This window comes from Burkholderia sp. Bp9143 (assembly GCF_003853645.1).
GTDB lineage: Bacteria > Pseudomonadota > Gammaproteobacteria > Burkholderiales > Burkholderiaceae > Burkholderia.
Genome location: NZ_QTPO01000017.1, coordinates 1 through 57,026, shown reverse-complemented (window position 1 = coordinate 57,026; position 57,026 = coordinate 1). Strand labels below are relative to the sequence as shown.

The window sequence follows — 57,026 nt, the reverse complement described above, 5'->3', positions numbered from 1 at the left end:
TGATCCTGCTCGGCACGTGGCACATGTCGCTGCAGCATGAGTTGCTGCACGGCCATCCGACGCGTTCCGCATTCGTGAACCGGCTGCTCGGCTATCCGCCGCTGACGATCTGGTATCCGTACACGCTCTATCGCGACACGCACCTCGACCATCACCGCGACGAGGACCTGACCGTGCCGGGCGTCGACCCGGAAACGAACTACGTGTCGCGCGAGCGGTGGGCGCGGCAGCCGCGCTGGCGTCGCGCGCTGACGGTTGCGCGCACCACCTTCGCCGGACGTCTCGTGTTCGGGCCGCCGACGAGCGTCGCCGCAATGTTCGCCGGCGCGTTCGCCGCGTTCCGGCACGGCGACTTCCGCCATCTGCGGATGTGGATCACGCACGCCGCCTGCGTGATCGCGCTGCTCGCATGGCTGCAGTGGGCAATCGGCGTGCCGTGGTGGTACTACTTGCTGGCGGTCACGTGGCCCGCGCTGTCGCTCGCGATGATCCGTTCGCTGTACGAGCATCGCGCCGCGCGGCACCCGAAGGCACGCATCGTGATCAACGAGGCCGGCTTCGCGATGCGGCTGCTGTACCTGAACAACAACTATCACCTCGTGCATCACGACCTGCCGACGCTCCCGTGGTACGACCTGCCGCGCGCGTACCGGATGCGGCGCGACGCCTATGCGGAGAAATGCGGCGGCTTCGTGATCCGCGGCGGGTATCGCGAACTGCTGGCGCGCCATGCGTGGACGCCGACCGACACGCCCGTGCATCCGTTCGACCAGGGCACGGCGTCGCTGTCGACGGGCAGCGGTGCGAAGGTCGCCGCGGTCGACGGGTATCTCCAGATCAGTACCTAGCACACGATCGCGCCGCGTTTCGCCGTGAAGCCGCCCGCTTCGGCGACGCACGCGCACGGCCGCACGGCCGCCCCTGCGCGAATTTCTTACGAAATGCCGACGACGCCGATCTTCATCGGCGAATTGCCAATTTCACCGGCAATGCCCAGAATGACGGCTCGTCCGGGGCTTCCAACAATCATTCGCCCCGACTCGGCGTCCCGGCCGCGCGCCACACTCCCCTACGACGATGCAACCGAACACCTCGCCCGGCGCGATCCGCTCGATCGGCAACGACTGGTCCGTCTCCGCGGTCACCGCGGGCTTTCTCGCGGTGCTGATTTCCTACGCGGGTCCGCTCGCGATCTTCTTCCAGGCGTCGCAGGCCGCGCATGCGTCCAACGAGATGGTGGCTTCGTGGGTCTGGGCGATCTCGATCGGCGCGGGCGTGTCGGGCCTGTTCGCGAGCTGGAAACTGAAGGTGCCGGTCGTGACCGCGTGGTCGGCACCCGGCACCGCGCTGCTCGTCGGCCTCTTTCCGCAACTGACGCTGAACCAGGCCGTCGGTGCGTACATCACGGCCGCGCTGATCATCCTCGTGATCGGCATCACCGGCTATTTCGACCGGCTCGTGCGCCACATTCCGCGCGGCATCGCGTGCGGGATGATGGCCGGCATCCTGCTGCCGTTCGGCATGCACGCATTCTCCGCCGCGACCGCGCAGCCGGTGCTCGGGTTCGGGATGATCGCGGCATACGTGATCTTCAAGCGCCTGCTGCCGCGCTACAGCATCGTGCTCGTGCTGCTGACGGGCGCCGCGCTCGCGACGCTGCTCGGCATGACCCATCTCGGCAACGTGTCGCCGAGCATCGCGCGGCCGATCTTCATCGCGCCCGAATGGACGCTCGGCACCACGCTCAGCCTCGCGCTGCCGCTCGTCGTCGTCAGTCTCACCGGCCAGTTCCTGCCGGGGATGACGATCCTGCGCGTGTCGGGCTATCACACGCCCGCGCGACCGATCATCACCGCGACCAGCGTGATGTCGCTCGTCGTCGCGTGCTTCGGCGGGATCACGATCGTCGTCGCGGCGATCACCGCGGCGCTGTGCACCGGCAAGGACTCGCACGAGGATCCGGACCGGCGCTACATCGCGGGCATCGCGAACGGCGTGATCTACCTGATCGGCGGGCTCTTCGCGGGGACGATCGTCACGCTGTTCTTCGCGCTGCCGAAGGCCTTCGTCGCGATCCTCGCGGGGCTCGCGCTGATCGGTGCCATCGGCACGAACGTGCACGGGATCTTCGAGGACGACGCGCATCGCGAGGCATCGGTGATCACGTTCCTCGCGACCGCATCGGGGATGACGTGGCTCGGGCTCGGCTCCGCGTTCTGGGGGATCGTGATCGGATCGGTCGCGTATGTGGTGACGAGCAGGGCGCGGCGACAGGCGTAACGCGCGGCGCGCCCTTTCAACCGCCGCATCGCTCACCGAGCATGCTCGCGCACCAGCGTCGCGAATGCCTCCGCCGGTGTCGTCGTGCCATACGCCCGCTCCGACACGCCGGCCTCGACATCGATCTGCCCCGCGTTGTGCACGTCATGGAGATCGACGATCAGTCGCGCATGACGCTCGCTGAGCCCCGCGCGCAACAACGTCGCGGTCCATGCGTCGCGCGGCAGTTCGCGCGCGACGATCTCCTGGTCCGCGACCGCGCCGAGCGTATCCGCGATGTCCCGCACGCTCACGCGCCGCGGCCCTTCGATGCTGACGATACGCGGCCCGTTGCCGGTTTCGGCGGAATCGAGCAGCAGCCGCGCCGCCGCGACACCGACATCGGGCGCCCAGACCGTCGGGAACACCTTGTCGACCGGATGGTGAAAGCTCGGCAGCACGCCGGTTGCGAGTGCGACGGGCAGCACGCGTGTCCAGTTCTGCAGGTGTTCGGCCGAGCGCAGCAGCGTGAGCCGCGTCGGAACCGTCCTCAGCCTTGCCTCCAGACGATGAAAGAGCCGCGTGATGCCCGTGTTGCCGTCGCGCTCCGCGCCATAGTCCGACAGCGCGAGCAGCGCCGGCGGCGGATTCGCGACGAGCGCGTCGGTCACGAGGTCGATCGTCCGCTCCATCGTTGCCGCCGGGTCGCTGTCGGCGACCGGCACCGGGCACAGCATCTGCACGGCTTGCGCGCCATCGATCGCCGCGGCGACCGCGCGGGCGTCCGTCAGGTCGGCGATCGCGACGTCGCAGCCGAGCTGCGCGAAGCGTTCGCGCCGGCGTGCGTCGTGCAGCACCGCGCGCACGGGATGGCCTGCCTGGCGCAGGGTCGTTACAGTCGACAGTCCGACGTTGCCTGATGCTCCGAAGATCACGAACACGATCCGCTCCCGGGGGATGAAAGTGCGGTGATTGTCGGCGCTCACGGCCAACGTGACGCGCACAGACGGATGATCGGAACAGGAACGGATGACGGATTGGTCGGTTGCCGAGTTTGTCCGCTGCGTCGCCGGCCCCGGCAATTGTCCAGCAGGCTGTCGGACAATTGCCCTGGAGCCCGACCGGGTATTGCTGGCCGAATTGAAGCAGTCCGAGCAACGCATTGCCCACGCCCGGCAGACAATGGGCTCACCGAACGTCGGCCGCCGCGGGGTCCAATCCGGCACAGCGGTCGATCAACGGTCCTCGCCGTCATAAGCGAGCCGCAGCCCGCCCCGCGCCCCCGACCGCGCGATCTCCGTCGGCGTCACGCCCAGCACGCGATTCATCCAGTTCGCCATGTGGCTCTGATGCGCAAATCCGGCTTCGAGCGCGATCTGGCTGATGCTGAGCCGGCCTTCGAGCAGCAACGCCTTCGCACGCTCGACCCGGCGCCGCACCACGTACTGATGCACCGGCATTCCGAGCGTCTCGCGAAACAGCACCTTGAAATGCGGCACGCTGATCGACACGAGCGCCGCAAGCTCGGCAATCGTCATCCGGCGTTCGAGGTTGGCCTCGACATAGTCGATCACGCGCGCCGCCGTTTTCGGCGCAAGCGTACGCCGGCGCTCGCGAAACACCGGCTGGCTGTCGACCAGCCGCGCGACCAGCGCCGTGCACAGGCTCTCCGCATAGAGCGGATCCGACGCGTCTTCCGCTTCGAGTTCCGCGGCCATCGCCCACGCGATGTGCTGCAGGCGCGGATCGCGCACCTGCAGCCGCCGGCGGATCTGCGCCTGCGACGGCTTCAGCTCGAGTTGCTCGAACGTGCGCCGCACGAACGTGTCGCTGAGCGCGACGTGCAGGATCCGGCAATCGGCGCTGTCGGTCCACTGGCCCGGCAGGCCGGCGGGAATCACGTCGATGTCGCCGTGCGCCTGGATGCGCGACACGCGTTCGCCATCGCACACGCAATCCGCGCGCACGGGCGAGCCGATATGCACGCCGATGCGGTGATGCTCGGCGGCCGGGATCCGGTACGTGCCCGCGCGAATCTCCAGCAGCGACGCGCCGAAGCCGCGCCAGCCAAGCCCGCGGCTGGAGCGCAGGCTGACCGGCACGCCGTTGTCGGTCGGCGCCGCGAGAATCGGATCGCTCATGGTTCCCCTCCACCAGATCGGGTGTCGAACGCGCATTGTGACGCTTTTCCGGGCCGCTTGCCGGGCTTGCACGACCATGTCCGCGCCGAGCGGAAAAAGATCATCCGTTTCTGCTCCCGCCCATCCTTGCATGCGCGCCGGCGGGCGCCGCGCCGCTTACGATGACCTCATCCGACACCTACGGAGACCGTCATGCCCCATTACTGCCCGCAACGCGCGGCGCTCACCCCCGCTTCACCGTCCCGCGCCGCCCGCCGTCCTTCCCGCCTCGCCTCCCGCATCGACCGGACCGCCCTCGCAGCATGGTGCTTGCGCATGATCGGCTGGTACCGGCTCGAACGGCTGCTCGCGTCGATTCCCGACAGCAACGACGACTTCGGGATCGTTTAACCGCCGCAACACACGGCACGCACACACTGCACTCATCCGCCCTCATCCGCCTACTTGCGCCGCCGCTCGTGCGGCGCCACCGTCGCGCCGTCGATCACCGGCGCGCCCTGCTTGATCAGGAAGTCGCGAAACAGCCCCGTCACCTGCGAGATCCGCCGGTCGGCGAGCGTGACCACATACCATTCGCGCTCGATCGGGTTGCCCGGAAACGGCAGCTGCCCGAGCAGCCCCGTGCGCAGCTCGAGTGCACACGCGTGCAACGACAGGAACGCGACGCCGAGCCCCGCTTCGGCCATCTGCTTGATCGCCTCGTTGCTCGACAGTTCGGAGCCCACATGGAACCGGTAGCCGGCCGTCTTGAACAGGCTCTCGACGGTCGAGCGCGTGCCCGCGCCGCGTTCGCGCACGAGCAGGTGCGCGGATTCGAGATCCTTCAGCGCGACACGCTTGCGCTGCATCAGCGGATGGCCGGGCGCCGCGACGAACACCATCGGATGCTTCGCGAACTCGACCGCGTGCGTGCGCAGCTCCTTCGGCGCGCTGCCCATCACCGCGAGATCGATTTCATGCGTCGCGAGCATGCGGATGATGTCGTCGCGATTGCCGACCTTGAAATAGGTCTTCACATGCGGACGCGTCGCGGTGAATTTCACCAGCAGCGGCGGGATCAGATACTCGGCCGTCGTGATCGCGCCGATCCGCAGCGTGCCGCCGAGATCGCCCGTCAGCGCGGCCACTTCGTCGCCGGCCTCGCTCCATAGATGCAGGATCTCGCGTGCATAGCGCGACACGATTTCACCGGCCGCGGTCAGCTGCACGCCGCGCCCCACCCGCTGCAGCAGCGCGGCGCCCACGGCCTCCTCGAGCAGGCGAACCTGCAGCGACACGGCCGGCTGCGTCAGGTTCAGCTCCTCGGCCGCGCGCGACACGCTGCCGAGCCGCGCGATCATGTCCAGCGCCTTCAGCTGCCGGAACGTCGCGGTCTTTCCTATAAGTGAATACATATGAGTCGCTTATAAACATTAAATTGTTCGCGTAGGTTCAAAACTATATCGTCGGTTCTTGAGCAATGTCATCCGAATCGTCATCAGCGGGAGCCACAACATGGACACCATCACGCCTACCCTTGCAACGGATCGCGCACCGCGCGTGCCGCGCATCGTGATCGTCGGCGGCGGCGCCGGCGGCCTGCAGCTCGCCACGCGCCTCGGCGACACGGTCGGCCGCCGCGGCCAGGCCGAGGTCGTGCTCGTCGACCGCTACCCGACGCACTTCTGGAAGCCGCTGCTGCACGAAGCCGCGTCCGGCCATCGCGATCCGGCCTCGCACACGATCGAATACGCGGCGCAGGCAAAGCGCCACGGCTTCCGCTTCGTGCAGGGCGAGCTGCAGCGGGTCGACCGCGCGGCACGCACGGCGACGATCGCGGCGGTGCAGGACGCGGACGGCACGGAGATCCTGCCGCAGCGCGAGCTCGGCTACGACGATCTCGTGCTGGCCGTCGGCAGCGTGACGAACTTCTTCAACGTGCCGGGCGCCGCGCGCCACGCGTTGCCGCTCGAAAACCTCGACCAGGCCGAGGATTTCCGCCGCAAGTTCCTCGCCGCCTGCACGAAGGCGAACCACCTGGCCGAGCAGCAGCCGGCGCGGCGCGCGGCACCGATCTGCATCAACGTGATCGGCGCGGGCGCGACGGGCGTCGAACTGGCCGCGGCGCTGCGCCATGCGATCCAGCAGCTGACGACGTATCGCTTCAAGGCGCTGGTGTCCGCACGCGACGTGCACATCCGGCTGATCGAGGGCGGCCCGCGCATCCTGCCGGCGCTCGATGCCAGGCTGTCGGCCAAGATGCACGCGCAACTGCGCACGCTGAACGTCGACGTGCTGACGGATACGCGCGTCGCGGAAGTCGGCGCGGATGCGGTCACGACCGCGACCGGCGAGCGGCTCGCGAGCGACATCACGATCTGGGCGGCCGGCGTCGCGGGCCCCGCGATCCTGCGGGAACTCGGCGACATCGCGCTCAACCGGTCGAACCAGGTGATCGTGACCGACACGCTGCAGACGCCCGACGATCCGCACGTGTACGCGTTCGGCGACTGCGCCGCGTGTCCGTCGGCCGACGCGAGCGGTTTCCTGCCGCCGCGCGCGCAGGTCGCGCACCAGCAGGCCGTGTACCTGGGCGAAGCGCTCGCGCGGCGCCTCGCCGGCAAGCCGGTGGCGTGCTTCACGTTCCGCGACGCGGGCACCGTCGTGTCGCTCGGCCAGGCCGGCGCCGTGTATCAGGCCGACCTCGGCGTGCGTTCGCGCTCGCTGATCGTCGACGGGCTCGCCGCGATCGGGCTGTACAAGTTCCTGTACCGCAAGCATCTGTTCAGCGTGTACGGACTGAAGCGTGCGCTGTTCCAGTCGCTGAGCCACTGGCTGCAAAGCCGCAACCAGCCGTCGATCAAGCTGCACTGATCGCCGACTTCCACACGGCATCGCAAGACGGCGTATCGGGCGCACCTCGCCCGATACGCCGTTTTCTTATCTGCACACATCCGGTGCATTCGTTGCGTGCGCACGTTTGGTGCATCACATTGAAGCCCGTCGATACGATGCAAATCATCCGGAAAACATGGGATCGCGCCCATCCCGCGCCGGCGTTGGCTCGCCGCCCCATTCATTAGTCGAATCGTATGAGTCGACTATAAATATTAATTGGTCGCAATTTCCGGATCGACGCTAAGGTGTGGGGCATTCCCGTCCGCGAACGGATCGTCACGTCTCAGGAGAGGAATCACCGTGGTCATCGAAGCCATCGTCACCCGTCTCGACGCCGCATTCGCGCAGATCGAAGCGACACCGGATTCGCACGAATCGCGCAACCAGCGCGATGCGATCATCCAGTGGCTCGACAGCGCGTCGGAGCAAGGATATCGACTCGGTCTCGTCACGACGCTGCCGGCCGCCCGGCTCAGCGACATGTTCGAAGGCCAGTTCGGCCGTGCGAACCTCGACCGCTTCTCGGTCGTCGTGACCGACGCCAACCAGCAGGACTCCGTATCAAACCAGCATCCGTTCGACGTCGCGCTGCAGGCGCTGGGCGTGCCGCCCGAGCGCGCGGTGGCCGTCGCGAGCAGCGAACCGGAACGCCGCGAAGCCGAGACGTTCGGCCTGTCGCGTTGCGTGCGTATCACCGACACGGTGCGATCGATCGCATCGGCAGGCGTGCACTGACCTGAGTCGCTGCATACGGGCCGGCTCGCGCCGGCCTGTCGCGATCCGGCGTGACGCCGACGATTACCCGACCAAATCCTGGCATTCTGCCGTCAAAGTTGCTTGCAACGCTTCGGGCTCGACCGAGCCTACCCGGAGACGGGACGACGCGCTTCCTGCCTCGTTCCGTCCGCTTCAAACCTGAAGAACGTGTTCGTGCCGACGCCGCAGGCGCGGACCTGCACGTATGAGAACAATCCGTGGCGCGGCGACCCGATGTCGCCGATGGCCGCGAACATGCAATGGGACGTGTATCGCAACGGCTCGCGGCTCATCGTGAAGATGCTGTACTACGAGCGCGAGACGGATTCCCAGGCGGTGTGCGACGGCGCGAAGATCGCGCCGGGGAGTCACTTCCATGACTATGCGGTGTTGAAGCGCTGCTACGGATATCCGTGACGCGCCGTCAGTCCACCGGGTAATCGAGATCGTGCCAACGCCTGGCCGATTTCCCGCCGGAGCCGAGATGCCCGCCGGGGAAGCGCATCACGGCAATCGCGTGCAGCGCTTTCTCGTCGAGCACGGCGTCGCCGCTGCTTCGCCTGACCTTGAGATCGCGGACACGCCCGTGCTCGTCGAGCCAGACACGCACGATCACGCGCCTTCTCGACGCGTTGTTCTGTACGCCGCGCGACAACAGGCGGTCCATCAACGACATGCGGTTCTCCACGATCGTCGAGTGCTTCGGTTATCTCCGCGTGCATCGACGGATCGACGCGCGCTGGCCTGCGTACCGCATCAATGCCGAATGGCTGCGCTCGTGTGTGCCGCCCGCGCGACCTTCGGCTTCGCGGCGACGTGCGCCTTCGGATCGGCGCTGACCGCATGTTCGACCTTACGGGTCTTCGCGGGCGCCGCGTGCGCCTTCGACGCTGGTTTCGCGTCGACATGCGCGGCGGCAGGCGCACTCGGCTTCGAACGAACGGCTTGCTGCCCCGGCTTCACGGCCGTCACACCGCTCGCCGCTACCGACGGATGCTTGACCTGGTGCGCGTACGCCTTGACGTCGTGGTCGCTCATCCACGATTCCGTGTAGGCCGCCGACGCGGGCTGCGACAGGTTGAGATACGCGACCGATGCGACGAGAAAGGCACGAATATGCGTGCGACGATTGAATGCGGTAATGACGAATGCTCCTTGCGATCTGGCTTGACGTGCCGTGTCGGCGCCGTCTTGGCGGCACGATAAATGAGCGCCTTCGGCATCGCAAGCCTCTGCCGGCGATTCAAACGATTCTTAACGTTTGAACGATCGATCCGGCGCGTGCGATCGGTTACACACCGCGTTCGGCCGCGGCGCCTTCGTCCTCGCCCTTCCGCTCGACACGCCACGTATGAATCGGCCGCTGCCCCGGCCGCATCTCCCGGACGGCATCCACAGATGCCTGAGCCGCTGCCCGATCGGCCCCGGCGCGAGCACGTCGCGCCGCACGCCGACGAATTCATGGAGAGTCAGCGCCAGAAAGTTGTACGAACGGATCTGCTGCGTGATGCCGTAGTCGACCGGCTCCGTTTCCTCGACATACGTGCCGAACATCCGGTCGAAGACGATCAGCACGCCGCCGTCGTTCCTGTCGAGATAGCGCGGGTCGCGACCGTGATGCGCGCGATGATTCGCGACGTGTCGAACACGGCCTCGAACCAGCGCGCCAGCCCGACGACGCGCTGCTGCAGATGATGGAGCGGCAGGCGAGCGCGCTGCTCGCCGAGTTGCGCCAGACCGACGATCTCGAACAGGCGTCACGCGCCGCGAGCGCCGCGCGAGCGAATGAAACGCCGGCATCGACGGTTTGGCCTCGCGGCCTGCGGGGCCAGAACGCTGATCGCTGACTGCCATTGACGGCGCCGAACTCCGATTCGCCAACGGTGTCGAACCTGCACCGCCGGAGATTCACATGAAACGCGCCGCCCCGTTCGTCATCCTGATCCTGCTTGCCGCCGCCAGCTTGCCGGCGCTCGCCGGCGGTGCCGCGTCGCCGGTTCCGCAGCAAGCGAGAAACTGCGTACCGTCCTCCACGTCCGCCGCCACGACGCCCGGCGCCCACGCCGCGTCGAAGGCCCCGCCGATCCGTGTGTGCGTCGGCGATTCCGACGCGCAACTGAACCTGCCCTGGTTCCTGACCGACATCCTCACCGCCGTGGACACGCATCAATCGCCCCGCGACCTGCTCCACAAGATGCGCGACGACTTCTGACGCGCGGCCGTCCATGCCTGCACGCGCGCTGAAAGAAACCCGCCGCACGCTGGATGGACCTCGTTTTCACGGCGATCCAGGGACTGGATCGCCGGACGTGACGCACCATGCAAATATTTCTTGACGAGCATCAATTGAGAAATTAAGCGATTTTTTGACTAACGTTATTTCGCAATCGCGCGTCACGTCATATACTTCCGGCGCACCATCCTCGTGCCAAGAGACGGTGTCTTCTGTCCCGGCCGCACACCGATGCGGCTGGGGCTCTTTTCGGGCGTGCGATGCCAACATACATGCATATTCAATGCATGCATCGAAAAACGTGTCGCCCCCGATCCCGCCGCGATCCCACCCCTGATGCGATTCGCGAGCGTAGAATCGACCAGCGTGCCGCTATCGGCGCGAATTACCGTGCCCCGGCCAGGCACGGCGCATGCTCCGCGTCTATCCATCAAACGGTTCGACCTGCATACCCATGCGTACAACAACAAATGCGACCCGAGGAACCTCCACGCCCGCGCCGGGCCCGAAGCCCGCATTCCAGCGCAGCGGGGTGTGGCCACACGTCGTCTTGTCCGTTGCCCTGCTCATCTGCATGCTCGTGCTCGTGCTGGCGTTCGTCGTTGCCGATCGCCTTGCGCGCGAATCGGTTGCCCGACACGAACGCGTCGTCGCGGACGACATCGTGGCCTCGGTCAACCACATCCTCGACGGGATTCGCTCACGGCACCCGGACGAACTGAACGCCCTGGTCGGACGGCCCTGCTCGGCAATCTTCCGGACACTTGCCGAAGTAGGCACTCACCTGCGTTATCTTCGGGCCGTCGGGCTGGCCAACAACGGCCGCGTCACATGCTCGTCGGCGCTCGGTCCGATCGACGTCTCGCTCGATGCATACCTGAAGGCGCCGGAACCGGGGATGACCGCCATCGCGCTGCTTCCGCAGACGCCGTTTCAGCATCGCGTTCCGGTGCTGGCGGCGTTTCGCGCGACCGCGCACCAATCGGGCGTCCTGTATCTGGTCGAAGGCGACTATGTGGCGGACGTGCTCGCGCACGGTACCCGCTTCGGCGCGGAAACGGCCACGCTGTCGATCGAGGGCACGGGCGGCCTCGATCAGCATGGCGCGTTCGTGCCGCCGTTCGGCGCGGCCCCGGCGGCGGGCAGCGCGATCACTTCGAGCACCTGGCCGTTCACGGTTTCCGTGATCTCGTCGCAAGCCTACGTCTCGCAGGTGCATCGGCAGTACCGGCTGATCTGCGTGACGATCGCGCTGTTGGTGAACGGCCTCGTCGCGGCAGCCTACCTGCTCGCGATGGCGCCGCGACGGCTGCTGCTGAAGGCCGTGCGCAATGCGCTGAACCGCAACGAGTTCCACGTCGTGTACCAGCCGATCGTCGACGTCGACACGCGCAGGACCGTGGGCGTCGAGGCGTTGCTGCGCTGGCATCATCCGAAATGGGGGGCGATCAGCCCGGCCGTGTTCGTGCCGCAGGTCGAATCGAGCGCAATTCTGCCGAAGGTGACCGAATTCGTGCTGCGGACGGCGGTGTCGGAACTGACCGCGCTCACGCCGTCGATGCCGCTGCGCATCGCGATCAACGTCGCGCCGAAGGATCTCGAACGCGCGCGCTTCGTGTCCGTCGTCGAAGACACGATCCGCCGGCTTCCGCCGGGCTTCACCCTGGTGCTCGAGGTGACCGAGCGCATCCTGCTCGAAAAAAATGCGCGCACCACCGCGATGTTCGCCGCGCTGCGCGCGACGGGCGCGAAGTTCGCGATCGACGACTTCGGCACCCATCACAGCAATCTCGACATGCTGTCGCGCTTTCCGTTCGACTACGTGAAGATCGATCGCCAGTTCATCTCGCAGCTGACCACCGGCAATGCCAGGCTGATCGAAGGGATCGCGGCGCTGGCACACCACTACGACCTGAAGATCATTGCCGAGGGCGTCGAGACGGAGGAGCAGCATCGCGCGCTGCATGCGGTCGGGATCCAGTATGCGCAGGGCTACCTGTATCAGCGGCCGCAGCGGCCGGAACACCTGAAGCGGGATTTCGCATCGATGCCGGCTTAGGTGTTGGCCTACGTATCGGCCCACATGTTGGCTCAGGCGCCGACCGGCGCGGCGCGTGCGATGCCGCACGCAGCGCGATCCTGACGTTGCGCACGGCTGCATCGCACTACAGCGCCATCCCGCCGTCGATCGTCAGGCTGGAGCCCGTCATGTAGGCCGATTCGGCACTCGCGAGCCACGCCACGAGCGCCGCAATCTCGTCCGGACTGCCGGCACGCCCGAGCGGAATGAGCGGCCGGACGTGATCCAGCAGATCGGCCGTCATGTCTGTCGCGACCGGCCCCGGCTGCACGTTGTTGATCGTGATGCCGCGCGGCGCGAGATCGACCGCGATGCCTTTCACCATCACGGCCACCGCGGCCTTCGTCATCGAATAGACGCTCGAGCCCGGATAGCCGCTGCGCACGGCCGCATTGCTGCCGATCGTGACGATGCGGCCGCCTTGCGTCAGATGCGCCGCGCCGGCCTGAACGGCGAGGAACACGCCGCGCACATTGACGGCCAGCATCCGGTCGAGGTCGTCGACGCTGACTTCCGATATCTCGCCCATCTTCAGGATGCCCGCGTTGACCACGGCGATGTCGAGCCGCCCGAAGCGCTCGACCGTCTGCGCGACGGCCTGCCGGATCTCGTCCGCGCTCGCGCTGTCGGCACGAATCGCCAGTGCATTCCGCCCGGCGGCCTCGATTGCGGCAGCCGTCTCCTGCGCACGCTCCGGTGCCGACACGTAGGTGAGCGCCACGTCCGCACCGTCGGCCGCAAGCCTGCGCGCGATGCCCGCGCCGATCCCGCGCGCGCCGCCGAATACGATCGCTACCTTGCGTGCACCATCCGAATTCTTCGTCATGGTTCGCTCCTTTATGGACTAATCAGTCAAAAACAAACCAAAAAAATGCGCCGACCGCTGCGCCGGCGCGTTCGCCTTTCCGTCTATGCGGGTGCGCGGAGCCGATCGACCACGAATTCGGCCGTCGTCCGCAACGCCTGCTGCCGTGCGCCGGCGCGCGCGCCGAGCTGGATACCCTGCATCGTCGTCAGCACGAAGCCGGCGGCTTCGCGTGCATCGATCGACCGGTCGATCTCGCCCGTATCCTGCCCTTCGCGCACGCGCGCAACGAGCCGCTTCATCAGCAACGCGCCGGCCTTCTCGCGCAATTCGGCTAGCTCGGGATCTGCGGCGCCGAACTCGCAAATCGAATTGACGCCCATGCAACCGAGCGCGCGTTGTTCCGCATTGCCGGCGATCACGCCCAGCAGCAATGCCTCGACGCCCGCCAGCGCCGATGCCGGCCCCGCCAGCCGCGCGACATGGCCCGACACGCTGTCCGACTGATAGCGTTCGAGCGCCTCGACGTACAGCTTGCGCTTGTCGCCGAACGCGTTGTACAGACTCTGCCGGCCGATGTTCATCGCCCTCAACAGGTCGTCCGTGGACGTGCCGGCATAGCCCTTCTCCCAGAAAACGCGCAACGCGCGCTCCAGTGCTTCGTCCCGATCGAATTCACGTGGTCTCACCATGACGGCAGGATAATCATTATGGACACATCAGTCAACAATATCGCCGACAACGAATCGCCGGCCGGTCCGGATACCGGAACGGGGCACCGTGCGAGCCGTCGAGCGCCATCGCCGCTCGCTCGGCCCCCATTTCGCATCCGATCGACGCGTGGCAACCGCGCGAGAGGCGCTAAAATCCGCCGCCTGGGCATCCACGACGAGCAAGCGTTTTGACGGCGTTCGAGCAGGGTTTCATCCTCACCCGCCACTGGCGGGACACCGCATCCGGCATCGAGATCGAGTTCTGGCTGGCAACCGAACACGGTCCGCGCCGCGTGCGGCTGCGCCCGCAGGAAGCCGTCGCGTTCGTGCCGGCCGAGCAGCAGGCGCTCGCGGAACGCACGCTGGCCGGCGAGCGCGATGCCGAACTGCGCCCGCTCGCGCTGCGCGACTTCCGTCAGCGCGCGGTCGCCGGCCTCTACTGCCGCCGCTACCGCCATCTGTCCGGACTCCAGAAACGCCTCGCCGCGGCCGGCGTCGACGTGTACGAAGCCGACGTGCAGCCGCCCGACCGCTACACGATGGAGCGCTTCATCACGGCGCCCGTGCAGTTTCGCGGCACGGCCGGCCGCGACGGCACGCTGACCGACGGCGAACTGAAACCCGCGACCGGCTATCGTCCGACACTGCATTGCGTGTCGCTCGACATCGAGACGAGCGTCCACGGTGAGCTGTATTCGATCGCGCTCGAAGGCTGCGGACAGCGGCAGGTCTACATGCTCGGCCCGCCGAACGGCGACGCGCCGGCCGTCGACTTCCGCCTCGACTACTGCGACGGCCGGCCCGAGATGCTCGCCCGGCTCAACGACTGGTTCGCCGAGCACGATCCCGATGCGGTGATCGGCTGGAACCTCGTGCAGTTCGACCTGCGCATCCTGCATGCGCACGCGGAACAGTACGGCGTGCCGCTGAAGCTCGGGCGCGGCGGCAGCGTGCTCGAGTGGCGCGCGCACGGCCAGCAGCCCGACCACTTCTTCGCCGGTGCGGCCGGCCGCCTGATCCTCGACGGCATCGACATGCTGAAATCGGCGACGTGGACGTTCCCGTCGTTCAGCCTCGAATACGTGTCGCAGTCGCTGCTCGGCGAAGGCAAGTCGATCGACAATCCGTATCAGCGGATGGACGAGATCCAGCGCCGCTTCGATCACGACAAGCCCGCACTCGCGCACTACAACCTGAAGGACTGCGAACTCGTCACGCGCATCTTCGACAAGGCCGACCTGCTGTCCTTCGCGCTCGAACGCGCGACCGTCACGGGCCTCGCGGCCGATCGCACCGGCGGCTCGGTCGCCGCGTTCACGCACCTGTACCTGCCGCGCATGCACCGGCTCGGCTACGTCGCGCCGAACCTCGGCGACGTGACCGGACAGAACAGCCCGGGCGGCTTCGTGATGGATTCGCGCCCCGGCCTGTACGACTCGGTGCTCGTGTTCGACTACAAGAGCCTGTATCCGTCGATCATCCGCACGTTCCTGATCGATCCGGCCGGATTGATCGAAGGGCTCGCGCATCCGGGCGACGACACGTCGGTGCCCGGCTTTCTCGGCGCGCGCTTCTCGCGCACCGCGCATTGCCTGCCCGACATCGTGCGGCGCGTGTCGGAAGGCCGCGACGAAGCGAAACGCCAGCGCAACGCGCCGCTGTCGCAGGCGCTGAAGATCATCATGAATTCGTTCTACGGCGTGCTCGGCTCGACCGGCTGCCGGTTCTTCGATCCGCGCCTTGCGTCGTCGATCACGATGCGCGGCCACGAGATCATGCATCGCACGCGCGAGCTGATCGAGGCGCAGGGCTACGAAGTCATCTATGGCGATACCGATTCGACCTTCGTGTGGCTCGGGCGCGAGCACGACGACGACGCAGCAGCCGCCAAGGGCCGCGCGCTCGTCGAGCACGTGAACCGTTGGTGGCAGACGCACCTGCGCGATCGCTTCGGGCTCGAAAGCGCGCTTGAGCTGCAGTACGAGCGGCATTACCGTCGCTTCCTGATGCCGACCGTGCGCGGCGCGGAGGAAGGCAGCAAGAAGCGCTATGCAGGCCTCGCGCGCGCGGCGAACGGCGGCGAGGACCTCGTGTTCAAGGGGCTCGAAACGGTGCGCACCGACTGGACGCCGCTCGCGCAGGCATTCCAGCGCGAACTCTATCGGCGCGTGTTCAAGCGCGAGCCGTACCAGGACTTCATTCGCGACTACGTGCGGCGCACGCTCGCCGGCGAATACGACGCGCAACTGATCTATCGCAAGCGCGTGCGCCGGCCGCTGAGCGAATATCAGCGCAACGTGCCGCCGCACGTGCGTGCCGCGCGGATCGCCGACGAATTCAACCAGGCGCGCGGCCGGCCACTGCAGTACCAGCGCGGCGGCTGGATCAGCTACGTGATGACGACGGCCGGCCCGGAACCGCTCGAGACGATGCGCTCGCCGATCGACTACGCGTTCTACGTGAGCCGCCAGCTGCAGCCGGTCGCCGACGCGATCCTGCCGTTCCTGCGCGACGATTTCGAACGCGTGATCTCGGGGCAAGGACAATTGTTCTGAGACCGACGGCGCGGCGACACCATGCTCGCCCGTTCCGTCATACGGTTGCGCTTGCAACCACTTAGCAGCCCATTCTCTCCCCGCAGCACACCCGCACGCATCGGCATTCGCGCGCCCCCGTTGAAGCGATCGCTGCAATCCCCTGATCTTTCCTGTCCCCGACTTCGCGCGGCCGCCCCGGCCCCGTGTCGTACAGCCCTTCTCCGTTCGCTTTCCCGCGCCGCGCCCCGCGCGCGCCTCGGGAAAACCCGACCACCCCACAGCGCAATTTCTCGTTGACACACCGATTTTTGCCCTCCTAATATGCACACAACGCTGCACACAACAAAACACACACTGATGTGTGTAGAAAGCAGCAGGCATACGGGTTTACCCATCTCAAGTGAGGTCACCATGAATCGACTGTCTCGTTTCACCCGTCAAATCGCCGCGTGCACCGTGGCAGCGGCATCGCTGGTCGCGGCCGCCCCGTCCCACGCCGCCGGGCCCGACGCCTGGGGCGCCGTGAAGAAGGCCGGCGTCCTGCGCTGCGGCGCCGCGGTCGCGCCGCCGTACGTGATGCGTGACCCGAAGACGGGTGCCTACAGCGGCTTCTTCTCGGATCTGTGCCGCGACTTCGGGCAGAACGTGCTGAAGGTGAAGGTGGAATTCGTCGACACGAGCTGGGACAACATCGTGGCCGGCCTGCAATCGGACAAATGGGACCTGTCGCTCGCGCTGAACGACACGCCCGAGCGTGAAAAGGCCGTCGCGTTCTCCGCGCCGGCGACCGACTACAACGTCTCGTTCGTCTACAACAAGAACAACCCGAAGATCGCGAAGAACCTGCGCTCGCTCGCCGACATCGACAAGCCGAACGTGACGATCGCCGTGATGTCCGGCACGTCGCAGGACAAGGCGATCTCGGCCGAACTGAAACAGGCGCGGATCATGCGGCTGCCGGGCAACGACGAGACACGCCTGTCGCTGATCTCGAAGCGCGCCGACCTGCTCGCCGACGCGAACATCACCAACATGCTGCTGACGGAAGCGCACCCGGACTGGGCGGCCAGCTTCAACCCCGCGCCGGCGCTCGCGCAGCAGGAAGTGGCGTTCGGCCTGCGCAAGGACACGCCCGAGGCCGACCTCGACGTCCTCAACGACTACCTCTCGCAGCAGGTCAAGTCGGGCGCGGTGAACCGTCTCATCAAGACCTCCGTACAGGCCATGCTGGCCCCGGGCAAGTAAGCACCGGTCGCACGAACGAGCCCGGCGAACCGACGCCGGGCGCCGATTTTCCGATTCGCACTTTGCGCGCCGACGTCGGGCGCCGCTGGAGAGACTGTCATGTTGTCGCCACAAACGACGGCCGTCAGGTCGGCCATGCATCCCCTTTCGACCACGCACTTCGCCGCGTCCGCGCCCGACGGCGATTTCGTGCGGCTGCGCGACGTGCACAAGGCGTACGGTCCGAACCTCGTCGTGATGGACGGCATGAGCCTCGACATGCGCGCCGACGACCGGCTCGTGATCATCGGCCCGAGCGGCAGCGGCAAGAGCTCGCTGCTGCGCGTGATGATGGGCCTCGAAGGCATTCAGCGCGGCGAGATCGCGTTCCAGGGCGCGTCGTACATCCGCGGCGGCGATGCGCGCGGCGGGTGGCGCATCGACGCGAAGCTGCAGAAGCAGGTCGGCATGGTGTTCCAGCACTACACGCTGTTTCCGCACCTGTCGGTGCTCGGCAACCTGATTCTCGCGCCGGTGCGCGTCGGCGGGCTGTCGAAGGCGGACGCGACCGAGCGTGCACGCATGTATCTCGCGCGCCTCGGCCTCGAAAGCAAGCTGCATGCATATCCGAGCCAGCTTTCCGGCGGCCAGAAGCAGCGCGTGGCGATCGCCCGCGCGCTGATGCTCGAACCGAAGCTGATGCTGTTCGACGAAGTGACGTCCGCGCTCGATCCGGAGATGGTCGTCGAAGTCCAGAACGTGATGCTGCAGCTCGCCGAGCAGAAGATGGCGATGATCATCGTCACGCACGACATGCACTTCGCGCGGGACATCGCGACGCGCGTCGTGTTCTGCGCGAACGGCAAGATCGTCGAGGAAGGCGCGCCGGACCAGATCTTCAAGTGTCCGAAGGAAGCGCGCACGCGGGAATTCCTCGAGAAAGTCCTGCATCTCGACTGAGGCCGACGCCATGAACTACCACTTCGATTTCGGCTTCCTCGCCGGCAGCCTCGGCGCGCTGCTCGACGGACTGAAGGTCACCGTCGTGCTGGCCGTGGCCGCGAACGCGATGGGCCTCGTGCTCGGCTTCATGCTGTGCCTGCTCGCGATGAGCCGTTGGGCGATCGTGCGCTGGCCGGCCCAACTCTTCATCGAATTCTTCCGTTGCACGCCGGCGCTGCTGCAGATCATCTGGTTCTTCTACTGCATCCCGATGATGGTCGACGTGTTCATCGACCCGATCGTGATGGGCGTGCTCGCGCTCGGCCTGAACCTGACCGCGTTCAACGCGGAGGCCTACCGCGCGGGCGTGCAGGCGGTGCCGAAGGAGCATCTCGACGCGGCGGTGGCGCTCGGCCTGCGGCCGTGGCAGCGCACGATCTTCGTCGTGCTGCCGCAGGCGTTGCGCGGCGCGATGCCCGTGCTGCTGACGAACGGCATCGGCAGCCTGCAGCAAAGCGCGCTGGTGGCGATCGTCGCGGTGGCCGACCTGATGTACGTCGCGAAAAGCATCGCGACCGAAGCGTACCGGCCGCTCGAAACCTATTCGGTCGTCGCGCTCGTGTATTTCGCGCTGTCGCTGCCGATCGCGAAACTCGTCCATGTCATCGAGCGCCGCCAGGACGTCGCCGTCCAGCGCTGAGGAGCCCGTCGTGAATCTCGATTTTGCCGTCGTCTGGCCGTACTGGCTCGTGCTCGCGAAAGGCCTCGGGCTGACGCTTGCGTTCACCGTCACGTGCGCGCTCGTCGGCAGCCTGCTCGGCTTCGTGCTGAGCCTCTTGCGGATGTCGCCGTCGCGCTGGCTGCGCGGGCCGGTCGCCGCGTTCGTCGAATTCTTCCGCGGCACGCCGCTGCTGATCCAGCTGTTCTGGGTGTTCTTCTGCTTCCCGGTCGTGCTGCGGCTGCCGATCCCGCCGTACCTGTCGGTGCTGATCTCGCTCACGCTGTACATGGCCGCGATCACGAGCGAGACGTTTCGCGGCTCGCTGAAGTCGATCGCCGGCGAGCAGCACGACGCGTGCATCGCGCTCAGCCTGTCGCCGCACGTGAAGATCGTCTACGTGATCTTTCCGCAGGCGCTGCTGCGCGCGATTCCGCCGCTGCTGTCGAACATCGTGAGCCTGTTCAAGGAAAGCGCGCTCATTTCGTCGGTGGGGATCGCCGACCTGATGTTCGTCGGCCAGAACGTGTCGAACAGCACCGCGCGGCCCGTCGAGTTCCTGACGACCGTCGCCGTCATCTATTTCCTCGTCGCCTTTCCGCTGACCCGCCTAGTCGGCGTAGTGGAGTCCAGGATGCTCAGGCGCTATGCCTATTAACTCGCAACGCTCTCACCCAAGCCGGAGAAATCTCATGCAACTGAAAGGCATTCTGCCCGCCCTCGTCACGCCGTTCGATGCATCGGGCGCGGTCGATCACGACACGCTCGCGTCGATCCTCGAATTCCAGCTCGCCGCGGGCGTCAGCGGCTTCGTGCCGCTGGGGTCGACCGGCGAGTACTACGCGCTCACGAACGACGAGCGCCGCGCGGTGATGAAGACGGTGCGCGAAGTGGTTGGCAACCGCGGCACGCTGATCGCCGGCGCGAACGGCTCGTCGACGCGCGAGGTGATCGAGCAGGTCCGCCAGGCGCGAGACGCCGGCTACACGAACATCCTGATCGCGCCGCCGTACTACGCGCTGCCGTCGCAGGACGAACTGATCGGGCACTACGACGCGATTCTCGCCGCGGTGACCGACGTGAACGTGATCCTGTACAACTATCCGGTGCGCACGAACGTCGAGGTCGGCTTCGGCGTGCTCGACGCGTTCAAGGATCATCCGCGCGTGATCGGCATCAAGGAAAGCAGCGGCAACCTGCTGCGCGCGATCGAGATCGGCGGCAAGTACCGCGATCACTACCAGCTGTCGTGCGGCTCCGACGACCAGGCGCTCGACTTCTTCCTGTGGGGCGCGACGAGCTGGATCTGCGGGCCGGCAAACTGCTTCGCGAAACAGGTCGTGAGCTTCTACGATAAATTCTCGGCAGGCGACATTGCGGGCGCGCAGAATGTGATGCGTTCGCTGTTCCCGGTGATGGCGAGCATGGAGTCGGGCAAGTTCATCCAGAAGGTGAAGTACGGCTGCGAACTCGCCGGCTTCGAGGTCGGCAACGCGCGCATGCCGCTGCAGCCGCTGACGGACGACGAAAAGGCCGAGTTCCGCGCGATCTTCGAGGCGTCGCAGGCGTAAGGGCGTCATGCGCATCCGTACCGGCGCCAATCGGTGCCGGTACGCCGACCGAGGAACCTCTACATGACGATTCACAGCTTTACCTGCATCGAAGGCCACACCGAAGGCATGCCGGTGCGCATGGTGATCGACGGCGCGCCGGCGTTGCAGGGCGCGACGATGAACGCGCGCCGCGAGGACTTCGTCGCCCATCACGACTGGGTGCGCCGCGCGCTGATGCTGGAGCCGCGCGGCCATGCGCACATGTCGGGCACGATCTTCTATCCGCCGGTCAGCGACAACGCCGATTTCAGCCTGCTGTTCATCGAGACGTCGGGCTGCCTGCCGATGTGCGGCCACGCGACGATCGGCTCGATCGCGTTCGCGATCGAGGAGCGCCTCGTCGTGCCGAAGCAGCCGGGCACGGTCACGGTCGACGTGCCGGCCGGGCAGATCGTCGCGCGCTACGAGATGGACGGCGCTCGCGTGACGTCGGTGCGCTTCACCAATGTGCCGAGCTTCCTGCTCGCGCGCGACGTCGAGATCGGGATTCCCGCGCTCGGCAGGCTGGCCGTCGATATCGCGTACGGCGGCAACTTCTATCCGATCGTCGAGGTTCAGCCGAACTTCCCCGGCTGCGAGCACTTCACGCCGGACGAGCTGCTGGCCTGGGGCCGCGACGTGCAGCGCGCGGTCAACGCTGCGCTCGACGTCGTGCACCCCGACCATCCGGCGATTCGCGGCGTACGCCATTGCATGTGGACGGGCAAGCCGATCGCGGACGATGCGCACGGGCGCGCGGTGGTGATCGCCGGCGACAGCCTCGTCGACCGTTCGCCGTGCGGCACCGGCAGCTCGGCACGCGTCGCGCAGCGCTTCGCGCGCGGCTGGCTGCAGGCCGGCGACGCGTATTGCCACGAGAGCCTGATCGGCAGCCGCTTCATCGGCCGCGTGGAATCGGTCGCGCGCCTCGACAGCGGGCTCGACGCGGTGCGGCCGAGTATCGAAGGACGCGCATGGGTGACCGGGCGCGCGCAGTATCGTGTCGATTCGTCCCAGCCGTACGCGCACGGCTTCAGCCTTCAGGAGTTCGTCAATTGAACGCGATTCCGCGACAACACGCGCCCGCTTCGCCGGGCACCGCACGCGAGGAAACGGCCGTCGTGATCGGCGGCGGGATCGTCGGCGTGTGCTGCGCGCTCTATCTGCAGCGCGACGGCCGCGCCGTCACGCTGATCGATCCGGCCGCCCCGGGCGACAGCACCGCAAAATGGAGCTGCGGTCAGATGGCGGTCAGCGAGGTCATTCCGCTGTCGAAGCCCGGCATCCTGATGAAGGTGCCGCGCTGGCTGCTGGACCAGAAGGGGCCGCTCGCGCTGCGGCCCGGCGCGCTGCCCGGCATCCTGCCGTGGTTCTTCCGGTTCGTCGCGTCGGCCCGCCACGCGAAAATCGTGGCGATCGCGCAGGCGATGGCCACGCTGACGCACGAGGTCTATCCCGACTATGCGCCGCTGCTCGATGCGTGCGGCGACCGCGCGCTGCTCGGCCAGCGCCCGGTGCTCGAGGTGTTCGACGATCCGGCCGGCATCGCGCACGAGCAGCCGCATCTCGAGCTGCGGCAGTCGCTCGGCTTCGCCTCGCAGCGGCTGACGGCCGCAGAGATCGGTGATCTCGAACCGGCACTCGCCGGCCGGTTCCGGCACGGGCTGCTGTTTCCGGACTGGCGCGCGGTCAACGATACCGAAGGCTTCATCGCGGCGCTGACGGCCAGCTTCGAGGCGCAGGGCGGACGCCGCATCCGCGCGAACGCCGCGCGCATCGACGAGGCCGACGGGCGCGCGACCGGCGTGACGCTCGCGAACGGCGAGCGCGTCGCGGCCGATCATGTGGTCGTCGCGGCCGGCACCGGTTCGCGGCAGTTCTTCGGCCAGCTCGGCGTGCGCGTGCCGCTCGAAGGCATCGCCGGCTACCAGGCGCTCGTGACCGACCCGGGCGTCGAGTTCCGCCACTCCGTGATCTACGCGGACGGCGGCTTCTGCTTCAGCCCGATGACGCGCGGGCTGCAGATCGGCGGCACCATCGAGTTCGCGGGCCGCGATGCGGCGCCGAACTTCCGGCGCGCGGACATCATCCTGGAGAAGGCCCGACGGATCCTGCCCGAATTGCAGACCGCCCACGTCGAGTACGGCGTCGGCTATCGGCCGTTCCTGCCCGACACGAAACCGGTGATCGACCGCTCGAAGCGGCTGCCGAACGTGATCATGGCGTTCGGCCACGGCCAGCTCGGCCTCACGCTCGGCGCGACGACCGGCCGCCTGGTCGGCGACCTCGTCGCCGGCCGCCCGACGCGACAGGACCTATCGCCATTCAGCGCTTATCGCTTCTGAGGCGACGGGCGACGTTCCATACACGACTAGTAACGGGAAATACCATGCGCTGGAACAGAACGCTCACGATGGTAGGCTGCCACGCCGAAGGCGAGGTCGGCAACGTGGTCACAGGTGGTCTGGTCGACGTGCCAGGAAATACCATGTTCGACAAGATGATGTATCTGGAGGAACACGGGGACGCATTGCGCAAGATCTGCCTGTTCGAGCCTCGTGGCACGGTCAATCACAACATCAATTTTATTCTGCCAGCATGCGACCCGCGTGCGCAGATGGGCTATGTGATTGGTGAGTCGACCGAATATGTCGCGATGTCCGGCTCGAACACGATGTGCGTCGCAACGGTGCTGCTCGAAACTGGCGTGCTGAAAATGGAAGAGCCCGTCACTGAACTCGTGCTGGAAGCGCCAGCCGGTCTGATCCATGTCAGGTGCGAGTGTTCCAATGGAAAGGTGACGCGGGTGGAGTTCACGAACCAGCCCGCCTTCGCAGCCCATCTCGATGCATATGTGGACGTGTCGGGCGTCGGCAGCGTGAAGCTGGATATCGCATATGGAGGCATGACCTTTGCGATCGTCGACGCGAAGCTTCTCGGATTCGGAATCACGCCAGACGAAGCACGGGAGCTATGTGAGCTAGGCCAGAAAATCAAGGCTGCTGCTGTCGAACAGCTCGCATTTTCTCATCCCCTCAATCCACTCATCAAAGGCGTCACGAACACACAGTTCACCGGTCCTTTGACACGAGAAGATGGCAAGCTCTTCTCGCGCAACGCAACAATCGTTTCTCCCGGGCGCTGTGATCGCTCCCCGTGTGGTACGGGAACCTCCGCGCGTCTCGCCGTGCTGCACGCGCGCGGCTTGATCGACGTCGGTGAGACCTTCGTTCACGAGTCGATCATCGGGTCGAGATTCGAGAGCCGCATCGCATCGACGACACGGGTTGGCGACTATGTCGCTGTCGTACCTGTCGTGTCTGGACAAGCCTGGATCACTGCCATCTCGCAGGTCGGCGTGGACCCGACCGACCGGTTTCAAACTGGCTTCACGGTAGCGGACACCTGGCTCGAAGCCGTGGACGACAAACTCATCAAATCGCGCAAACCGACACCGAACTGACTATGAAATCCTACGAACGACTTTTCATCGACGGCCGCTGGGTGGCGCCCGTTCAGGGCCACACCTTCGACACGCTCGACCCGAGCGACGAAACCGTGATCGCGAAAGTGGCCGCCGCCACCGCGGAAGACATCGACGCCGCGGTCAAGGCCGCACGCCATGCCTTCGACGCAGGCCCATGGCCGCGCATGACCGGCGCGCAACGCGCCGCCGTGCTGCGCGCGATCGCGCAAGGCATCCGCGACCGGCTGCCCGAGCTGGCCGCGCTCGAAGTGCGCGACAACGGCAAGCCGCTGCCCGAAGCAATGTGGGACCTCGGCGACGCCGCCGGCTGCTTCGACTTCTATGCGGGACTCGCCGAACAGCTCGACGGCGGTGCCGAAACGCCGGTGCCGCTCGCGGACGAACGCTTCAGCACGGTGGTCCGGAAGGAGCCGATCGGCGTGGCCGGCGCGATCATCCCGTGGAATTTTCCGCTGCTGATGGCCGCGTGGAAGGTCGCGCCCGCGCTCGCGGCGGGCTGCACGATGGTGCTCAAGCCATCCGAACTGACGCCGCTCACCGCGCTGGAGCTGGCCGGCATCGCCGACGCGGCCGGGCTGCCGGCCGGCGTGCTGAACGTCGTGACGGGCCTCGGCGCGGACGCCGGCGCACCGCTCGCCGAGCATCCGGGCATCGACAAGCTCGCGTTCACCGGCAGCGTGCCGACCGGCAGCCGGATCATGCAGGCCGCCGCGCGCGACATCAAGAACGTGAGCCTCGAACTCGGCGGCAAGTCGCCGTTCATCGTGTTCGGCGACAGCGATCTCGAAGCGGCCGTCGAATGGATCCTGTTCGGCATCTTCTGGAACCAGGGCGAAGTGTGTTCGGCGACGTCGCGCGTGCTCGTCGAGCGCTCGCTGTATGCACCGCTCGTCGAGCGCCTTGCGCAGGAAGCGCGCAAAATCAGGATCGGCAACGGCCGCGACGACGGCGTGCTGCTCGGCCCGCTGGTCAGCCGCGGCCAGTACGACAAGGTTCGGGCGGCCATCGCGCGCGGCCGCGAGGAAGGCGCGCGGCTCGTGACGGGCGGCGACCGGCCTGCGCACCTCGAGCGCGGCTACTTCATCGAGCCGGCCGTGTTCGCCGACGTGCCGGAAGACAGCTGGATCTGGCGCGAGGAGATTTTCGGGCCGGTCGTCTGCGTGCGGCCGTTCGATACGGAAGACGAAGCGGTGCGCTCGGCCAACGATTCGCGCTTCGGTCTCGCCGCGGCGGTCATGTCGGCCGACCTGCCGCGCTGCGAGCGCGTGGCACGCGCGATGCGCGCGGGCATCGTATGGATCAACTGCTCGCAGCCGACGTTCACGGAGGCGCCGTGGGGCGGCTACAAGCAGAGCGGGATCGGACGCGAACTCGGCGAGTGGGGCCTGAACAACTACCTCGAGATCAAGCAGATCACGCGCTACGACAGCGACAAGCCGTGGGGCTGGTACATCAAGTAGGAAGGTGAATCGATCATGCGCTGGAACAAAACGCTGCAGCTCGTCGACGTGCATTGCGAGGGCGAGATCGGCAAGGTCATCACCGGCGGCGTCCTCGACGTGCCGGGCAAGACCATGCTCGACAAGATGAACCACATCAACGAGACCGACGACAGCTTGCGGCGCCTGGTCGTGCTCGAACCGCGCGGCTGCCTGCAGATGTCGGTCAACCTGCTGCTGCCGCCGACGCGGCCGGAAGCGCAGGCCGGCTTCATCGTGCTGCAGGCCGACAAGGCGCACCCGATGTCCGGCAGCAACTGCATCTGCGTCGTGACCGCGCTGCTCGAGCTCGGGATGGTGCCGATGCAGGAGCCCGAGACCACCGTCGTGCTCGACACGCCGGCCGGGCTCGTCACCGCGCGGGCCGCCTGCCGCGACGGCCGCTGCGTCGGCGTATCGCTCGACATGGTGCCGTCGTTCGTCGAACACCTCGACGTCGACGTGCACACGAAGGAATTCGGCACGATCAAGGCCGACATCGCGTTCGGCGGCGTGTACTACGCGCTGGTCGACGTCGACCAGATCGGGCTCGACATCGCGCCGGGCAACGCGCGGCAGCTCGCGACGCACGGCGTGCGGCTCAAGGAGATCATCAACCGGCAGGTCGCGGTCCAGCATCCGCTGGCCCCGGCGATCAACGAGGTCGCGTACGTGATGTTCCGCCACCGTGTCGACGACACGGTGTACCAGACCTGCACGACGCTGCCGCCCGGCCGCGTCGACCGCTCGCCGTGCGGGACCGGCAGCTCGGCCAATCTCGCGACGCTCGCCGCGCGCGGGCGCGTGCAGGTCGGCGACCGCCTGACGTCGCGCTCGACGATCGGCGGCGAATTCCGCGTCGAGCTGCTCGGCACGACCGAAGTGGGCGGCCGGCCGGCCGTGCTGCCGCGCGTCACCGGCCGCGCGTGGGTGTTCGGGTTCCAGCAGCTCGGCGTCGACCCCGACGATCCGCTGGCCGCCGGGTTCATGCTCAGCGACACGTGGGGCGACGGATTCGGGCCATCGGCGACGTCGGGTGCGTGAGGACGCGATGCTAAACTCCAGAGCGCGCCCGGCGACCCGGGCCGATTACAGGAAGGGTAGCGAGATGAGCAAAGAGGCCGTTGAAACCGAAGGTGGCGGCCGCCGGCACGGCGGGCGGTATGTGTATGAGGAATTGCGCAAGCAGATCCTGACGCTGAAGCTGAAACCGGGCGTGCAGCTCGACGAAATCTCGCTGGCCGCGCAGTTCGGGCTGTCGCGCTCGCCGGTGCGCGACGCCATCGCCCGGCTGAGCAGCGAGGGGCTCGTCACGATCCTGCCGAACCGCACGACGCTCGTCACGCCGTTCGAGATCGAGGAGTTCCCGAAGTACATCTCGGCGCTCGACCTGATCCAGCGCGCGGTCACGCGGCTCGCGGCCACGCAGCGCTCCGAAGCCGACCTCGCGAAGATCCGCAAGGCCGACGACGTCTACATGGCGGCCGTCGAGAGCGGCGACTTCCAGGCGATGTCGGAGACCAACAAGGCGCTCCACATGGCGATCGCGCACGCCGCGAACAACCCCTACTTTGTCGGCTACTACGAACGGCTGCTCGGCGAGGGGCAGCGCCTGCTGCACCTGCACTTCGACTTCACCGTGAGTTCGCCGACGGCCGCCAAGCTCGGCCGCGACCACGAGGAGCTGATCGACGCGATCGTGCGGCGCGATGCGGACGCCGCCGAACGCGCCGCGCACGAGCACACGATGCTGTTCCAGAAGCGCTTCCTCGACTACATGAAGCAGAACATGACGGAATCGATGGCGGTGCTGTAACGCCGCGGGCCGGTGGGCGCGCGCCCATCCGGCTAAAATACCGGCCTGCCGCGCCCCCTGCCGCGGCCGGAGGACCTCAATCATGACCGCACGTCGCGGTGCCGCGGTCGCCATCGCGCCCGGTCACGAGACAGCCAGCCTGTCGAAAGCCCAGAAAACCTTCAATACGCTCGTCAAGCACATCGAAACGCGGCGCGAGCGGCTCGTTGCGTGGGAAGCCGTCATGCCGGCCTTCCAGAAGAAATTCGTCGACGGGCTGCTGCCGCTCGAACAGGAAGCGACGGCGCTGCGGATCAGGCTGATCCACCTGCTCGACGATGCGTTCCTGCAGAAGGGCTTGAGCAAGGCCGAGCAGCGCACGCTGTCCGACCTGATCGCCGACATGGCGCGCGACCTGCTCAACGTCAGCGACGACGCGGCGCTGACGGTCATTTACAACCGGCATGCCGCATCCGACGACGCCGGCAACGCCGCGGCCGATCCTGAACCGATGAAGCGGGAACCGAAGCCGATACCCGCCACGGAACCGGCCGACGATCTCGACTCGCTGTCACCGGACGAACTTGCCGAGCGGATGCAGGCCGAACTCGACGCACAGTTCGAGCGCGACATGGCCGCTCACGCAGCCCGCGAGGCCCAGCGCGCGAAGCGCAAGAAAGCGCCGAAGCAATCGGCCGCGCAGGCCAGGATCGCAGCCGAGCAGGCCGAATCGAGCAAGTCGATCCGCGAGATCTATCGCAAGCTGGCCAGCGCGCTGCATCCCGATCGGGAAACCGATCCGCGGGAGCAGGAACGCAAGACCGTGCTGATGCAGCGGGTCAACCATGCCTATGCGAAGGGCAATCTGCTGCAGCTGCTGGAACTGCAACTCGAGATCGAGCAGATCGACCGGCGTGCGATCGACGGCCTCGGCGAAGCGCGGCTGACGCGCTACAACGGCATCCTGGAGGAACAGCTGCACGAGCTCGATCAGGAGATCCAGCACGTCGAGAACGATTTCCGGCGGACTTACGGCATCGCGTCGTCCGTCAAGGTGGCACCCGATACCGTCATCCGCATGCTCACGCGCGACATTGCCGGCATGCAGCGCGGCAACCAGGACCTCGGCGTGGCGCTGCGCGAGTTCGAGGATCCGGACAAGGTCAGGGAATGGCTGAAGGACATGAAGCGCCGGCCGGCGTCCTTGCGCTTCGACGACGACTCGTTTTAAGCGGGCAGGCGAACGCGTGATGCGCACGCACCGCACATCACATCACTGCGGCTCGCCCATCCCGCCCATCAGCATCATCAACTGCTCTCGCAGCCACTGACTGCCCTGATCCTGATCGGCGCTGCGATGCCAGTAGCAGAAGTATTCGAGCCCCGGCATCTCGAACGGCAGTTCGAGAATCCGTGCCGGATAGCGCCGCAGCAGCCTGAGCGGCGCCGTCAGCGCGAGATCGCCGCGCATCGCGATCAGCGGCGCGACCATGTAGTGCTGCACGCGCATCTGGATGTTGCGGCGCAGCCCGAGCCGCGTCAGTTCCGCATCGACGTGCCCGCTGCCCTTGCGGCGGCTCGACACGTGGATGTGCCCCATCGACAGGTAGTCGTCCATGGTCAGCGTGTCGCCCTTGAACGGGTGATCGTCGCGGATCATGCACGCGTAGCGGTCGCGCACGAGCAGCGCCTGGTGCAGGTGCGGGTCGCCGATCAGCGGCGCGTCGATCGCGATGTCGACGGAGCCGTTCGCGAGCGCGGTCGCCACTTCGCGGCGATCCATCGTGTAGCTGCGCACGTGCATGCCGGGCGCTTGCGTCTGCAGCAGTTCGCCGAGCGCGGGCAACAGCAGCGCCTCGGTCAGGTCGCTCATGCTGAGCCGGAACACGCGCTCGGACGAGGCGGGATCGAACACGTCGCCCTCGTGCGCGCTCGAATCGAGCAGCTGCAGCGCCTCGCGCACGCGGCCGACGATGTTCTCGGCCATCGGCGTCGGCATCATCCCGGCCGGCGTGCTGACGAACAGCGGATCGTTCAGTGTCTTGCGCAGCCGCGCCAGCGCGTTGCTGACGGCCGGCTGCGTGAGGTTCAGCACCTCGGCCGCGCGCGTCAGGTTGCGCTTGTTGTAGATCGCCTCGAATACGACGAACAGGTTCAGATCAATCTTCGAAAGGCGCATCGCCGGATCTCCTTGCCGGCATCTTAATACGGCGTGCATCCCTCGTTCGCCCACTCCACCTTCTCTCGAGGCGCGCCGCTCAACCGCGCGGCGGCCGCGTCAGGTACGGTTCGGTCGAGCCGCGCACGGCGTCCTTGATCTCCATGCGCGCGATCGCCTGCAGGTGCACCTCGTCCGGACCGTCGGCGAAGCGCAGCGCGCGGCCCCAGGTCCACAGGTCGGCGAGCGGCGTGTCGGGGCTCAGGCCCATCGCGCCGAACACCTGCATCGCGCGGTCGCACACGTCCGTATACACGGTCGGCACGAGCGCCTTGATCATCGAGATTTCCTTGCGCGCCGCCTTCGCGCCGACCTTGTCGATCATCCACGCCGCCTTCAGCACCAGCAGGCGTGCCTGGTCGATCTCGATGCGCGAGCGCGCGATCCATTCGCCGATCGTGCCGTGCCGGTTCAGCGGCTTGCCGAACGCCTCGCGCGACTGCGCGCGGTCGATCATCAGTTCCAGCGCAAGCTCCGCCGCGCCGATCGAGCGCATGCAGTGGTGGATGCGGCCCGGCCCGAGGCGCGCCTGCGCGAGCGCGAAGCCGCTGCCTTCCTCGCCGAGCAGGTTGCGCGCCGGCACGCGCACGTTGTCGAACGTGATCTCGCAGTGCCCTTCCGGCGCGTAGTGATTGACCACCGTGATGTTGCGCACGATCGTCACGCCCGGCGTGTCGCGCGGCACGAGGATCATGCTCTGCTGCTGGTGCGATTCGGCTTCGGGATCGGTCTTGCCCATCACGATGAAGATCTGGCAGTTCGGATGCGCGGCGTTCGTGATGAACCACTTGCGGCCGTTGATCACGTACTCGTCGCCCACGCGCTCGATGCGCGTCGTGATGTTGGTCGCGTCCGACGACGCGACGTCGGGCTCCGTCATCGCGAACGCCGAACGGATCTCGCCGCGCAGCAGGGGCAGCAGCCACTGTTCGCGCTGCTCGGGCGTCGCGAACATGTGCAGCAGTTCCATGTTGCCGGTGTCCGGCGCGTTGCAGTTGAACACCTCCGACGCCCAGCTCACGCGCCCCATGATCTCGGCGAGCGGCGCGTATTCGAGGTTCGTCAGGGCCGTGCCGGGCTCGTCGCTCTTCAGGTGCGGCAGGAACAGGTTCCACAGCCCTTCGGCCTTCGCGCGTTCCTTCAGTTCCTCCATGAACGACACGGGATACTGCCCCGCATGCACTTCCTCGTTCCACTGACGGATGCGCGGCACGATGTGCGCGTCCATGAACGCGCGCACGCGTTCGCGCAGTTCTTCCACTTTCGGGGTGTAGCCAAAGTCCATGATCGACTCCTCGAGATTCCGGTTTCCGTTCGTTCGGTTCAGAAGGCCGAGACACCGCCGTCGACGGCGACGGCCTGCCCGGTCAGATAGGTGTTTTCCTTCGCGCACAGCGTGAGCATCGTCGCGACGATTTCCTCGGGGCGGCCGAGCCGCTTCATCGGCGAGCCCTGTGCGAGAAAGTCCTGGCGCTCGCCGATGTCGCTGTCGGTGACCATCGGCGTCGTGCTGTAGAACGGGCACACCGCGTTCACCCGAATGCCGTGGCGCGCGTATTCGAGCGCGGCCGTCTTCGTGAGCCCGACCACCGCGTGTTTCGACGCCGCATAGGCGGCGAGCTTCGGCGCGCCGCCGAGCCCGGCCATCGACGCGACGTTCAGGATCACGCCTTCGCGCTGCGCGAGCATCTGGCGAATCTGGTGCTTCATCCCGAAGAACACGCCCTTCGCGTTCACCGCGAAGCTCAGGTCGAGATCGGCTTCCTCGGTATCGATCAGCGCCTTGAGCGGCGGGGCGATGCCCGCGTTGTTGATGCCGACGTCGAGCCGCCCGAAGCGCTCGACCGCCGCGTGCACCAGCGCTGCGACCTCCGCTTCGATGCGCACGTCGCAGCGCCGCGCGATCACGTCGGCACCGGCCGCGCGCAGCGGCGCGGCCACGCGTTCGAGCGCTTCTTCGTTCAGGTCGCCGAGCGCGAGCCGCGCGCCCATCGCGGCCAGCTCGCTCGCGAGCAGCGCGCCGAAGCCGCTCGCGGCGCCGGTGATCATCACGGCCTGCCCGGCGTAGCTGTCGAGTTTCATCGCGCGCTCAGATCGTCAGGCCGCCGTCGACGACGATGCATTCGCCGTTCGTGTAGCTCGCCGCATCCGACACGAGATACAGCACCGTGCCGGCCATCTCGCGCGGCTCCGCGTGGCGGCGCAGCGGGATCTTCCCCATCCAGGTTTCGTAGATGTCCTTGTCGGCGAACAGCGCGCCCGCGAACTTCGTCTTCGTGAGGCCCGGCAGCAGCGCGTTCACGCGGATGCCGAACGGCCCGCATTCCTTCGCGAACGCCTTCGTCATGTTGACGACCGCGGCCTTCGTGATCGAATAGATGCCCTGGCGGTCGCCCGGCTGCAGCGCATTGACCGACGCGGTGTTGACGATCGCGCCGCCGCCCTGCGCCTTCATCAGCTTGCCGGCCTCGACCGACATGAAGAAGTAGCCGCGGATGTTCACGTCGACCGTCTTCTCGTACGCGGCGAGATCGGTATCGAGGATGTGCCCGAAATACGGGTTCGCGGCCGCGTTGTTCACGAGGATGTCGAGCCGGCCGTGCTTGCCGCGGATCGTCTCGAACGTCGCGGCGATGTCCTCCAGCCGCCCGACGTGGCAGGCCAGCGCTTCCGCGCGGCCGCCCGCCGCGACGATCGCGTCCGCCACCGCCTGGCAGTCGTCGAGCTTGCGGCTCGACACGATCACGTGCGCGCCCTGCTCCGCGAGCAGCTTCGCGATTTCCTCGCCGATGCCGCGGCTCGCGCCCGTCACCAGCGCGATCTTGCCCGTCAGGTCGAACAGATTCGTTGCCATGTTGCCGTGCTCCTCCATTGATGTGTTGTCGTGCCGCCGCGCGGCGAGATCGGCGCTCGCGGCGCTTCCGTCGATTTCAGCGATGCGCGTCGATCACGTCGACGGCCATTTCGGCCAGCCGGCCGGCCATCGCGCCCACGCGCAGCGCCTGCTCGCTCGACGCGTTGCCCTGTAGCGCGCGCGCCTTCACGCCCTGTGCGATCGCCGCGAGCCGGAAGAAACTGAACGCGAGATAGAAATGCCAGTCGCGGATCGGCTCGATCCCGCGCAGTTCGCAATAACGCGCGACGATCGCCGCTTCGTCAGGAATGCCGAGTTCGGCACGATCCTGGCCGGCGAGCCCGCGCACCTGGCCGCCCGACGGCAGGCGCAGGCACATGCAGAAATACGCGAGATCGGCGAGCGGATTGCCGAGCGTCGACAGCTCCCAGTCGAGCACGGCCTGCACCCGATAGTCGTCGCGCGCGAACATCAGGTTGTCGATCCGGAAATCGCCGTGCACCAGCGCGGGCCGGCCCGTGTCCGCCGGGCAGGCCTTCGGCAGCCAGTCGATCAGCGTCTCCATCGCGTCGAGGCGCTCCGTTTCCGCCGCGCGATACTGCTTCGTCCACACGCCGATCTGGCGCTCGAAGTAGTTGCCGGGGCGGCCGTAGTCGGCGAGGCCCACCGCATCGACGTCCACGTCGTGCAGCGCGGCCATCGTGCGCAGCAGCGCGTCGTAGCAGGTCGCCCGGTCGGCCTTCGGCAGTTCCGGCAGCGCCGGATCCCAGAAGATCCGGCCGTCCTCGAAGCTCATCACGTAGAACAGGCTGCCGATCACGTCGCGGTCTTCGCAGAGGTGATACGGATGCGCGACCGGCACCGCGGTGCCCGACAGCGCGCTCAGCACGCGGAATTCGCGATCGACCGCATGCGCGGATTTCAGCAGTTCGCCGGGCGGCTGGCGGCGCAGCACGTAGCGGCCGCTCTTCGCGTGCAGCAGGAAGGTCGGGTTCGACTGGCCGCCGGCAAACTTCTCCATGTCGAGCGGGCCTTCGAAGCCCGGCACGTGCGCTTCCAGATAGCGCGTGAGGCGGGCTACGTCGAGGGGCTGGGAAGGGTTCGTCATCGTCGCGATCGTTCGTGGGGTCAGCCGTAGGTGCGCCACGCATGACGTTCGGGATCCTCGAGATGCGGGATGCCGTTGAACGACGCGAGGTGGAACGCTTCGGCGTTGAAGAAAAACTGCGAAAGACTGCTGTTGCGGATCTGCAGGTTCAACGCGATCGCGCTCGACGGCGGTGCGGCGAGCACCTGCTGCACGGTCACCGCGATCGGGCCGCCGGAACTCACCGCGAGCACGCGCTGGCTGCCGCCCTGGCGGATCGCGGCGCGCGCGTCGGCGACGCGCCGCTGGAAATGCGCCCAGGTTTCGGGCGCGGTGTCGCCGAGCTTGTCGTCGGCCCACAGGTGCAGCACCTGCCGCAGCGCGCGGAAGTGCGCCTTCATCGAGCCGGCCGCGAGCCGCGCGATCTCCGGATAGTCGCCGGCCGCCGCCGCGAACAGCCCGTGGAAGTCGTATTCGTTCAGGCCGGGGTGGCGGTCGACCGGCGCGCCTTCGCGGCCCATCTCGCGCAGGATCGCGTCGACCGTCTGCGCATGCCGGTTCATCGTGCCGCAGATCACGCGGTCGAACGTCAGGCCCTGCCGCGCGAAGTACTCGCCGAGCCAGGCGCCCTGCTGCTCGCCCGCCGCGGACAGCCGATCGTAGTCGTCCGTGCCGAATGACGCCTGCCCGTGCCGTACCAGAAAGAGTTCAGCCATTGCCTGTCCGCCAGAGGGAAACCGAAGGCCCAGCATAGCGACCGGGTCTGCATTTTTGAAATTTATTTTCTGAATCGGACAGCATTCACCAAATGAATTTCCCGGTCCGAACTGGCCGGTTGGCCAGCCGACGACTGGCAACGCGACGATCCGCGTCCGTTCGACGGATCGGGCGGTACGGTAGTATCAGAGCCTCGATGGAACCCCGACGGACCTGAACAAGCGGCCATGCCCGATATTTCCTCATCTTCCGGCGCCGGCCAGGCACTCGTCCTGATCGCCGAGGACGAACCCGAGATCGCCGAGATCCTCACAGCGTATTTCGCGCGCAGCGGCCTGCGCACCGTGCATGCGGCCGACGGCCGCCGCGCGCTCGAACTGCACCTGTCGCTGAAGCCCGACCTCGTGCTGCTCGACGTGCAGATTCCGCACGTCGACGGCTGGAAAGTCCTCGCCGAGATTCGCCATCGCGGCGACACGCCGGTCATCATGCTGACCGCGCTCGACCAGGACATCGACAAGCTGACCGGCCTGCGCATCGGCGCCGACGACTACGTGGTCAAGCCGTTCAATCCCGCCGAAGTCGTCGCGCGCGCACAGGCCGTGCTGCGCCGCTCGATGGCCGGCGCGCGCCAGGAAGAACAGCGCGTGCTGCGCGCGGCACCGTTCGAGATCGATCTCGAGCATCACGAAGCAACGGTCCAGGTCGCCGGCACGCGGCACACGCTCGTCCTGACGCTCACCGAATTCAAGCTGCTCGCGCAGCTCGCGCGCACGCCGCGGCGCGTGTTCAGCCGCGCCGAGCTGATGGCCACCTGCCTGCCGGAAGGCGACACGCTCGAACGCACGGTGGACAGCCACGTCAGCAAGCTGCGCAAGAAGCTCGACGATCTCGGCGTCAGCGGCGTGCCCGTCAGCGTGCGCGGCGTCGGCTACAAGCTGTGGAGCGGCGAGTGAAGCTCGAAGGATTGAGCCGGCAGATCGCGCTGACGATGGGCGCGATGGCGTTCGCGGTGACGCTGCTGGTCGTCGTGACGGCTTACGGCTTCTACTATCTGCTGTACCTGTACCAGCCCGCGTCGTTCAACCAGACGAACTGGTATCCGACCGGGCCGGAATGGGTGTGGCTGATCTCCACCACGGCGGTCGGGCTGGTGCTGTCGATCGTCGTCGGGATCAACCTGTCGCGCCGCATCCTCGTGCCGCTGAACTCGGTGACCGACAGCATCCGCCGCGTCGCGCGCGGCGATCTCGGCGCGCGTGCCGTCGCCGGCGATCGTTCGCTGCACGAAGCGGCGCGGCTCGCCGACAATTTCAACGCGCTCGCGAGCGAGCTGCAGCGTGTGACCGACGAACAGACGTTCTGGAACGCCGCGATCGCGCACGAACTGCGCACGCCGGTCACGGTGCTGCGCGGCCGCCTGCAGGGGCTCGCCGAAGGCGTGTTCACGCCGAGCGAAGCGCAGTTCCGCAGCCTGCTCACGCAAGTGGAAGGATTGACGCGGCTGATCGAGGATCTGCGCGTGGTCAGTCTCGCCGATAGCGGCCACCTAAGCATCGAGATCCGCGAAACCGATCTCGCGGCTGACATCCGCGCGGTCGTCGACGTGTTCGCGCACGCGCTGCAGGCCGCCGGCCAGCATCCGGTGCTCGATCTCGACACGCGGCCGATGCGCTGCGATCCGGTGCGGATCCGTCAGGCGCTGCTCGCGCTGCTGGAGAATGCGCGCCGCCATGCGGTGCCCGGTGCGATCCGGATCGAGACGCGCATCGAGGGCGGCATGTGCCGGCTGCGCATCGAAGACGACGGCCCCGGCATGCCGGCCGACTTCGCGCCGCACGTGTTCAAGGCGTTCCGGCGCGTCGACGCGTCGCAGCCCGGCGGCAGCGGCCTCGGCCTCGCGGTCGTCGCGGCGATCGCGCATGCGCACCGCGGTGAAGCCGTCTGCACGCCGGCTGCCGGCGGCGGCACGCGGTTCGAGGTGACCTGGCCCGACAATCTCGAGCCGACGCCCGATGAACGGCGCTTTCCCGCGCAGTCGGCCGCGCCGTCGGACCCGCAGCCGGGCGCAAGCAACTGATCCGGCCTGATCGGTAGAACACCCGCGCGCGGCCATCCGGCCTCACACCGCCCGCTCGTGCCCCCCGCCGCCCCCGCCCCAAGGCCTGAACGCGACGAAACCGAATGCCTCCGGTTATCAATTGATCCAAAAGATTCATTAGACGAGGCCTCCTCGGGCGCGCGATGCTGGCCCGGCCAGTGAACGCGGCGTCATTGCAACGCCGCGCACGAACATGGAGTGAGACAGATGCCCACCGACCATCGTCAACGGCGCCACACGCTGTGGCTGCTGTGCGCGCTTTCGTTCATCCTCTACGTCGACCGCGTGAACCTCGCGACCGCGGCCGGCGCGATCAAGGCCGAACTCGGGCTGTCGAACACCGAACTCGGCATCGCCTTCTCCGCGTTCGCGTATTCGTACGCGATCTGCCAGATCTTCGGCGGCTGGATCGCCGACCGCTTCGGCGCCCGCATCACGCTGATCGGCTGCGGGCTGATCTGGGTCGCGTCGACGTTCATGACGGGCCTCGTGCACAGCCTCGCGCTGCTGTTCGCCGCCCGCCTGCTGCTCGGGATCGGCGAAGGCGCGACGCTGCCCGCACAGGCCCGCGCGATCACGCACTGGTTCTCGCGCGAACGGCGCGGCGTCGTGCAGGGCTTCACGCATTCGTTCTCGCGGCTCGGCAACGCGGTCACACCGCCGATCGTCGCCGCGCTGATGACGTGGCTGTCATGGCGCGCGGCGTTCTTCGTGATCGGCGCGGTGACGCTGGTGTGGCTCGTGTGGTGGGTTGCGGGCTTCCGCGAGTATCCGCTCGGCGAAGACGGCGACGGTGACGGCCGGACGCGCACCGCTGCCGCCGCCGGTGCCGCCCGGCCGGCACCGGCGTCCGGCCCGACGCCGTGGGGGCCGCTGTTCCGCCGGATGGCGCCGACGATCTTCGTGTACTTCTGCTACGGCTGGACCGCCTGGCTGTTCTTCACGTGGCTGCCGACGTTCTTCCTGAACGGCAAGGGCCTCGATCTGAAGTCGACCGCGCTGTTCGCGTCCGGCGTGTTCTTCGCGGGCGTCGTCGGCGACACGCTCGGCGGCTGGCTGTGCGACCGGATCTATCGCAAGACCGGCAACCTCGCGCTGTCGCGCCAGAGCGTGATCGTCGCGAGCTTCACCGGCGCGCTCGTCTGCATGCTGCCGCTCGCGTTCGTGCATTCGACGGCCGGCATCGCGCTGTGCCTGTCCGGGTCGTTCCTGTGTCTCGAACTGACGATCGGGCCGATCTGGGCCGTGCCGAGCGATATCGCGCCGAAGCACGCCGGTATCGCGAGCGGGATGATGAATGCAGGTTCCGCGATCTCGGGAATCCTGTCGCCGATCCTGTTCGGTTATCTCGTCGACCACACCGGCAGCTGGACGGTGCCGTTCGTCGGGTCGGTCGCGATGCTGCTGATCGGCATCGTCGCCGCGCTGTGGATCCGGCCCGATCGCGCGTTGTCCGAATCGACGCCGTCGCTCGCCGAAGCACCGGCCGCGCCGTCGGCGCGTTGAAGCGGTTCGGGCCAGTTCGCCTGCCTCCCCCGTCTCGCCGGCGTCGCAGGCACGCTTCACTGCGTTCCGCGATGGTGGTGGCTCGGCTGGTTCGGCTGGTTCGGCTGGGGCGGCTGGTTCGGCCAGCTCGGCTGATTCGGCTGGTTCGGTCGCCTTGGCTGGCGCGGCTGGCTCGGCTGGTTCGGCCAGCTCGGCTGATTCGGCTGATTCGGTCGCCTTGGCTGGCGCGGCTGGCTCGGCCGCCTCGGCTGGCAAACCGCGCCGTTACGCGCCGCCGTCATCGCCCACCCCGTCCCGGTGGAACAGCGCGAGAAACTGCTGCGCCGGAATGCTCAGCGGCCGGTCGCGCCGCACAAGGCTCCCGTACGACGGCAGCTTCTGGTCAAGCTCGTAGTCGAGGATCGCCACCAGCCCGTGCTCCGCGTTGCGCCGCGCGACCGTCAGCGGAATCACGCCGAGCATGTGCGAACGGTCGACGAGGTTCATCGTCGTCAGGATCGAGCCCGTTTCGACGAGCCCGCGCGGCATCGGCTGGTGACGCGCGCGGAACTCGCGCTCCACCACCTCGCGCGCCGGGCTGCCGGCCGGCTGCAGGATCCACGTGTAGTCGAGCAGCGCGTCGAATTCGACCGGCCCGGCGCCGGCGAGCGGATGGTCCCGACCCGCGATGATCGCGAGCGCCTCGTCGTCCACCACGCGGAAGTCGCAATCGGTGCCGACGTTGCGGCCAATCACCACCTCGAGCACGCCTTCGCGCAACTGCGGCATCAGCCGGTCGCTGGTATCGACCGCGATGTCGATCGCCAGCAGCGGATAGCGCGCCTTCAACTGCACCAGCGCCTCGGTGAGCCGCCCCGGCGACGCCGCCATGATGCTGCCGATCGCGAGCCGCCCCGCGCTGCCGAGCTGCAGCTCGCCGAGCTCGCGATTGAGCGCCTCCACGCTGCCGCGGATCCCGCGGAAGTACCCGAGCACGCGCTCGCCGGCCGGATTCAGCACCAGCCCGCGCCCGACGCGGTCGAACAGCCGCTGGCCGAGCGCGCTTTCCAGTTCGGCCAGCATCTTCGTCGCGGCCGGCTGCGTGAGGCCGAGCTGCCCGGCCGCCGCGCGCAGCGTCGAACACTCATCCACCGCGAGCAGCAGCGCGATCTGCCGCATCCGCAGCCGGTTCAGCAATTGGGGAGTCGAGTCTCGTCGATCGATCGAGCCCATTCCGATTACTCCAGGTTATCGATTCATCAAGAGTTTTCAATTTACCGACTCATTCCGTCTACCTAGCATGAACCCCATAGACCAACGGCCACGCGCCGCCACCGGAGACACCCCATGAATACCCGACCGACCGCCGACCGCCACGGAGACGCCGCATGACGACCGCCGCCTCCCTGCCCGTCGTCGCGCTGACGCTCGGCGACCCCGCCGGCATCGGCGCCGAACTGATCGCCAAACTGCTCGCGCGGCCCGACGCGACGTCCCGCGCGAACCTCGTGCTGATCGGCGACCGCTGGCTGTGGGAAGCCGGCCAGCGCGTGGCCGGCGTGACGGTCGACGTCGAGCCCGTCGCCTCGCTCGCCGCCGTGCGCGGCCGATCGTCCACCGCGCGTGCCGCGTTCGTCGAGCTCGACACGATCGATCCCGCGCAGGTCACCGTCGGCCAGCCCGGCGCGGCCGGCGGCCGCTCGACGCTGACCGTGCTCGACCGATGCCTCGACGCCGCGCTCGCCGGCGAGATCGACGCGATCTGCTTCGCGCCGCTGAACAAGTACGCGATGAAGCTCGGCGGGCTCAAGCACGACGACGAGCTGCATCACTTCGCCGCCGCGCTCGGCGTGACCGGCTACTTCTGCGAATTCAACACGCTCGGCGAGCTGTGGACCGCGCGGATCTCGTCGCATATCCCGCTGAAGGATGCGGCGGCCCAACTGAGCGTCGAGCGGATCGAACAGGCTTCCGAACTGATCTACCGGTCGCTGCTCGCGAACGGCGTCGCGACACCGAAGGTCGCGATCGCCGCGTTCAACCCGCACGGCGGCGACGGCGGCAGCTGCGGCCGCGAGGAAGTCGACATCATCGAGCCGGCCGTGCGCAAGCTGCAGTCGCGCGACTGGCCGACCGACGCGCCGTTCCACGGGCCGTTTCCCGCCGACACGATCTTCCTGAAGGCGCAGGCCGGCGACTACCAGGCGATCGTCACGATGTACCACGACCAGGGGCAGATCGCGATCAAGCTGCTCGGCTTCTCGCGCGGCGTGACCGTGCAGGGCGGGCTGCCCGTGCCGATCACGACGCCCGCGCACGGCACCGCGTACGACATCGCGGGCCGCGGCGCGGCCGATGTCGGCGCGACCTGGCAGGCGCTGCAGATCGCGTGCCGGATGGGCGCCGCGCGCCGCACTTCCACCGTTTCGGCGTGACGCTCGCACGCCATCCACACACGACAACATCGATTACTGGAGACACCATCATGAAGATCCGTTCCGTGCGCGCCCGCGTATTCCAGTGGAAAGGCAAGACCGTCCCGCCGCAAGGCAACTTCTGCTCGAACGCGATGGACCTGCTGTACGCGCCGCAGGAAACCATGAGCACGTTCCGCTTCCATGCGTGGACGGTCGTCGAAGTCGAGACCGACGACGGCATCGTCGGCCTCGGCAACGTCGCGCTCGCGCCGCACGTCGCGAAGGTCATCATCGACCAGTACCTCGCGCCGCTCGTGATCGGCCAGGACCCGTGGGACTACGAATACCTGAACCAGCGGATGTACCGCGCAACCCACGCATGGGGCCGCAAGGGCATCGGCATGGCGGCGATCTCCGCGGTCGACATCGCGATCTGGGACATCCTCGGCAAGAGCGTCGGCAAGCCCGTGTTCAAGCTGCTCGGCGGCCGCACCAAGGAAAAGATCCCCTGCTACTACTCGAAGCTCTACCGCACCGACCTGAAGGAGATGCAGGACGAGGCGCAGCGCTATCTGAAGGAAGGCTTCCGCGCGTTCAAGATGCGCTTCGGCTACGGGCCCGCGCACGGGCAGCAGGGCGTGGTGGAGAACCTGAAGTCGGTCGCGGCGATCCGTGAGGTGATCGGCTACGACAACGACCTGATGCTCGAGTGCTACATGGGCTGGAACCTCGAGTACGCGAAGCGCATCCTGCCGAAGCTCGAGAAATACCAGCCGCGCTGGCTCGAGGAACCGGTGATCGCCGACGACATCGACGGCTACGCGGAGCTGAACCAGCTCACGCGCATCCCGATCTCCGGCGGCGAGCACGAGTTCTCGCTGTACGGCTTCAAGCAGTTGCTGGACCGCAAGGCCGTGTCGGTCGTGCAGTACGACACGAACCGCGTCGGCGGGATCACGATGGCGCACAAGATCAATGCGCTGTGCGAGGCGTACAGCGTGCCGGTGATTCCGCATGCGGGCCAGATGCACAACTATCACCTGACGATGAGCACGCTCGCGTCGCCGATGAGCGAGTACTTCCCGATGTTCGACGTGGAAGTCGGCAACGAGCTGTTCTATTACATCTTCGACGGCGAGCCGGTGGCCGAGAATGGCTTCCTGCAACTGCGCGACGACGTGCCGGGCCTCGGTCTCACGCTGAAGACCGAGTTCCTCGACCAGTTCGACATCGTCGAGTGAGGTCCGCCATGAACGCACGCTACCAGGGCGTCTTTCCGGTCGCGCCGACGATCTTCGACGCGCACGGCGCGCTCGATCTCGACGGCCAGCGCCGCTGCCTCGACTTCATGATCGACGCGGGTTCGCAGGGCATCTGCATCCACGCGAACTACTCGGAGCAGTTCGCGCTCGGCGACGACGAACGCGACCTCATCACGCGCACCACGCTCGAGCACGTCGCCGGCCGCGTGCCGGTGATCGTCACGACGTCGCACTTCAGCGCGCGCATTTGCGCGGAGCGCAACCGCCAGGCGCAGGCGCTCGGCGCCGCGATGGTGATGGTGATGCCGCCGTATCACGGCGCGACGTTCCGCGTGCCCGAAGCGCAGGTGCGCGCGTTCTTCCGCGACGTCACCGACGGCCTCGGCATTCCGCTGATGATCCAGGACGCGCCCGCGAGCGGCGTCGCGCTGTCCGCATCGCTCCTCGCGACGCTCGCGCGCGAGATCGACGCCGTGTCGTACTTCAAGATCGAGACGCCCGGCGCCGCGTCGAAGCTGCGCGAGCTGATCGCGCTCGGCGGCGACGCGATCGAAGGGCCGTGGGACGGCGAGGAAGGCATCACGTTGCTCGCCGACCTCGATGCCGGCGCGACCGGCGCGATGACGGGCGCCGGTTATCCGGACGGCATCCGCGGGATCACCGACGCGTATTTCGCCGGACGCCGCAACGAAGCGTGCGAGCAGTACGCGCGCTGGCTGCCGCTGATCAACTATGAGAACCGTCAGTCGGGCTTCCTGACCGCGAAGGCGCTGATGAAGGAAGGCGGCGTGATCGCGTGCGACAAGCCGCGCGCGCCGTGGCCCGAACTGCACCCGCAGGTACGCGCGGGCCTGCTCGACGCGGCGCGGCGGCTCGACCCGCTCGTGCTGCGCTGGGGACGCTAGACATCGTTTTGCACCCGCAACGCATGTGCGTTGCACATCGGCGTGACGGCGGTCCGACAGAAGGCCGCCGCTGCTCATCACATGGATCGGAGACACCATGACTCTGCTGAACCCGGCCACCCCGGCCTATGAAGCCGGCGGCGCCATTCCGCGCCGCCGCTGGCTGCGCGTGATTCCCCCGCTGCTGCTCGCCTGCATCATTTCGTACATGGACCGCGTGAACATCGCGTTCGCGATGCCCGGCGGGATGAACGCCGATCTCGGCATGGACGCGACGATGGCCGGCCTCGCCGGCGGCATCTTCTTCTTCGGCTACCTGTTCCTGCAGATTCCCGGCGGCCAGCGCGCGGCGCGCGGCAGCGGCAAGACCTTCATCGCCTGGTCGCTCGTGAGCTGGGCCGTGCTGTCGGTGCTGACCGGGCTCGTCACCCATACGTGGCAACTGCTGGCGCTGCGCTTCCTGCTTGGCGTGGCCGAAGGCGGGATGCTGCCCGTCGTGCTGACGATGGTCAGCCACTGGTTTCCCGACCGCGAGCGCGGCCGCGCGAACGCGATGGTCATCATGTTCGTGCCGCTCGCCGGCATGATCACCGCACCGCTGTCCGGCTTCATCCTCGCCGCATACGACTGGCGTCACCTGTTCTTCAGCGCCGGCGCGCTGTCGCTGCTGTGCCTGTTCGCGTGGCTGATGTTCGCCGACGACAGCCCGGAAACCGCGCGCTGGGTGTCGCCGCGCGAGAAGGCGTACATCCTCGACGCACTGCGTGAGGAGCAGGCGCGCAAGCAAGCCGCCGGCACGCCGGCCGCCGCGTCGTTCGGCGCGATACTGCGCAACCCGACGATCTGGCTGCTGATCGCGATCAACTTCTGCTATCAGGTCGGCATCTACGGCTATACGATGTGGTTGCCAACGCTGCTGAAAAACCTCACGCACGGCGGGATGGGCAAGGTCGGCCTGCTCGCGATGCTGCCGTACGTCGCGATGGTGATCGGGATGTTCGCCACGTCGTATTTGTCGGACCGAACCGGCAAGCGCCGCCTGTTCGTGCTGCTGCCGCTCATCGGCTTTGCCGCGTGCCTCGCGCTGTCGGTGCTCACGCATGAGTCGATGATGGTGTCGTTCGCGTTCCTGATCGGCTGCGGCTTCTTCCTGCAGGCGGCGGCCGGCGTGTTCTGGGCGATTCCGCCGAAGCTGTGCAGCGTCGAGACCGCCGGCAGCGCGCGCGGCCTGATCAATGCGCTCGGCAACCTCGGCGGCTTCTGCGGCCCGTATGCGGTCGGCGTGCTGACCCAGCACGTGAGCGCGGCGGCCGGCGTGTACAGCCTCGCCGTCACGCTCGCGGTGGCCGGCCTGCTCGCGCTGACGCTGCCCCGGCGCTGCGAAGACTGACGCGCACTAACACCGACGCGGGAACGCGTGGACACGCGAACGAAACAACGGAGACACACCATGAACGACATCCTGTTGCTGGTGCAGAAATGCGCCCACACCTTCAGCTTCTACGACCTCGAGACGAAAACCGCGCTCAAGCACATCGTGCTGCCGAACTTCCCGCACGAGTTCACCGTCGACGTGAACAACCGCTTCGCGTACGTCGGCATCTTCGGGATCGAGACCGCATGGTCGCGCGGCCATGAAGGCGATCACCGGATCGCCGAGATCGACCTCGTCGAGCGTACCCATACGCGGATGCTCGACCTGTGGCCGTACTACCGGCCGCACGGGATGGCGGCCGATCGCGACGGCCGGTTGTACGCGATGAGCGAGGCGCACGACATGTTGCTCGTGTTCGATGAACCGATCCGGCAGGCCGTGCCGAACATGGCCGTGCCGTCCGGCGGCGTGAAGACGCACCTCGTGACGCTCACGCGCGATGCGAGCCGCGCATACGGCGTGCATCTGCTGTCGAACACGGTCACGCAGTTCCATCCGCGCGACGCCACCGTCGCGCCGCGCGCGGTGATGCCGGGCCCGCGTCCCGAAGGCAATGCGCTGTCGAGCGACGAGCGCACGCTGTTCGTCGCGAATCGCGGCGACGACACACTCGTCGAGATCGATACCGACACGATGACCTGCGGCCGCCGCGTGAAGACGCGCAGCGATCCGAACCGCATCTACCGCACCACCGCGCCGGACGGCCGCGACCTGCTGCTGCTGACCAATTCAGGCGAGCGGTCGATCTCGGTGTTCGATGCGCGGCAGCTGGAGGAAATCGAACGCGTCGCGCTGCCCGCGAACCCGACCGCGCTGTCGTTCCATCCGTCGCGGCGCGTCGCGTACGTGTCGTTCCAGGACGACTACGTGCGCGAGCTCGATCTCGATGCATGGCGGTTCGTCGGCGCATTGCCGACGCTGCGCGAACCGGATGCATCGTATGTGCTCGCAGGCACGCGCTGAGCGGCGCGACGACGCGCCGTCGCCGGACGCGATGCCGACGGCGCTCGTCGACGCGCATCACCACCTGTGGCAACTCGGCGCGGGCGCGCACTACCCGTGGCTGCAGGACCAGTACGATCCGGCGCACTTCATGTTCGGCGACTATGCGGCGCTGTGCCGCGATTTCGGCGTGGACGACTACCGGCACGCGGCGCAAGGTGCGCCGATCGTCGCGAGCGTGCACGTCGAGGCGGAACGGGCGCGCGACGAAGCGCTCGCGGAAACGCGCTGGCTGCATGCGGTCGCTGCCGCGCACGGGCTGCCGTCGGCGGTCGTCGCGTGGGTCGACCTGCTGGCTGACGATGCGGACGAGCGGCTCGGCGAACAGGCCGCGTGGCCGCGCGTGCGCGGCGTGCGGTTCAAGCCGCGCACCGCTGCATCGCCGGACGCGGCCGTCAACGGGCCCGGCACGCTGCGCGATCCGCGCTGGCCGGCCGCGCTGGAACGCCTGGCCGCGCATGGCCTGAGCTGGGATCTGCGCGTGCCGTTCTGGCATCTCGGCGACGCGGCCGCGCTGCTGGCCGATGCGCCCGGTGTCGACGTGGTGCTCGAACATGCGGGGCTGCCGTGGGATCGCTCGGCAGCGGGGCTCGCGCGCTGGCGCAGCGGCATGCAGGCGCTGGCCGCTTCCCCGCGCGTGACCGTGAAGATCTCCGAACTCGGCTTGCGCGATGCGATGTGGAACGAGGCTGAAAACGCGCGGATCATCCGCGACACGATCGCGATATTCGGCTGGCAGCGCTGCCTGTTCGCGAGCAATTTTCCGGTGGCGGGGTTGCGGGTGTCCTATCCCGCATTGCTGCGTACGTTCGCCGGTGCGATGGCGGACCTCGACGCTGCGGCGCGTCAGGCGATCTGGCACGACAACGCGATGCGCGTGTACCGGATTGCGTAAACGAACATCGCCCGGCCGGGCGGCAGATTCCGTTGCCGGGCCTTTGACCTGCGTCGCGAATGCTGGAATCATCGGCGTCGAAGCTCGCCCCCGAGCGCATCCACATCGATCATGAAACCGGCGATCCGCCTGCGTCCCGCGTCCGCGTCCGACCTGCCCTTTCTGCTGACGCTCCGCCAACTCACGATGACCGAGCATCTGCGACGCGTCGGCGCCCCCACCGACGACGAAGCGCACCACCGGCGCATCGTGGCAAATTTCGAAGATGCGATGATCGTCTGCGAAGGCACGAACGCCGACGCCGGCCCGATCGGCTTGCTGAAAGTGACGCGCGCCGCCGCTGAATGGCACGTCCACCAGATCCAGATCCACCCGTCGCGACAGGGACAAGGCATCGGCGAAGCCGTGTTGCGCGAACTGCTGGCCGAAGCCGCACGCGAGCCCGTATCCGTATCGCTCAGCGTGCTGCACGGCAACCCGGCGCGGCGCCTCTACGAGCGGCTCGGGTTCCGGCTGCTGTCCGAAACGGACAGCAGCGCGAACCTGATATGGCACGCGTGACGTTGCGCAGCCCGGCCAGCCGCTCACGCGGCGCGCCGGATGCCGCCCACGCGGACCCTCGCCGCACACCTCGCGAAAAAACACAGGCCCTCCCGCCGGGAGGGCCTGCTTCCACATCGACCAAACGAACGATCAGTCGTCGTCGCGGCTCGCCACCTTCTGCGTCACGCCCCTGAGCTTCGGGTACGGCTGCGTGCCCATCATCCCTTTCCACAACACGCGGTTGAACTGATCCGCCGGCACCTCGTCGGCATCGTCGAAGTCGAACTTCGCCGTCACCTTTGCCCAGTACGCCGCGTCATGCTTCGGCGTGACATCCGGCCCGGCCGCGTATTGCAGCAGATTCTCGCCCGCCCCTTCGGCCAGCCGCAGCCCGGTGCCCTTCAGCGCCGTCGACGCGACGGCCGTGTAGGTCCACGACGCCGGGCCGTGCACGTCGAACACGTCGGTCATCGGCCGCTGGTAGGCCGTATTCAGGTTCATGTGCTGCGTGCCGAGCACGTCCTCGATGGTGCGCAGCGCATTGACCTGGCTGTAGCGGGTCCGGATCACCGCGCCCTGCTTCACGTACGGCCCGACGATGTACGCCGGCCCGCGATGCGAATCCACGTGATCGGGGCCGTCCTGCACGTCGTCCTCGGTCACGACGATCAGCGTGTCGTTCGCATACGGGCTCTTCGCGACGGCCTCGACCAGCCGGCCGACCGCCAGGTCGTTGTCCGCCTGCTGCGTTTCCGGCGTGTTCACGCCGGCGAACGCCGTGCCGAACGCCCCCATGTGATCGTGCGACAGGCGCACCAGCGACAGCGTCGGCAGGTTGCCGCTCGCGACGTACTGGTCGAACTCGCGTTTCCACTCGTTGAGACGCCACTGGTCCGGATACGTCTGGTCGAAACCGCGGAAGTACACGTCGGTCATCGACGCGAGCCGCGGGTCGAGCGCGGCGGCCTGGACGACGCCGGCCGCGTGCGCATCGACGATCGGGTTCGCGGCCGTGCCGATGCTGCCGATGTTGTTCACGAGGAACCCGTAGTTGCGGACCGTGCCGCCGCCGGCCAGCACCGCGTCGAAGATGTAGCCGCGCTGGTGGCCGAACGGCGCATCGGACGACGCATGGTTGCCGGTGCCCGGCAGCAGGTTCGCCGCACCGCCCGGCAGGCCGGCGGCCGCGTTGCTGTAGTTCGTGGTGCCGGCCGGGCCGGCCGCCGCATCGCGTTGCTGCACCGTTTCCCAGTTGACCGGCACGCTGCGGTTCGTGCCCTCGCTCTCATACGACAAACCACGATTGACCGCCGCGTAGTTGATCTGCTGGGTGATCGTCTCGGTGTTGGTGACGCGCCCCTGAAGCGCCCACGACCAGCCGTCCATGCTGCCGTCGCCCGGGTTCATGAAGTTGTCGAGCGTCACGAACTGGCTCGCCAGGCGATGGAAGTTCGGCGTGATGTTCCGGCCGAACTGGGCCAGCCGCGGATCGCCATTGGCGCCATTGCCGATGTCGCCGAGCACCTGATCGAACGTGCGGTTTTCCTTGACGACGTAGATCACGTGCTTGATGTGACGGCGCAGGAAGCCCATCACTTCGTTATCCCGGTCGTTGTCTTCCGGACGATAGAAGTTGTTGCGCGCGGCCTGCTGCGTCAGCGTCGGCAGCTCGTTGGCCGCGGGCACCGGGGCGCTCACGAGCGACGCGCGCTCGAGCTGGAACTGGTATTCGTTCGACGCGTGCGACGCGGCCGCCTGCGCCGGGGTCGCGCCGAACAGGTGGTCCGGGTTCGGGCCGGTCGTGCTCTTGCCGTTCACCACGTACATCCACGTGCCGTCGGCGCTGAAGGTCACGTCGTGCGGCTCGAAGGCGGTCGGAATCAGGCCGGTGACGCGATACGCCCGCTCGCCGACGAGCGGAATGACGGCGATTTCGTTCGCGCCGGCGTTGGTCGCATACAGCGTGCGGCCATCGCGCGACAGCGTGACCGCGTAAGTCGCCGCACCCGTGTGCGCCTGGCCGTGCGCCAGCACGCCGGCCGGCGCGCGTGCGTCGATCCGGGTCACGACCGCGTTGGTGTTCGTGTCGATCACCGCGACCTGGTCAGCGTTGTCCTGCGCGACGAACAGCCGCGATTGCGACGCGTCGAGCGTCATGCCGAGCGCGTTGCCGTCCAGCTTGATGCGCTTGACGAGGCGGCCGCGAGACGGCGACGACACGTCGACCGCGACGATCTCGCGATCGCGATCCGACGACACGTACGCGATGCCGTTGCCCTTCATCACGACCGCGAACGGGAATGTGCCGCCGGCGTCGCCGCTGCGGCCTTCGTTGCCGGAGAAGAACGGACGCAGGTCATGCTCGTAGCGCACGTTGTTGGTCGCGGTATCGATCACGCTGATCGAATCGTTGTAGTTGTTCGCGACGACGAGCGTCTTGCCGTCGGCCGACAGCGCGAGCCCGGCCGCATTCGGCTGCACGCGGATGCCGACGCCCTTGCCGGCGTGGCCGAGCGCGATCGTGTTCGACAGCGCCCACGCGCCGCCCTGCTGCGCATAGACGTAGACCGCATCGTCGCTGCCGCCCGTCGCATAGAGCTTGCCGCCGTCATGCGAGAACGCCAGCCCGACGAACGCGTTGGTCTGCTGGAGCACCTGCTTGAGCACCGGGCGGGTCTTGTTCGCGCCCGCGACGTCGTACAGGAAGATGAATTGCGTCGAGGCCGCGGTGTCGACCGAACCGTCCGGCTTGTACAGCGAGTTCTGGCCGGCGGTGATGATCGCCAGCGTCTTGCCGTCCGGGCTCAATTGCGAGCGCACGGCTTCCCCCGCGACGAAATGCGGATAGGCCGGCAGCCCGGGATTCAGGAACTGCTGGACCGCGCCGCGCACCGCGAGCGGCGTGACGAACTGACCGCTCGGCACGCGGGCGGCGTCGGCTGCGTTGAAACCGTCCGCGTGCGCGTGCGACGCAAGCAGCACGGCCGACATGACGGCTCCGAGTCGGAGCGCGCGCTTGACCTGACCATTTTTCATAGGAATCCTCTGTACTGATGGGGCGATGACCGTCTGACGTGTCCGGCATGATCGTGGCCTTGTCTGCCCGTATCGCGCGGCGGCGAGGGCCTGTGCCATCGATCGATGGGTTTGCGCCGGCGATCGCCGACGTGCCGGCATTACATCGCCGCCCAGTGTCAAGCGGATGACCGGCTCCGTTGCGGGCCGGCCTATTACACATCGTTACAGCAAAGGCATTTCGATGACAGCCATCGTGGTGTCATCGTTGCATTCGACACCCCGCCCTCAAGGCGTCCACCGATAAACGGTGATGCTGTTCCCCTTCACGTTGTTCTTCGTCACCACGTATTCGCCATTCGCGCGGCGGTACGCGCGCACGCTGACCATCGCGTCGATCGCGCTGCTGGTATCCACGGTCGCGGGGCTCGCATTGACGAGCGTCGTGTCGAGATTGCCGGTGTCGAGGTTGAATGCGTCGATGTTCGGCCACAGCGGCCCGCTGCTGCTGAACCAGTAGCCGACGAACAGGTGATTGCCGGCCGCGTCGATCGACTTCGCGCCGCTGTGCGGCAGCGTGATCACCGGGTTCGGCTTCGTCGTGTTGCCCGCGCTCCAGCCGTGATACACCTCGATGCGCGTGCCGATCGACGTCCAGTCGGTGCTCCCGACCACGCCCTGCGCGAGCACCATCGTGTCGCTGTCGGCGAGATAGACGATGCGCGTCAGCGGCTGGATGCTGGCCGGCACCGGCGTCGCCACACCCGGTCCCCACGACGGCTTGCCGCTCGCATCGAAGCCGGTCAGCGGATAGTGATAAATGGCGCCGGTCTTGTCGAGGCCGGCCCATACGCCGCCCTTGCTGTCGAGACTGAAACCGGCCGACACGCGCCGGGTCGTGTTGAACGCGGGCCCGGGGATCGATCCGTCCGGAATCGCGACATAGCCGTTGGCCGCGTTGAAGTGGAAGAAGTAGTAAACCGGCGGATTCTGTCCCGCCGCGACCAGGATCCGGTTCGCACCGACCGACGTCAGCAGCCCGAAGTGCTCGTCGCGCTGGGTGTCGTTCATGTTGATGCGCGGGTCCGACGGATACGTGAACGGGTCGACGGTGTTCGCGACGAAGGTGCCGCCCGCGGTGCCGCTGTATACATGCGTGCCGCTGTAGAACAGCGAGCCGTCGGTGACCGGATCGGGTGCGGCGATGCCTTCGAAGTTGAGCGACTGCAGCGCCCAGCGCAGGCTGCCGGCGCTGCTGTACGCGTGAATGTCGGTCGCGCCGTTGCGGCCGAGATCCCAGCTGCCGCCCCACGGGTTGTTGAGCACGTACAGGTTGCCGCCCGTGTCCTTGCCGATCCCGGCGATGCGGGTGAAGCGCTGCGCGCCGACCTGCCCCTTGATGCCCGTCGTTGTGTCGAGATAGCCGCCGCGCACGCCGAACGTGCCGGCCAGCGCGGGCCGGCCCGACACGGTATAGCGCTTGATGTTCATGTCGGGGCCTTCGTCGCCGACCAGCAGTTGCCCCGCCGCCGCATCGAAATAGAGCGCCGACGGCTGCGACCCGGCGGCCAGCCGGATCGTGTTCAGCAGCGCGCCGGCCGGGCTGAATTCGACGATCGAGCCTGCGCTCTTCTGCGCGACCCAGACGTTGCCCGAACCGTCGACCGCGAGCGCGCCGGGTGCTGACACAGTGATGTCCCGCTGCCAGACGCCGTCGGTCGTGAACACCCGCACGCGATTGCCGTAGAAATCGCTCGCATAGAGCAGCGAGCCGGCCGTCGCGAGCCCGGTGACGACGTCGATGCGCGGCTGGTTGGTCGCCGTGGTGACCTGAATGAGCTTGTCGCGGTACCGCGTCGCGCGGTTGTAGCGCCCGACCGCGCCGCTGCCGTAGCCGTTGCCGGGCTGCAGCGCGACGAACAGTGACGTCGCGTTGCCCGCGATCGCACTGCCCTGGAATTCGGAATGCGTGCCGATCGACCCGACGCTCTTGCCGTTCTGGTAGATCGCGACGCCGCCTTCATACTCGTCCCACATCGACGCCGTGTAAATCACGCCTTCGGGTGCGACCCACATCGAACGCGCGACGTTGCCGACATGTGCGGCGAGCGTGCCGTACGTGTTCGCGATCCAGTCGGTGGTATTGCCCGCGTATCCGGCCGGCGCAATCGCGGCGATCGCGGCGGCGAGCAGCACGGCCCGAATCGGTTTTCTGGCGACCATGGCTGATACTCTCCTGAATGGTGTAATTGTTCGCGCGACGGGACGGCCGGATGATTGGAAATCGGCAATGCGTAAATACTTCCGCTGAATCATCCGGCGCGGTCGGTATTACATCGGGCGCGCACTCGATAATCGGCAGCGTCGAGAATAGCTTTATATAAATCGAAAAAAAATTGCGAACCCCTGTCGCAGACGACGCGCGCGACTGCGCGAGAGTGAATGATCACTTACGCGTTTGCGCTTGATATCGGGAAAGTCAGGCTGGCGCCTTCGGGAATATCGCCGCTTGTTCGAATGCGGCGTATTGCAATAACGGAGGGTTTTTCGGCGAATCGGGAAAATCGCCGGATGCGGATAAAGGAATGACTGCTGGCGGGTATCGCGCCGGCCTGAATCCATGTCGAATCCAGGCCGGCGAACGTCACGGCAACAGGGAAATCACGCGGACGTCGCCGTCTCCCGCACTTCCACCTGCCTGACCTCGCCGCCGCCGTCCGAATCCGCGTCGTCGCGCGAATCGCCGAGCTGCCCTTCCCACTTCGCGACCACGGCGGCCGCGATCGAGTTGCCGACGGCGTTGGTGGCCGAGCGCCCCATGTCGAGGAACATGTCGACGCCCATGATCAGCAGCAGCCCGGCTTCCGGCAGATGGAACTGGCTGAGCGTCGCCGCGATCACGACGAGCGATGCGCGCGGCACGCCCGCCATCCCCTTCGACGTGACCATCAGCATCAGCAGCATCGTGATCTGCGTGCCGAGCGGCAGGTCGATCCCGTACACCTGCGAGATGAACAGCACCGCGAACGTGCAGTACATCATCGAGCCGTCGAGGTTGAACGAATACCCGATCGGCAGCACGAAGCTCGAGATCTTGCGGTTCACGCCGAACCGGTCGAGCGCGTCGAGCAACTTCGGATACGCGGCTTCGGAGCTCGCCGTCGCGAACGACAGCAGGAACGGCTCGCGGATCAGGCGGATCAGCGTGAACGCGCGCTTGCCGAGGAACGCCACGCCGGCGAGCGTCAGCACGCCCCACAGCAGCGCCAGCGCCAGATAGAAGCTCGCCATGAACTTCGCGAAAGTAAGCAGGATGCCGAGCCCTTCCGTCGTGATCGTCGACGCCAGCGCGGCAAATACCGCGACCGGTGCGAACCACATCACCGCGCCCGTCACCTTCAGCATGACCTGCGCGAGATCGTCGATCACGCCGGTCAGGCGCTTGCCGGCGTCGCCGAGCGCGGACAGCGCGGTGCCGAAGAAGATCGAGAACACGACGATCTGCAGGATCTCATTGTTCGCCATCGCCTCGGCGATCGATTTCGGTACCAGGTGGACGACGAAATCCTTCAGCGTGAATGCGCCCGTCTTCAGGTTCAGCGCCGCATCGGCGGCCGGCAACGGCAGGCTCAGGTGGCTGCCCGGCTTCAGGATCGTCGCGGTCACGAGGCCGAGCAGCAGCGACGTGAACGATGCGATGAAGAACCAGCCGAACGCCTTCACGCCCACGCGGCCGATCGACCCGCTGTCGCCCATCTGCGCGATGCCGACCGTCAGCGTCGCGAACACCAGCGGCGCGATGATCATCTTGATCAGGCGCAGGAACACGTCGGACAGCAGCGACACGTAGCCGGCGACTTCCTTGGCCATTTTCGGGTCGGGAAACGCGCTATGACAGGCGTAGCCCACGGCAATGCCAAGCACCATCGCGATGACGATGTACTTGGTGATGTTGTGCTTCTTCTTCATTAGCAATCCAGATTACAGAACGGGTGTTTCCAACGGCAGGTCGATCGCCGGCATTGAAACGCGGGCGGAATTCCGCGAGCGCGGCGCGCGCCGTTTCGAGTGCCGGAGCCCGTCCGTGGGCATGGCCACGGCGAACAGGGGGGGCATTCTATCGCAAACACCGGACAATCTTTCAAATCTGAAAGCAAATCGCGGTACGGGGAACGAGGCGGGGCGGGCTCTCATCGGCCGGGGCCGAGGGGTCGAGGGGTCGAGGGGTCGAGGGGCACGTGGGCCGCGACGCGGGTCCGGTCTTCGGGCACCGTCGTGCCCGCCCGTCAGCTCGGCCTTGCGCGGGACGCCGGCGAACCCCGCAGGCCACGCGTCACGCCTGCGAAGTGCCCGCCCGCGGCATGAACCGGCACAGGCACAGCGGCACCACGACCAGCACGGCGCCGGCGAGAAACGTGGCCGACGCGCCGAAACGCGTCCACAGCGCGCCGGCGATGCTGCTCGCGAGCAGCATGCAGATGCCGCTCACCAGGTTGAATACGCCGAACGCGGTTCCGCGCAGCGTGGCCGGCGAGGTTTCCGACACCATCGCGGCGAGGATGCCCTGCGTAAAGCCCATGTGCAACCCCCACACGGCCACGCCGGCGAACATCGAGATCGTCGACGTACCGATGCCGAGCAGCAGGTCGGCCGCGATCAGCAGCACCATGCCGGCCGCGAGCAGCACGCGGCGATCCAGCCGGTCCGACAGGATGCCGACCGGCCATGCGGACAGCGCATAGGCAACGCTCATCGCGACCATCACCGCCGGGATCCACGCAGCATCGAGCCCCGTCTGCTGCGCGCGCAGCACCAGGAACGCCTCGCTGAAGCGCGCGAGCGTAAATGTCGCGCCTGCCGCGACGACGAACCAGTAGCTGCGGGGGAACTCGCGCAAGGCGTTCCAGCGCAGCGGCGAGCGAAAGTGCCGGTCCGGTTTCGACTGGTCGGGCTCCCGTACGCCGAAGACGATCAATGCGATCGCGACGAACGCCGGCACCACGGCAAACCACAGCACGGACCGGATGCGATCCTCGAACCAGAGCATCAGCACGATCGCGAGCATCGGTCCGAGGAACGCGCCCACGGTATCCATCGACTGACGCAAGCCGAAGCACGCGCCGCGGATTTCGGGCGGTGCGATGTCGGCCACCAGCGCGTCGCGCGGCGCGCCGCGAATGCCTTTACCGACGCGATCGAGCAGGCGGGCCGTCACGACCACGGCCGGCGTGGACGCCAGCGGAAACAACGGCTTGGTCAACGCCGCGAGCCCGTAGCCGAGCAGCAGCAGCCCCTTGCGGCGGCCAAGCCAGTCGCTGATCGCGCCGGAGAACACCTTGACGATCATCGCAGTCGCTTCGGCCGCCCCTTCGAGGACACCAAGCGCGACGACGCTCATCCCCATCGTCGACACCAGATAGATCGGCAGCAGCGCATGGATCAGCTCGGACGACAGGTCCATGAACAGGCTCACGAGGCCCAATGCCCACACGGTCCGTGGAATCGCAGGCTTGCCGGCAATCGGTGATGGAGCGCTCATGATGTGATCAGTCGGTCGTTTCCCGCGTCAGTTTCGCATGCCGCCGCGCGCGGTCGTTCACGATTTGATGACGCCGGTGATCCGTCATCTTCTTCCAGCCGCGCGCTTCGTCGCGCGTTCGCAGGCATGCCACGCAATAACCGGTCCTGCCGTCGAACGAACACACGTCGACGCAAGGGGACTTGACCGCCATGCTTATTGTCCTCGCGTCACGGGCACGACTTCGACGGTGATGTGCGACAGGTTCCTGAACCGCTGCAGCACGCCGTGATAGAAGCGCGCATCGCGCTTCGGGTCGTCCGTCACCACCGATACGACCGCGCTCATGTGTCCCGGCCCGAGCCGCCACACATGCAGGTCGCCGACGCGGTCGCCCGTGCCTTCGATGGCGCCGCGCACGTTGTCCGTCAGACGACGGTCCGCATTCATGTCGAGCAGGATCCCGCCGGTATCGCGCATCAGGCCGTACGACCAGTTCGCGATCACCAGCGCGCCGATGATGCCGGCCAGCGGATCCATCCAGAGCCAGCCGAACGCACGCGCGAGCAGCAGCCCGACGATCGTCAGCACGGAGACGGCCGCATCGGCGATCACGTGGATGTACGCGGAGCGGATGTTGTGATCGCGCACCGCCGCCGCGGACACGCCATGGTCGTGCTCCTCGAACGCCAGCTCGTGCTCGCGGTCGTTCAAGCGGACGATCGCCTTGAATTCATGCGGTTCGGGAATGGCTTCGGTCGACTCCAGGTAGCCGCCGCGATTTTGCATCGCGAATGCCTGACGGGTGCCGTCCGGACGGATCGTCGTCACCGACGCGGCGCTCGCATCGACGCGCTTCGTCTCGTGCGTCGCGGGCGCGACGCGGAACACCGGCGGCACGCCATCCTCGAACACCGACACGACGAATACGCCCTGCTGATCGAAGATCCGGTGTGCTTCCTCTGCGTGCGCGTGATCGTCGTGATCGTCATGACCGTGCCCGTGATGATGGCCGTGGCCGTGGCCGTGGCCATGACCGTGGCTATGGCCATGATGGTCGCCGCTCAGCAGCCAGGCGCTCGCGATGTTGACGAGCAAGCCCGCAACCGCGATCGGAATCGCCTCGCTGAAATGGATCGGGACCGGGGCGAGCAGGCGCGCGACCGCCTCGTACCCGATCAGCAGCGCAATCATCGCGAGCACGATCGCGCTCGTGAAACCCGCCAGATCGCCGAGCTTGCCTGTGCCGAACACGAAGCGCGGGTCGCTCGCATGCTTGCGCGCATAGGTATAGGCAAACGCGGCGATCAGCATCGCGCCCGCGTGCGTCGACATGTGCAGGCCGTCCGCGATCAGTGCCAGCGAGCCGAAAAGCGACCCGCCGACGATCTCGGCCACCATCATCGCCGCGCACAGCGCGATGACCATCCAGGTCCTGCGTTCGTTCTGCTCGTGCGCGGCGCCGAGAAAGATGTGGTCGTGCCCTGCGCCGAAGGCGTCATCGATGAAATTGTTCATTCCGCCCCCGGTTACTTGAAATAGCTGTGAACGACTTCGATCAGCTGTTCGGTCGCGCTTCCTTCGTCGTCGTGACCTTCGGCGTCGACCAGATGGCTGCGGATGTGATCCTCGAGCACGACCGCGAGCAGGCCGTTCATCGCGCCGCGGCCGCTCGTGATGAGACGGAGGATTTCGTTGCAACCGCGCTCGTCTTCCAGCGCACGTTCGATCGCTTCGACCTGTCCCTTGATCCGGCGGACACGGTTCAGCAGCTTCTGCTTTTCCTTGATGGTGTGGCTCATGGTGGTCCCTTCATATACCGGGGGGGACTATATATCGAATCGCTCTCCGCATATAGGGGGGTGCCCCTATGTCCTTCGTCAAGCGTTAAGGGCTGACTTGGGTTGGTAAATGGTGCCGTCACGCAGCATGGCG

Annotated in this window: 53 protein-coding genes and 1 pseudogene (1 of these 54 running past the window's edge); 33 read left to right on the top strand and 21 right to left on the bottom strand. The window is 67.1% G+C overall.

From position 1 onward, the window contains the following. Nucleotides 1-848: the 3' portion of a fatty acid desaturase gene (locus tag DIE23_RS15130; protein WP_124612865.1), read on the top strand. The gene continues 178 nt to the left of window position 1, outside the view; the window shows 848 of its 1,026 coding nt (coding positions 179-1,026); its start codon lies beyond the left edge, outside the window; the stop codon is at nt 846-848. Nucleotides 849-1,077: 229 nt separating this feature from the next. Beyond that, entirely contained in the window at nt 1,078-2,280 is a 1,203-nt protein-coding gene (locus tag DIE23_RS15125; protein ID WP_124612864.1) for a benzoate/H(+) symporter BenE family transporter, read from the top strand. A gap of 32 nt (nt 2,281-2,312) precedes the next feature. Here the strand turns inward: DIE23_RS15125 and DIE23_RS15120 are convergent, their stop codons facing one another. Together DIE23_RS15120 and DIE23_RS15115 are read right to left on the bottom strand one after the other, a co-directional pair. Then, nucleotides 2,313-3,200 carry an NAD(P)H-binding protein gene (locus DIE23_RS15120; protein ID WP_124612863.1) on the bottom strand — a complete coding sequence of 296 codons (888 nt, stop codon included), beginning with the start codon at nt 3,198-3,200 and terminating at the stop codon, nt 2,313-2,315. Nucleotides 3,201-3,494: 294 nt separating this feature from the next. After that, on the bottom strand, nt 3,495-4,400 hold the full coding sequence (locus DIE23_RS15115) for an AraC family transcriptional regulator (protein ID WP_124612862.1): 906 nt from the start codon (nt 4,398-4,400) through the stop codon (nt 3,495-3,497). A 192-nt stretch (nt 4,401-4,592) separates the two neighbouring features. Here DIE23_RS15115 and DIE23_RS15110 point away from each other — a divergent pair, with 192 nt between their 5' ends. After that, nucleotides 4,593-4,790: a hypothetical protein gene (locus tag DIE23_RS15110; protein WP_124612861.1), complete on the top strand. Its 198-nt coding sequence runs from the start codon at nt 4,593-4,595 to the stop codon at nt 4,788-4,790. Nucleotides 4,791-4,840: 50 nt separating this feature from the next. Here DIE23_RS15110 and DIE23_RS15105 read toward each other — a convergent pair whose 3' ends face one another. Further along, nucleotides 4,841-5,794, bottom strand: coding sequence for a LysR family transcriptional regulator (locus tag DIE23_RS15105; protein WP_124487108.1), 954 nt, complete (start codon nt 5,792-5,794; stop codon nt 4,841-4,843). A 100-nt stretch (nt 5,795-5,894) separates the two neighbouring features. On the opposite strand from DIE23_RS15105, the gene DIE23_RS15100 reads away from it, so the two are divergent. The 3 genes and pseudogenes from DIE23_RS15100 to DIE23_RS15090 all read left to right on the top strand — a co-directional run. Next, nucleotides 5,895-7,253: an NAD(P)/FAD-dependent oxidoreductase gene (locus DIE23_RS15100; RefSeq protein ID WP_124612860.1), complete on the top strand. Its 1,359-nt coding sequence runs from the start codon at nt 5,895-5,897 to the stop codon at nt 7,251-7,253. 324 nt (nt 7,254-7,577) lie between these two features. After that, nucleotides 7,578-8,012, top strand: coding sequence for a hypothetical protein (locus tag DIE23_RS15095; RefSeq protein ID WP_014900564.1), 435 nt, complete (start codon nt 7,578-7,580; stop codon nt 8,010-8,012). A gap of 165 nt (nt 8,013-8,177) precedes the next feature. Continuing rightward, nucleotides 8,178-8,450 (top strand): annotated as a pseudogene (locus tag DIE23_RS15090) (histidine-type phosphatase); the annotation flags it as partial. A 7-nt stretch (nt 8,451-8,457) separates the two neighbouring features. Here the strand turns inward: DIE23_RS15090 and DIE23_RS15085 are convergent. Both DIE23_RS15085 and DIE23_RS15080 read right to left on the bottom strand, forming a co-directional pair. Then, complete coding sequence (locus DIE23_RS15085; RefSeq protein ID WP_124612859.1) at nt 8,458-8,709, bottom strand: energy transducer TonB; 252 nt, start codon at nt 8,707-8,709, stop codon at nt 8,458-8,460. Nucleotides 8,710-8,789: 80 nt separating this feature from the next. Beyond that, complete coding sequence (locus DIE23_RS15080) at nt 8,790-9,071, bottom strand: transcriptional regulator (RefSeq protein ID WP_124612858.1); 282 nt, start codon at nt 9,069-9,071, stop codon at nt 8,790-8,792. A 360-nt stretch (nt 9,072-9,431) separates the two neighbouring features. Between DIE23_RS15080 and DIE23_RS39540 the strand changes: the two genes are divergently transcribed. From DIE23_RS39540 to DIE23_RS15060, 4 genes are all read left to right on the top strand, one after another. Next, nucleotides 9,432-9,728: a hypothetical protein gene (locus DIE23_RS39540; protein WP_185646456.1), complete on the top strand. Its 297-nt coding sequence runs from the start codon at nt 9,432-9,434 to the stop codon at nt 9,726-9,728. Next, nucleotides 9,725-9,880, top strand: a complete 156-nt coding sequence (locus DIE23_RS40165; protein WP_260436071.1) for a hypothetical protein — start codon at nt 9,725-9,727, stop codon at nt 9,878-9,880. Before DIE23_RS39540 ends, DIE23_RS40165 begins: the two co-directional genes overlap by 4 nt. 65 nt (nt 9,881-9,945) lie before the next feature. Then, entirely contained in the window at nt 9,946-10,245 is a 300-nt protein-coding gene (locus tag DIE23_RS15065) for a hypothetical protein (RefSeq protein ID WP_124612857.1), read from the top strand. 433 nt (nt 10,246-10,678) lie between these two features. Continuing rightward, complete coding sequence (locus DIE23_RS15060) at nt 10,679-12,325, top strand: EAL domain-containing protein (RefSeq protein WP_124612856.1); 1,647 nt, start codon at nt 10,679-10,681, stop codon at nt 12,323-12,325. Nucleotides 12,326-12,431: 106 nt separating this feature from the next. Here the strand turns inward: DIE23_RS15060 and DIE23_RS15055 are convergent, their stop codons facing one another. Together DIE23_RS15055 and DIE23_RS15050 are read right to left on the bottom strand one after the other, a co-directional pair. Then, nucleotides 12,432-13,172, bottom strand: coding sequence for an SDR family NAD(P)-dependent oxidoreductase (locus DIE23_RS15055; RefSeq protein ID WP_185646455.1), 741 nt, complete (start codon nt 13,170-13,172; stop codon nt 12,432-12,434). Nucleotides 13,173-13,255: 83 nt separating this feature from the next. Next, nucleotides 13,256-13,843 carry a TetR/AcrR family transcriptional regulator gene (locus tag DIE23_RS15050; RefSeq protein WP_124612855.1) on the bottom strand — a complete coding sequence of 196 codons (588 nt, stop codon included), beginning with the start codon at nt 13,841-13,843 and terminating at the stop codon, nt 13,256-13,258. A 209-nt stretch (nt 13,844-14,052) separates the two neighbouring features. On the opposite strand from DIE23_RS15050, the gene DIE23_RS15045 reads away from it, so the two are divergent. The 13 genes from DIE23_RS15045 to DIE23_RS14985 all read left to right on the top strand — a co-directional run bounded on the left by DIE23_RS15045 (nt 14,053) and on the right by DIE23_RS14985 (nt 28,868). Continuing rightward, nucleotides 14,053-16,419, top strand: a complete 2,367-nt coding sequence (locus tag DIE23_RS15045) for a DNA polymerase II (protein WP_124612854.1) — start codon at nt 14,053-14,055, stop codon at nt 16,417-16,419. A gap of 393 nt (nt 16,420-16,812) precedes the next feature. Continuing rightward, complete coding sequence (locus DIE23_RS15040; RefSeq protein WP_124612853.1) at nt 16,813-17,646, top strand: ABC transporter substrate-binding protein; 834 nt, start codon at nt 16,813-16,815, stop codon at nt 17,644-17,646. A 99-nt stretch (nt 17,647-17,745) separates the two neighbouring features. Continuing rightward, nucleotides 17,746-18,585 (top strand): amino acid ABC transporter ATP-binding protein, encoded by an 840-nt coding sequence (locus DIE23_RS15035; protein WP_124612852.1) that lies wholly within the window; start codon nt 17,746-17,748, stop codon nt 18,583-18,585. A gap of 10 nt (nt 18,586-18,595) precedes the next feature. Beyond that, the gene (locus DIE23_RS15030) at nt 18,596-19,267 is read left to right on the top strand and encodes an amino acid ABC transporter permease (protein WP_124612851.1); all 672 of its coding nucleotides are present in this window, start codon (nt 18,596-18,598) and stop codon (nt 19,265-19,267) included. A 10-nt stretch (nt 19,268-19,277) separates the two neighbouring features. Then, entirely contained in the window at nt 19,278-19,943 is a 666-nt protein-coding gene (locus DIE23_RS15025) for an amino acid ABC transporter permease (RefSeq protein WP_124612850.1), read from the top strand. A 34-nt stretch (nt 19,944-19,977) separates the two neighbouring features. Next, entirely contained in the window at nt 19,978-20,856 is an 879-nt protein-coding gene (locus DIE23_RS15020) for a dihydrodipicolinate synthase family protein (RefSeq protein ID WP_124612849.1), read from the top strand. Nucleotides 20,857-20,919: 63 nt separating this feature from the next. Further along, nucleotides 20,920-21,936, top strand: a complete 1,017-nt coding sequence (locus DIE23_RS15015; RefSeq protein WP_124612848.1) for a 4-hydroxyproline epimerase — start codon at nt 20,920-20,922, stop codon at nt 21,934-21,936. Beyond that, nucleotides 21,933-23,222, top strand: a complete 1,290-nt coding sequence (locus DIE23_RS15010; RefSeq protein WP_185646454.1) for an FAD-binding oxidoreductase — start codon at nt 21,933-21,935, stop codon at nt 23,220-23,222. The genes DIE23_RS15015 and DIE23_RS15010 overlap by 4 nt, the downstream gene beginning before the upstream one ends. A gap of 44 nt (nt 23,223-23,266) precedes the next feature. Further along, nucleotides 23,267-24,340 carry a proline racemase family protein gene (locus DIE23_RS15005; protein WP_124612847.1) on the top strand — a complete coding sequence of 358 codons (1,074 nt, stop codon included), beginning with the start codon at nt 23,267-23,269 and terminating at the stop codon, nt 24,338-24,340. Nucleotides 24,341-24,342: 2 nt separating this feature from the next. Then, nucleotides 24,343-25,824 carry an aldehyde dehydrogenase family protein gene (locus DIE23_RS15000; RefSeq protein WP_124612846.1) on the top strand — a complete coding sequence of 494 codons (1,482 nt, stop codon included), beginning with the start codon at nt 24,343-24,345 and terminating at the stop codon, nt 25,822-25,824. Nucleotides 25,825-25,839: 15 nt separating this feature from the next. After that, entirely contained in the window at nt 25,840-26,886 is a 1,047-nt protein-coding gene (locus tag DIE23_RS14995) for a proline racemase family protein (RefSeq protein ID WP_124612845.1), read from the top strand. Between the two features lie 64 nt (nt 26,887-26,950). Then, nucleotides 26,951-27,658 carry a GntR family transcriptional regulator gene (locus DIE23_RS14990; protein ID WP_185646453.1) on the top strand — a complete coding sequence of 236 codons (708 nt, stop codon included), beginning with the start codon at nt 26,951-26,953 and terminating at the stop codon, nt 27,656-27,658. Between the two features lie 82 nt (nt 27,659-27,740). Continuing rightward, nucleotides 27,741-28,868 carry a molecular chaperone DnaJ gene (locus DIE23_RS14985; RefSeq protein ID WP_124612844.1) on the top strand — a complete coding sequence of 376 codons (1,128 nt, stop codon included), beginning with the start codon at nt 27,741-27,743 and terminating at the stop codon, nt 28,866-28,868. A gap of 42 nt (nt 28,869-28,910) precedes the next feature. Here the strand turns inward: DIE23_RS14985 and DIE23_RS14980 are convergent, their stop codons facing one another. The 6 genes from DIE23_RS14980 to DIE23_RS14955 form a co-directional block, all read right to left on the bottom strand. Further along, nucleotides 28,911-29,816, bottom strand: coding sequence for a LysR family transcriptional regulator (locus DIE23_RS14980; protein WP_124612843.1), 906 nt, complete (start codon nt 29,814-29,816; stop codon nt 28,911-28,913). 79 nt (nt 29,817-29,895) lie between these two features. Then, nucleotides 29,896-31,140 (bottom strand): acyl-CoA dehydrogenase family protein, encoded by a 1,245-nt coding sequence (locus DIE23_RS14975; protein ID WP_124612842.1) that lies wholly within the window; start codon nt 31,138-31,140, stop codon nt 29,896-29,898. Between the two features lie 38 nt (nt 31,141-31,178). Then, on the bottom strand, nt 31,179-31,937 hold the full coding sequence (locus DIE23_RS14970) for an SDR family NAD(P)-dependent oxidoreductase (RefSeq protein WP_124612841.1): 759 nt from the start codon (nt 31,935-31,937) through the stop codon (nt 31,179-31,181). 7 nt (nt 31,938-31,944) lie between these two features. After that, nucleotides 31,945-32,709 carry an SDR family oxidoreductase gene (locus DIE23_RS14965; protein ID WP_124612840.1) on the bottom strand — a complete coding sequence of 255 codons (765 nt, stop codon included), beginning with the start codon at nt 32,707-32,709 and terminating at the stop codon, nt 31,945-31,947. Nucleotides 32,710-32,785: 76 nt separating this feature from the next. Beyond that, nucleotides 32,786-33,817, bottom strand: coding sequence for a phosphotransferase (locus DIE23_RS14960; protein WP_124612839.1), 1,032 nt, complete (start codon nt 33,815-33,817; stop codon nt 32,786-32,788). 20 nt (nt 33,818-33,837) lie between these two features. Next, a complete protein-coding gene (locus tag DIE23_RS14955) occupies nt 33,838-34,512 on the bottom strand; it encodes a histidine phosphatase family protein (RefSeq protein WP_124612838.1) in 675 nt (224 codons plus the stop codon). Nucleotides 34,513-34,740: 228 nt separating this feature from the next. On the opposite strand from DIE23_RS14955, the gene DIE23_RS14950 reads away from it, so the two are divergent. The 3 genes from DIE23_RS14950 (at nt 34,741) to DIE23_RS14940 (ending at nt 38,120) form a co-directional block, all read left to right on the top strand. After that, nucleotides 34,741-35,469, top strand: coding sequence for a response regulator (locus tag DIE23_RS14950; protein WP_124612837.1), 729 nt, complete (start codon nt 34,741-34,743; stop codon nt 35,467-35,469). Beyond that, nucleotides 35,466-36,593, top strand: coding sequence for an ATP-binding protein (locus tag DIE23_RS14945; RefSeq protein WP_124612836.1), 1,128 nt, complete (start codon nt 35,466-35,468; stop codon nt 36,591-36,593). The genes DIE23_RS14950 and DIE23_RS14945 overlap by 4 nt, the downstream gene beginning before the upstream one ends. A 228-nt stretch (nt 36,594-36,821) precedes the next feature. Beyond that, nucleotides 36,822-38,120 carry an MFS transporter gene (locus DIE23_RS14940; RefSeq protein ID WP_124612835.1) on the top strand — a complete coding sequence of 433 codons (1,299 nt, stop codon included), beginning with the start codon at nt 36,822-36,824 and terminating at the stop codon, nt 38,118-38,120. A 264-nt stretch (nt 38,121-38,384) separates the two neighbouring features. Here the strand turns inward: DIE23_RS14940 and DIE23_RS14930 are convergent, their stop codons facing one another. Next, nucleotides 38,385-39,332 (bottom strand): LysR family transcriptional regulator, encoded by a 948-nt coding sequence (locus DIE23_RS14930; RefSeq protein ID WP_124612834.1) that lies wholly within the window; start codon nt 39,330-39,332, stop codon nt 38,385-38,387. 155 nt (nt 39,333-39,487) lie between these two features. Between DIE23_RS14930 and DIE23_RS14925 the strand changes: the two genes are divergently transcribed. From DIE23_RS14925 to DIE23_RS14895, 7 genes are all read left to right on the top strand, one after another. Then, entirely contained in the window at nt 39,488-40,534 is a 1,047-nt protein-coding gene (locus tag DIE23_RS14925) for a 4-hydroxythreonine-4-phosphate dehydrogenase PdxA (protein WP_124612833.1), read from the top strand. Nucleotides 40,535-40,584: 50 nt separating this feature from the next. After that, the gene (locus tag DIE23_RS14920) at nt 40,585-41,757 is read left to right on the top strand and encodes an L-rhamnonate dehydratase (RefSeq protein ID WP_124612832.1); all 1,173 of its coding nucleotides are present in this window, start codon (nt 40,585-40,587) and stop codon (nt 41,755-41,757) included. Nucleotides 41,758-41,765: 8 nt separating this feature from the next. Beyond that, nucleotides 41,766-42,683, top strand: coding sequence for a dihydrodipicolinate synthase family protein (locus tag DIE23_RS14915; protein WP_124612831.1), 918 nt, complete (start codon nt 41,766-41,768; stop codon nt 42,681-42,683). 97 nt (nt 42,684-42,780) lie between these two features. After that, on the top strand, nt 42,781-44,073 hold the full coding sequence (locus DIE23_RS14910; protein WP_124612830.1) for an MFS transporter: 1,293 nt from the start codon (nt 42,781-42,783) through the stop codon (nt 44,071-44,073). Between the two features lie 60 nt (nt 44,074-44,133). Next, nucleotides 44,134-45,081, top strand: coding sequence for a YncE family protein (locus DIE23_RS14905; protein ID WP_124612829.1), 948 nt, complete (start codon nt 44,134-44,136; stop codon nt 45,079-45,081). Next, the gene (locus tag DIE23_RS14900) at nt 45,059-46,015 is read left to right on the top strand and encodes an amidohydrolase (protein WP_124612828.1); all 957 of its coding nucleotides are present in this window, start codon (nt 45,059-45,061) and stop codon (nt 46,013-46,015) included. The genes DIE23_RS14905 and DIE23_RS14900 overlap by 23 nt, the downstream gene beginning before the upstream one ends. 111 nt (nt 46,016-46,126) lie before the next feature. Beyond that, a complete protein-coding gene (locus DIE23_RS14895) occupies nt 46,127-46,576 on the top strand; it encodes a GNAT family N-acetyltransferase (protein ID WP_124612827.1) in 450 nt (149 codons plus the stop codon). Between the two features lie 132 nt (nt 46,577-46,708). On the opposite strand, the gene DIE23_RS14890 is transcribed toward DIE23_RS14895, so the two are convergent. From DIE23_RS14890 to DIE23_RS14860, 7 genes are all read right to left on the bottom strand, one after another. Next, nucleotides 46,709-49,594, bottom strand: coding sequence for a bifunctional YncE family protein/alkaline phosphatase family protein (locus DIE23_RS14890; protein ID WP_124612826.1), 2,886 nt, complete (start codon nt 49,592-49,594; stop codon nt 46,709-46,711). 267 nt (nt 49,595-49,861) lie between these two features. After that, nucleotides 49,862-51,796, bottom strand: coding sequence for an SMP-30/gluconolactonase/LRE family protein (locus DIE23_RS14885; protein ID WP_124612825.1), 1,935 nt, complete (start codon nt 51,794-51,796; stop codon nt 49,862-49,864). Nucleotides 51,797-52,234: 438 nt separating this feature from the next. Then, nucleotides 52,235-53,542 (bottom strand): dicarboxylate/amino acid:cation symporter, encoded by a 1,308-nt coding sequence (locus DIE23_RS14880; RefSeq protein WP_124612824.1) that lies wholly within the window; start codon nt 53,540-53,542, stop codon nt 52,235-52,237. Nucleotides 53,543-53,906: 364 nt separating this feature from the next. Next, nucleotides 53,907-55,112, bottom strand: a complete 1,206-nt coding sequence (locus DIE23_RS14875; RefSeq protein WP_124612823.1) for an MFS transporter — start codon at nt 55,110-55,112, stop codon at nt 53,907-53,909. Nucleotides 55,113-55,119: 7 nt separating this feature from the next. Then, complete coding sequence (locus DIE23_RS14870; protein ID WP_059508013.1) at nt 55,120-55,305, bottom strand: DUF1289 domain-containing protein; 186 nt, start codon at nt 55,303-55,305, stop codon at nt 55,120-55,122. A gap of 2 nt (nt 55,306-55,307) precedes the next feature. After that, nucleotides 55,308-56,609 (bottom strand): CDF family Co(II)/Ni(II) efflux transporter DmeF, encoded by a 1,302-nt coding sequence (gene dmeF, locus DIE23_RS14865; protein ID WP_124612822.1) that lies wholly within the window; start codon nt 56,607-56,609, stop codon nt 55,308-55,310. Nucleotides 56,610-56,620: 11 nt separating this feature from the next. Continuing rightward, nucleotides 56,621-56,893: a metal/formaldehyde-sensitive transcriptional repressor gene (locus DIE23_RS14860; RefSeq protein ID WP_124612821.1), complete on the bottom strand. Its 273-nt coding sequence runs from the start codon at nt 56,891-56,893 to the stop codon at nt 56,621-56,623. Nucleotides 56,894-57,026 lie beyond the last annotated feature (133 nt).

Excerpts from the sequence above, each read along its gene's own strand:
- DIE23_RS15125 (WP_124612864.1), top strand. The coding sequence starts at position 1,078 with ATGCAACCGAACACCTCGCCCGGCGCGATCCGCTCGATCGGCAACGAC.
- DIE23_RS15115 (WP_124612862.1), bottom strand. The coding sequence starts at position 4,400 with ATGAGCGATCCGATTCTCGCGGCGCCGACCGACAACGGCGTGCCGGTC.
- DIE23_RS15110 (WP_124612861.1), top strand. The coding sequence starts at position 4,593 with ATGCCCCATTACTGCCCGCAACGCGCGGCGCTCACCCCCGCTTCACCG.
- DIE23_RS15105 (WP_124487108.1), bottom strand. The coding sequence starts at position 5,794 with ATGTATTCACTTATAGGAAAGACCGCGACGTTCCGGCAGCTGAAGGCG.
- DIE23_RS15100 (WP_124612860.1), top strand. The coding sequence starts at position 5,895 with ATGGACACCATCACGCCTACCCTTGCAACGGATCGCGCACCGCGCGTG.
- DIE23_RS15085 (WP_124612859.1), bottom strand. The coding sequence starts at position 8,709 with ATGTCGTTGATGGACCGCCTGTTGTCGCGCGGCGTACAGAACAACGCG.
- DIE23_RS15080 (WP_124612858.1), bottom strand. The coding sequence starts at position 9,071 with ATGAGCGACCACGACGTCAAGGCGTACGCGCACCAGGTCAAGCATCCG.
- DIE23_RS39540 (WP_185646456.1), top strand. The coding sequence starts at position 9,432 with ATGCCTGAGCCGCTGCCCGATCGGCCCCGGCGCGAGCACGTCGCGCCG.
- DIE23_RS40165 (WP_260436071.1), top strand. The coding sequence starts at position 9,725 with ATGATGGAGCGGCAGGCGAGCGCGCTGCTCGCCGAGTTGCGCCAGACC.
- DIE23_RS15065 (WP_124612857.1), top strand. The coding sequence starts at position 9,946 with ATGAAACGCGCCGCCCCGTTCGTCATCCTGATCCTGCTTGCCGCCGCC.
- DIE23_RS15060 (WP_124612856.1), top strand. The coding sequence starts at position 10,679 with ATGCTCCGCGTCTATCCATCAAACGGTTCGACCTGCATACCCATGCGT.
- DIE23_RS15055 (WP_185646455.1), bottom strand. The coding sequence starts at position 13,172 with ATGACGAAGAATTCGGATGGTGCACGCAAGGTAGCGATCGTATTCGGC.
- DIE23_RS15050 (WP_124612855.1), bottom strand. The coding sequence starts at position 13,843 with ATGGTGAGACCACGTGAATTCGATCGGGACGAAGCACTGGAGCGCGCG.
- DIE23_RS15040 (WP_124612853.1), top strand. The coding sequence starts at position 16,813 with ATGAATCGACTGTCTCGTTTCACCCGTCAAATCGCCGCGTGCACCGTG.
- DIE23_RS15035 (WP_124612852.1), top strand. The coding sequence starts at position 17,746 with ATGTTGTCGCCACAAACGACGGCCGTCAGGTCGGCCATGCATCCCCTT.
- DIE23_RS15030 (WP_124612851.1), top strand. The coding sequence starts at position 18,596 with ATGAACTACCACTTCGATTTCGGCTTCCTCGCCGGCAGCCTCGGCGCG.
- DIE23_RS15020 (WP_124612849.1), top strand. The coding sequence starts at position 19,978 with ATGCAACTGAAAGGCATTCTGCCCGCCCTCGTCACGCCGTTCGATGCA.
- DIE23_RS15015 (WP_124612848.1), top strand. The coding sequence starts at position 20,920 with ATGACGATTCACAGCTTTACCTGCATCGAAGGCCACACCGAAGGCATG.
- DIE23_RS15005 (WP_124612847.1), top strand. The coding sequence starts at position 23,267 with ATGCGCTGGAACAGAACGCTCACGATGGTAGGCTGCCACGCCGAAGGC.
- DIE23_RS15000 (WP_124612846.1), top strand. The coding sequence starts at position 24,343 with ATGAAATCCTACGAACGACTTTTCATCGACGGCCGCTGGGTGGCGCCC.
- DIE23_RS14995 (WP_124612845.1), top strand. The coding sequence starts at position 25,840 with ATGCGCTGGAACAAAACGCTGCAGCTCGTCGACGTGCATTGCGAGGGC.
- DIE23_RS14990 (WP_185646453.1), top strand. The coding sequence starts at position 26,951 with ATGAGCAAAGAGGCCGTTGAAACCGAAGGTGGCGGCCGCCGGCACGGC.
- DIE23_RS14985 (WP_124612844.1), top strand. The coding sequence starts at position 27,741 with ATGACCGCACGTCGCGGTGCCGCGGTCGCCATCGCGCCCGGTCACGAG.
- DIE23_RS14980 (WP_124612843.1), bottom strand. The coding sequence starts at position 29,816 with ATGCGCCTTTCGAAGATTGATCTGAACCTGTTCGTCGTATTCGAGGCG.
- DIE23_RS14975 (WP_124612842.1), bottom strand. The coding sequence starts at position 31,140 with ATGGACTTTGGCTACACCCCGAAAGTGGAAGAACTGCGCGAACGCGTG.
- DIE23_RS14970 (WP_124612841.1), bottom strand. The coding sequence starts at position 31,937 with ATGAAACTCGACAGCTACGCCGGGCAGGCCGTGATGATCACCGGCGCC.
- DIE23_RS14965 (WP_124612840.1), bottom strand. The coding sequence starts at position 32,709 with ATGGCAACGAATCTGTTCGACCTGACGGGCAAGATCGCGCTGGTGACG.
- DIE23_RS14960 (WP_124612839.1), bottom strand. The coding sequence starts at position 33,817 with ATGACGAACCCTTCCCAGCCCCTCGACGTAGCCCGCCTCACGCGCTAT.
- DIE23_RS14955 (WP_124612838.1), bottom strand. The coding sequence starts at position 34,512 with ATGGCTGAACTCTTTCTGGTACGGCACGGGCAGGCGTCATTCGGCACG.
- DIE23_RS14950 (WP_124612837.1), top strand. The coding sequence starts at position 34,741 with ATGCCCGATATTTCCTCATCTTCCGGCGCCGGCCAGGCACTCGTCCTG.
- DIE23_RS14940 (WP_124612835.1), top strand. The coding sequence starts at position 36,822 with ATGCCCACCGACCATCGTCAACGGCGCCACACGCTGTGGCTGCTGTGC.
- DIE23_RS14930 (WP_124612834.1), bottom strand. The coding sequence starts at position 39,332 with ATGGGCTCGATCGATCGACGAGACTCGACTCCCCAATTGCTGAACCGG.
- DIE23_RS14925 (WP_124612833.1), top strand. The coding sequence starts at position 39,488 with ATGACGACCGCCGCCTCCCTGCCCGTCGTCGCGCTGACGCTCGGCGAC.
- DIE23_RS14920 (WP_124612832.1), top strand. The coding sequence starts at position 40,585 with ATGAAGATCCGTTCCGTGCGCGCCCGCGTATTCCAGTGGAAAGGCAAG.
- DIE23_RS14915 (WP_124612831.1), top strand. The coding sequence starts at position 41,766 with ATGAACGCACGCTACCAGGGCGTCTTTCCGGTCGCGCCGACGATCTTC.
- DIE23_RS14910 (WP_124612830.1), top strand. The coding sequence starts at position 42,781 with ATGACTCTGCTGAACCCGGCCACCCCGGCCTATGAAGCCGGCGGCGCC.
- DIE23_RS14905 (WP_124612829.1), top strand. The coding sequence starts at position 44,134 with ATGAACGACATCCTGTTGCTGGTGCAGAAATGCGCCCACACCTTCAGC.
- DIE23_RS14900 (WP_124612828.1), top strand. The coding sequence starts at position 45,059 with ATGTGCTCGCAGGCACGCGCTGAGCGGCGCGACGACGCGCCGTCGCCG.
- DIE23_RS14895 (WP_124612827.1), top strand. The coding sequence starts at position 46,127 with ATGAAACCGGCGATCCGCCTGCGTCCCGCGTCCGCGTCCGACCTGCCC.
- DIE23_RS14890 (WP_124612826.1), bottom strand. The coding sequence starts at position 49,594 with ATGAAAAATGGTCAGGTCAAGCGCGCGCTCCGACTCGGAGCCGTCATG.
- DIE23_RS14885 (WP_124612825.1), bottom strand. The coding sequence starts at position 51,796 with ATGGTCGCCAGAAAACCGATTCGGGCCGTGCTGCTCGCCGCCGCGATC.
- DIE23_RS14880 (WP_124612824.1), bottom strand. The coding sequence starts at position 53,542 with ATGAAGAAGAAGCACAACATCACCAAGTACATCGTCATCGCGATGGTG.
- DIE23_RS14875 (WP_124612823.1), bottom strand. The coding sequence starts at position 55,112 with ATGAGCGCTCCATCACCGATTGCCGGCAAGCCTGCGATTCCACGGACC.
- DIE23_RS14870 (WP_059508013.1), bottom strand. The coding sequence starts at position 55,305 with ATGGCGGTCAAGTCCCCTTGCGTCGACGTGTGTTCGTTCGACGGCAGG.
- dmeF (WP_124612822.1), bottom strand. The coding sequence starts at position 56,609 with ATGAACAATTTCATCGATGACGCCTTCGGCGCAGGGCACGACCACATC.
- DIE23_RS14860 (WP_124612821.1), bottom strand. The coding sequence starts at position 56,893 with ATGAGCCACACCATCAAGGAAAAGCAGAAGCTGCTGAACCGTGTCCGC.